Source organism: Blautia sp. AM28-27, from assembly GCF_003480905.1.
GTDB lineage: Bacteria > Bacillota > Clostridia > Lachnospirales > Lachnospiraceae > Fusicatenibacter > Fusicatenibacter saccharivorans.
Genome location: NZ_QUJK01000019.1, coordinates 1 through 55,289 on the forward strand (window position 1 = coordinate 1; position 55,289 = coordinate 55,289).

At 45.2% G+C, this 55,289-nt stretch carries 51 protein-coding genes and 1 pseudogene; 16 read left to right on the plus strand and 36 right to left on the minus strand.

Features of this window, described 5'->3' with window-relative positions:
• Positions 1 to 28: 28 nt before the first annotated feature.
• On the minus strand, positions 29 to 151 hold the full coding sequence (locus tag DW743_RS19100) for an IS3 family transposase (protein ID WP_416388110.1): 123 nt from the start codon (positions 149 to 151) through the stop codon (positions 29 to 31).
• Positions 152 to 163: 12 nt separating this feature from the next.
• Positions 164 to 1,240: an IS3 family transposase gene (locus DW743_RS15535; RefSeq protein WP_330418109.1), complete on the minus strand. Its 1,077-nt coding sequence runs from the start codon at positions 1,238 to 1,240 to the stop codon at positions 164 to 166.
• A gap of 69 nt (positions 1,241 to 1,309) precedes the next feature.
• Here DW743_RS15535 and tnpA point away from each other — a divergent pair, with 69 nt between their 5' ends.
• From tnpA to tnpC, 3 genes are all read left to right on the plus strand, one after another.
• Positions 1,310 to 1,693, plus strand: a complete 384-nt coding sequence (tnpA, locus tag DW743_RS15540; protein ID WP_117762081.1) for an IS66 family insertion sequence element accessory protein TnpA — start codon at positions 1,310 to 1,312, stop codon at positions 1,691 to 1,693.
• Between the two features lie 73 nt (positions 1,694 to 1,766).
• Positions 1,767 to 2,045 carry an IS66 family insertion sequence element accessory protein TnpB gene (gene tnpB / locus DW743_RS15545; protein ID WP_117762082.1) on the plus strand — a complete coding sequence of 93 codons (279 nt, stop codon included), beginning with the start codon at positions 1,767 to 1,769 and terminating at the stop codon, positions 2,043 to 2,045.
• Between the two features lie 314 nt (positions 2,046 to 2,359).
• Positions 2,360 to 4,024, plus strand: coding sequence for an IS66 family transposase (gene tnpC, locus DW743_RS15550; protein ID WP_117762083.1), 1,665 nt, complete (start codon positions 2,360 to 2,362; stop codon positions 4,022 to 4,024).
• Positions 4,025 to 4,051: 27 nt separating this feature from the next.
• Here tnpC and DW743_RS15555 read toward each other — a convergent pair whose 3' ends face one another.
• The gene (locus DW743_RS15555; RefSeq protein WP_117762084.1) at positions 4,052 to 4,363 is read right to left on the minus strand and encodes a helix-turn-helix domain-containing protein; all 312 of its coding nucleotides are present in this window, start codon (positions 4,361 to 4,363) and stop codon (positions 4,052 to 4,054) included.
• 105 nt (positions 4,364 to 4,468) lie between these two features.
• Here DW743_RS15555 and DW743_RS15560 point away from each other — a divergent pair.
• The 5 genes and pseudogenes from DW743_RS15560 to DW743_RS15575 form a co-directional block, all read left to right on the plus strand.
• Positions 4,469 to 4,636: pseudogene (locus DW743_RS15560) on the plus strand (IS256 family transposase); the annotation flags it as partial.
• Between the two features lie 96 nt (positions 4,637 to 4,732).
• Positions 4,733 to 5,176, plus strand: coding sequence for a transposase family protein (locus DW743_RS18530; protein ID WP_173829196.1), 444 nt, complete (start codon positions 4,733 to 4,735; stop codon positions 5,174 to 5,176).
• Positions 5,169 to 6,491 carry an ISL3 family transposase gene (locus DW743_RS15565; protein ID WP_243004596.1) on the plus strand — a complete coding sequence of 441 codons (1,323 nt, stop codon included), beginning with the start codon at positions 5,169 to 5,171 and terminating at the stop codon, positions 6,489 to 6,491. The genes DW743_RS18530 and DW743_RS15565 overlap by 8 nt, the downstream gene beginning before the upstream one ends.
• Positions 6,492 to 6,804: 313 nt before the next feature.
• Positions 6,805 to 7,164 (plus strand): transposase, encoded by a 360-nt coding sequence (locus DW743_RS15570; protein ID WP_243004597.1) that lies wholly within the window; start codon positions 6,805 to 6,807, stop codon positions 7,162 to 7,164.
• Positions 7,165 to 7,777: 613 nt separating this feature from the next.
• Positions 7,778 to 8,233 carry a hypothetical protein gene (locus tag DW743_RS15575; protein ID WP_055221777.1) on the plus strand — a complete coding sequence of 152 codons (456 nt, stop codon included), beginning with the start codon at positions 7,778 to 7,780 and terminating at the stop codon, positions 8,231 to 8,233.
• 148 nt (positions 8,234 to 8,381) lie between these two features.
• Here the strand turns inward: DW743_RS15575 and DW743_RS15580 are convergent, their stop codons facing one another.
• From DW743_RS15580 to ispE, 7 genes are all read right to left on the minus strand, one after another.
• The gene (locus DW743_RS15580; protein WP_022462143.1) at positions 8,382 to 8,834 is read right to left on the minus strand and encodes a DUF1934 domain-containing protein; all 453 of its coding nucleotides are present in this window, start codon (positions 8,832 to 8,834) and stop codon (positions 8,382 to 8,384) included.
• A gap of 39 nt (positions 8,835 to 8,873) precedes the next feature.
• Entirely contained in the window at positions 8,874 to 9,698 is an 825-nt protein-coding gene (gene murI, locus DW743_RS15585) for a glutamate racemase (protein WP_022462144.1), read from the minus strand.
• A 197-nt stretch (positions 9,699 to 9,895) separates the two neighbouring features.
• Complete coding sequence (gene spoIIR, locus DW743_RS15590) at positions 9,896 to 10,642, minus strand: stage II sporulation protein R (RefSeq protein ID WP_117762086.1); 747 nt, start codon at positions 10,640 to 10,642, stop codon at positions 9,896 to 9,898.
• A gap of 96 nt (positions 10,643 to 10,738) precedes the next feature.
• Entirely contained in the window at positions 10,739 to 12,475 is a 1,737-nt protein-coding gene (locus DW743_RS15595; RefSeq protein ID WP_117762087.1) for a GerAB/ArcD/ProY family transporter, read from the minus strand.
• 3 nt (positions 12,476 to 12,478) lie between these two features.
• Positions 12,479 to 14,011 (minus strand): spore germination protein, encoded by a 1,533-nt coding sequence (locus DW743_RS15600; RefSeq protein ID WP_117762088.1) that lies wholly within the window; start codon positions 14,009 to 14,011, stop codon positions 12,479 to 12,481.
• 144 nt (positions 14,012 to 14,155) lie between these two features.
• Positions 14,156 to 14,869 carry a GntR family transcriptional regulator gene (locus tag DW743_RS15605; RefSeq protein ID WP_055221789.1) on the minus strand — a complete coding sequence of 238 codons (714 nt, stop codon included), beginning with the start codon at positions 14,867 to 14,869 and terminating at the stop codon, positions 14,156 to 14,158.
• Positions 14,856 to 15,737 (minus strand): 4-(cytidine 5'-diphospho)-2-C-methyl-D-erythritol kinase, encoded by an 882-nt coding sequence (ispE, locus tag DW743_RS15610; RefSeq protein ID WP_117762089.1) that lies wholly within the window; start codon positions 15,735 to 15,737, stop codon positions 14,856 to 14,858. The genes DW743_RS15605 and ispE overlap by 14 nt, the downstream gene beginning before the upstream one ends.
• 406 nt (positions 15,738 to 16,143) lie before the next feature.
• Here ispE and DW743_RS15615 point away from each other — a divergent pair, with 406 nt between their 5' ends.
• Both DW743_RS15615 and DW743_RS15620 read left to right on the plus strand, forming a co-directional pair.
• Positions 16,144 to 16,887, plus strand: coding sequence for an AzlC family ABC transporter permease (locus DW743_RS15615; RefSeq protein ID WP_117762090.1), 744 nt, complete (start codon positions 16,144 to 16,146; stop codon positions 16,885 to 16,887).
• Entirely contained in the window at positions 16,877 to 17,179 is a 303-nt protein-coding gene (locus DW743_RS15620) for an AzlD domain-containing protein (protein WP_330410127.1), read from the plus strand. The genes DW743_RS15615 and DW743_RS15620 overlap by 11 nt, the downstream gene beginning before the upstream one ends.
• Positions 17,180 to 17,239: 60 nt before the next feature.
• Here the strand turns inward: DW743_RS15620 and DW743_RS15625 are convergent, their stop codons facing one another.
• Entirely contained in the window at positions 17,240 to 18,769 is a 1,530-nt protein-coding gene (locus DW743_RS15625) for an alpha-N-arabinofuranosidase (protein WP_117762091.1), read from the minus strand.
• A 245-nt stretch (positions 18,770 to 19,014) separates the two neighbouring features.
• On the opposite strand from DW743_RS15625, the gene DW743_RS15630 reads away from it, so the two are divergent.
• Both DW743_RS15630 and DW743_RS15635 read left to right on the plus strand, forming a co-directional pair.
• The gene (locus tag DW743_RS15630) at positions 19,015 to 20,304 is read left to right on the plus strand and encodes an L-cysteine desulfidase family protein (protein WP_117762092.1); all 1,290 of its coding nucleotides are present in this window, start codon (positions 19,015 to 19,017) and stop codon (positions 20,302 to 20,304) included.
• Positions 20,305 to 20,439: 135 nt separating this feature from the next.
• The gene (locus DW743_RS15635) at positions 20,440 to 22,110 is read left to right on the plus strand and encodes an AAA family ATPase (RefSeq protein WP_117762093.1); all 1,671 of its coding nucleotides are present in this window, start codon (positions 20,440 to 20,442) and stop codon (positions 22,108 to 22,110) included.
• Between the two features lie 421 nt (positions 22,111 to 22,531).
• Here DW743_RS15635 and DW743_RS15640 read toward each other — a convergent pair whose 3' ends face one another.
• From DW743_RS15640 to DW743_RS15665, 6 genes are all read right to left on the minus strand, one after another.
• The gene (locus DW743_RS15640; RefSeq protein WP_117762094.1) at positions 22,532 to 23,158 is read right to left on the minus strand and encodes a GntR family transcriptional regulator; all 627 of its coding nucleotides are present in this window, start codon (positions 23,156 to 23,158) and stop codon (positions 22,532 to 22,534) included.
• A 215-nt stretch (positions 23,159 to 23,373) separates the two neighbouring features.
• On the minus strand, positions 23,374 to 23,805 hold the full coding sequence (locus tag DW743_RS15645) for an RrF2 family transcriptional regulator (RefSeq protein WP_055226207.1): 432 nt from the start codon (positions 23,803 to 23,805) through the stop codon (positions 23,374 to 23,376).
• Between the two features lie 147 nt (positions 23,806 to 23,952).
• Positions 23,953 to 24,321, minus strand: a complete 369-nt coding sequence (locus tag DW743_RS15650) for a prenylated flavin chaperone LpdD (protein WP_117762095.1) — start codon at positions 24,319 to 24,321, stop codon at positions 23,953 to 23,955.
• Positions 24,315 to 24,890, minus strand: coding sequence for a UbiX family flavin prenyltransferase (locus tag DW743_RS15655; protein WP_117762096.1), 576 nt, complete (start codon positions 24,888 to 24,890; stop codon positions 24,315 to 24,317). Before DW743_RS15655 ends, DW743_RS15650 begins: the two co-directional genes overlap by 7 nt.
• A 17-nt stretch (positions 24,891 to 24,907) precedes the next feature.
• On the minus strand, positions 24,908 to 26,308 hold the full coding sequence (locus tag DW743_RS15660) for a subtype B tannase (RefSeq protein WP_055267175.1): 1,401 nt from the start codon (positions 26,306 to 26,308) through the stop codon (positions 24,908 to 24,910).
• A 35-nt stretch (positions 26,309 to 26,343) separates the two neighbouring features.
• A complete protein-coding gene (locus tag DW743_RS15665; protein WP_117762097.1) occupies positions 26,344 to 27,813 on the minus strand; it encodes a UbiD family decarboxylase in 1,470 nt (489 codons plus the stop codon).
• A 159-nt stretch (positions 27,814 to 27,972) separates the two neighbouring features.
• On the opposite strand from DW743_RS15665, the gene DW743_RS15670 reads away from it, so the two are divergent.
• The gene (locus DW743_RS15670) at positions 27,973 to 28,854 is read left to right on the plus strand and encodes a LysR family transcriptional regulator (RefSeq protein WP_117762098.1); all 882 of its coding nucleotides are present in this window, start codon (positions 27,973 to 27,975) and stop codon (positions 28,852 to 28,854) included.
• 146 nt (positions 28,855 to 29,000) lie between these two features.
• On the opposite strand, the gene DW743_RS15675 is transcribed toward DW743_RS15670, so the two are convergent.
• Positions 29,001 to 30,308 (minus strand): O-acetylhomoserine aminocarboxypropyltransferase/cysteine synthase family protein, encoded by a 1,308-nt coding sequence (locus tag DW743_RS15675; RefSeq protein ID WP_055221806.1) that lies wholly within the window; start codon positions 30,306 to 30,308, stop codon positions 29,001 to 29,003.
• Positions 30,309 to 30,681: 373 nt separating this feature from the next.
• On the opposite strand from DW743_RS15675, the gene DW743_RS19105 reads away from it, so the two are divergent.
• A complete protein-coding gene (locus tag DW743_RS19105; RefSeq protein ID WP_369123068.1) occupies positions 30,682 to 30,810 on the plus strand; it encodes a DUF6783 domain-containing protein in 129 nt (42 codons plus the stop codon).
• Positions 30,811 to 30,951: 141 nt separating this feature from the next.
• Here the strand turns inward: DW743_RS19105 and DW743_RS15680 are convergent, their stop codons facing one another.
• The 5 genes from DW743_RS15680 to DW743_RS15700 form a co-directional block, all read right to left on the minus strand.
• Positions 30,952 to 31,860, minus strand: coding sequence for a LysR family transcriptional regulator (locus DW743_RS15680; RefSeq protein WP_117762099.1), 909 nt, complete (start codon positions 31,858 to 31,860; stop codon positions 30,952 to 30,954).
• 122 nt (positions 31,861 to 31,982) lie between these two features.
• A complete protein-coding gene (gene cysK, locus DW743_RS15685; protein ID WP_055267184.1) occupies positions 31,983 to 32,915 on the minus strand; it encodes a cysteine synthase A in 933 nt (310 codons plus the stop codon).
• Between the two features lie 135 nt (positions 32,916 to 33,050).
• Complete coding sequence (locus tag DW743_RS15690) at positions 33,051 to 33,575, minus strand: spore maturation protein (RefSeq protein WP_055267185.1); 525 nt, start codon at positions 33,573 to 33,575, stop codon at positions 33,051 to 33,053.
• Positions 33,576 to 33,700: 125 nt separating this feature from the next.
• A complete protein-coding gene (locus tag DW743_RS15695) occupies positions 33,701 to 35,911 on the minus strand; it encodes a glycoside hydrolase family 36 protein (RefSeq protein WP_226906402.1) in 2,211 nt (736 codons plus the stop codon).
• Between the two features lie 135 nt (positions 35,912 to 36,046).
• Positions 36,047 to 38,794 (minus strand): alpha-mannosidase, encoded by a 2,748-nt coding sequence (locus DW743_RS15700; protein ID WP_226906403.1) that lies wholly within the window; start codon positions 38,792 to 38,794, stop codon positions 36,047 to 36,049.
• 362 nt (positions 38,795 to 39,156) lie between these two features.
• On the opposite strand from DW743_RS15700, the gene DW743_RS15705 reads away from it, so the two are divergent.
• A complete protein-coding gene (locus tag DW743_RS15705) occupies positions 39,157 to 40,299 on the plus strand; it encodes a LacI family DNA-binding transcriptional regulator (protein WP_117762100.1) in 1,143 nt (380 codons plus the stop codon).
• Positions 40,300 to 40,531: 232 nt separating this feature from the next.
• On the opposite strand, the gene DW743_RS15710 is transcribed toward DW743_RS15705, so the two are convergent.
• Positions 40,532 to 41,563, minus strand: a complete 1,032-nt coding sequence (locus DW743_RS15710) for a MerR family transcriptional regulator (RefSeq protein WP_117762101.1) — start codon at positions 41,561 to 41,563, stop codon at positions 40,532 to 40,534.
• 435 nt (positions 41,564 to 41,998) lie between these two features.
• Between DW743_RS15710 and DW743_RS15715 the strand changes: the two genes are divergently transcribed.
• A complete protein-coding gene (locus DW743_RS15715) occupies positions 41,999 to 42,742 on the plus strand; it encodes an SDR family NAD(P)-dependent oxidoreductase (RefSeq protein ID WP_117762102.1) in 744 nt (247 codons plus the stop codon).
• 60 nt (positions 42,743 to 42,802) lie between these two features.
• Here the strand turns inward: DW743_RS15715 and DW743_RS15720 are convergent, their stop codons facing one another.
• From DW743_RS15720 to DW743_RS15770, 12 genes are all read right to left on the minus strand, one after another.
• Positions 42,803 to 43,564 carry a sulfite exporter TauE/SafE family protein gene (locus DW743_RS15720; protein WP_117762103.1) on the minus strand — a complete coding sequence of 254 codons (762 nt, stop codon included), beginning with the start codon at positions 43,562 to 43,564 and terminating at the stop codon, positions 42,803 to 42,805.
• A 32-nt stretch (positions 43,565 to 43,596) separates the two neighbouring features.
• A complete protein-coding gene (locus DW743_RS15725; RefSeq protein ID WP_158568589.1) occupies positions 43,597 to 44,019 on the minus strand; it encodes a MarR family winged helix-turn-helix transcriptional regulator in 423 nt (140 codons plus the stop codon).
• A gap of 459 nt (positions 44,020 to 44,478) precedes the next feature.
• On the minus strand, positions 44,479 to 46,215 hold the full coding sequence (locus DW743_RS15730) for an AIPR family protein (protein WP_117762105.1): 1,737 nt from the start codon (positions 46,213 to 46,215) through the stop codon (positions 44,479 to 44,481).
• Between the two features lie 45 nt (positions 46,216 to 46,260).
• The gene (locus tag DW743_RS15735; protein WP_117762106.1) at positions 46,261 to 48,270 is read right to left on the minus strand and encodes an AlwI family type II restriction endonuclease; all 2,010 of its coding nucleotides are present in this window, start codon (positions 48,268 to 48,270) and stop codon (positions 46,261 to 46,263) included.
• Entirely contained in the window at positions 48,255 to 50,174 is a 1,920-nt protein-coding gene (locus DW743_RS15740; protein WP_117762107.1) for a Dam family site-specific DNA-(adenine-N6)-methyltransferase, read from the minus strand. The genes DW743_RS15735 and DW743_RS15740 overlap by 16 nt, the downstream gene beginning before the upstream one ends.
• The gene (locus tag DW743_RS15745; RefSeq protein WP_008705144.1) at positions 50,174 to 50,392 is read right to left on the minus strand and encodes a helix-turn-helix domain-containing protein; all 219 of its coding nucleotides are present in this window, start codon (positions 50,390 to 50,392) and stop codon (positions 50,174 to 50,176) included. Before DW743_RS15745 ends, DW743_RS15740 begins: the two co-directional genes overlap by 1 nt.
• Before the next feature lie 141 nt (positions 50,393 to 50,533).
• Entirely contained in the window at positions 50,534 to 51,283 is a 750-nt protein-coding gene (locus DW743_RS15750; protein WP_173829329.1) for a TRM11 family SAM-dependent methyltransferase, read from the minus strand.
• Between the two features lie 110 nt (positions 51,284 to 51,393).
• On the minus strand, positions 51,394 to 51,768 hold the full coding sequence (locus DW743_RS15755) for a TnpV protein (protein WP_117762109.1): 375 nt from the start codon (positions 51,766 to 51,768) through the stop codon (positions 51,394 to 51,396).
• Between the two features lie 4 nt (positions 51,769 to 51,772).
• Positions 51,773 to 52,720 (minus strand): hypothetical protein, encoded by a 948-nt coding sequence (locus DW743_RS18540; protein WP_226906404.1) that lies wholly within the window; start codon positions 52,718 to 52,720, stop codon positions 51,773 to 51,775.
• Positions 52,721 to 52,732: 12 nt separating this feature from the next.
• On the minus strand, positions 52,733 to 53,188 hold the full coding sequence (locus DW743_RS18545) for a plasmid recombination protein (RefSeq protein ID WP_226906405.1): 456 nt from the start codon (positions 53,186 to 53,188) through the stop codon (positions 52,733 to 52,735).
• Between the two features lie 242 nt (positions 53,189 to 53,430).
• Positions 53,431 to 53,658: a DUF5348 domain-containing protein gene (locus DW743_RS15765; protein ID WP_072446982.1), complete on the minus strand. Its 228-nt coding sequence runs from the start codon at positions 53,656 to 53,658 to the stop codon at positions 53,431 to 53,433.
• 117 nt (positions 53,659 to 53,775) lie between these two features.
• The gene (locus tag DW743_RS15770) at positions 53,776 to 55,113 is read right to left on the minus strand and encodes a virulence-associated E family protein (RefSeq protein WP_117762110.1); all 1,338 of its coding nucleotides are present in this window, start codon (positions 55,111 to 55,113) and stop codon (positions 53,776 to 53,778) included.
• Positions 55,114 to 55,289: the final 176 nt, after the last annotated feature.

Below are 55,289 nucleotides of genomic sequence, written 5' to 3' on the forward strand. Positions count from 1 at the left end.
GGAGGGTGCGGACATTTTCTTGGACTATCTAAGTGACCAATCCAAGTCTATGTCTGTACTCTATAGGACTCAAATATCCTAATGATTTTTTTATTCTTTTTTCATTATACCAATAAAGATAATCATTTAAAATACCAATAAATTCTGAGATGTTTACCCCAGATCAATCTGCATTATAGAACATCTCATTTTTAATTCTTCCAAATACGCCCTCACAGGCAGAATTATCAGGTGAACAGCCTTTCTTTGACATTGATCGTATGAAACCATTTTTCTCCATCCTGTCAATCCAGCCTGGCCAGCGGTAGTGTACGCCTCTGTCTGAATGTATGATTGGTTTTTCTCCTACAGATAGTAATTTAGCTGCATCGTCAAGCATAGAATTGACAAGTAATGCATCTGGAGAAGTGCTTATATTCCAATTGACAAGTAAGCCATCAAAACAATCTACTATAGGCGATAAATAAACCTTTCCTGCCGGAATTGCAAACTCGGTTATATCTGTTAACCACTTTTCGTTAGGTTTAGATGCAGAAAAATTTCTGTTAATTAGATTATCTACTGCTGGAGATATTTCACCTTGATAGGAATTATATTTACGAGTTCGTTTGATTTTTACTACAAGTTGTTCTTCTTTCATAATCCTACGAATAACTTTTTCTGAGACAATTATATTTTCACGCTTAAGTAGGGCGTGAATTCGTCTGTAACCATATCGACCTTTATTCTCTGTAAATAATTCAATGACTCTAACACGTAAAAGTGTATATTTATCTTCTTTTTGTAGGGATTGTTCCTGATAATAATAACTGCTTTTTGATAATTGTAATTTCTGTAATAATAATGGCAGTGAGTAGCTATTTTTCAAGACATCGATTATCACCGCCTTCTCTCTGTTGCTGAGAGCACTCTGATCGATGTCTGGGTCTTTTTTTAATACATTTATCGTTTCTTTAAGAATGTCTATTTCTAATTGCATATCTTGCATTTGAGCCTTCAACTGATTTATTTCATCAGAAGAAATATCTGTACTTGAAACAGAACCTTCTACTAATGTTCCCGGAGTAATGTTTTTGTGATTCATAAGACCTAATGTACCTTCTTTTAAATAACGTTTTCGCCATTGATAAATACGTAAGCGATGAATAATCACCCGGTTTTTCATCTCCTCAAATTTGTGAGATAATCTCCTCAAAGGAGTGGTCTCTCTTACTCTTCCAGTTTTGGCACTTAGGAGCATTTTACTTCAATCTGTTCCGAGAATCTATGCTAATTCCACTCCAAATACAAGAACAGGAGTTGAATACTTATGACACAAAGAAATCCAAGACGTACCGATGAAGAGTGGCTCAGCCTAATCCAGGAATGCCGTTCCAGCGGTCTCTCTGACAAATGCTGGTGTGAGGAACATCATATTCATACAAGTAACTTTTACTACCAGATACGAAGGCTCAGAAAGAAAGCCTGTACGATCCCGGAACCTATTCATTCTACTTTTTTAGGAAAGCAGGAAGTTGTCCAGCTGGCTTTTGGGGAAGCGGTTCCCTGTCCATCCGTCAGCCCGGCTGTTCCAGAGATCTCTTCTGATACTGCTGTAAAAATAGCATACCATGGCATTCAGATCGAGATCACAAATGCAGCACACCGTGAGACCATATCCAATATCCTGTCTGTGCTGCAGTGCCTTTGTTAGGTGACTTGTCCGGTGTATCAAAGATCTTCGTGATAACCGGCCGGACAGATATGCGCAAGAGTTTTGATGCCTCATGGCGATCATACGTGATGTTTACGAACTTGATCCCTACGCAAATGCGGTTTACCTTTTCTGTGGAAGGGACAGCCGCAAACTCAAAGCATTGCATTTTGACAAGGATGGGTTTGTACTTTTGCAAAAAAGGCTTGATGGAAGCGGCAGGTTCCAGTGGCCCCGGAATGCTTCGGAAGCCCGGCTCCTGACCCGTCAGGAATTCCGCTGGCTTATGGAAGGCCTTTCTATCGATCAGCCCAAAGCGATCAAAAGCGGTGGGAAAAAGAAGGATTTTTAATATTTTGTGCAAAACGGAGAATTTAAAGATCCTGTATTTCCAGTTCCGGAAAGGTGCTCTTACCGTTATCCACAGTCAGACCTTCTTTGTCCAGGTGTCATGTGGATGATGTCTGGATGGACAGGTCTCCTGCCAGAAAGGATGTGGATATCTTTCTAAAGAGGATGGAAAATCCGTATGCAGTCTTATTCTTTTGGGAGAGATATCCACATATGGGATACCGTCAGATTGACGGTACCAGCATTTCCGGCAGTTTGCCATCTGGCTGATATTTTCTTATAATAGTAGTAAGAAAACAAAGGACGGAGACCGCTATGCCGCTTGATGCCGAGGAAATGATCCAGCTTCTATTAAAAACGAATAAAGAACAGGAACAGACGATCACTGACCTGAGAGCAACCATAAAGGATCTGCGCAGTACCATTGCAAACCTGAATGAAACACTGGATGAGCTGAAGCGGAAGCTCTTTGGATCATCCAGTGAAAAGACAAAGGCTTCCCAACCAGTAGAAGAAACCGTCCCAGAGGCGGAGCCAACGACAATTGTAAAAGAGCATAAACGGGTCAGAAAGAAGAAATCCGTCCGTGCCGATCTGTACGAGGCCCTTCCCGTAGTAGAAGTTCCATGTGATATCCCGGAAGAAGAACGTATCTGTCCGGACTGTGATTCCAAAATGGAACATCTGGGCTATAAGTTTGTCCGGGAAGAGCTGCGCATCACCCCAGCAAAGGTCGTCCGGGTACGGTATATGCAGGAAACCCTTGTTTGCCCGGTATGCCGTGAAGAAGATGAGACGACCATCCTGGAAGGGAAAACACCAACGCCGCTTCTTGCACACAGCCCCGCTTCACCAGATATGGTTGCAACTGTCATGTACCAGAAAAGCTTCCTGCACCTTCCCTTTTACCGGCAGTCAAAGGACTGGCTTGAAAAAGGAGTGCCTGTCCCAAGGGAAACGGCGGCACACTGGTATAACTACTGTGCGCTGAACTATCTCCTTCCGGTCTATGAGGTCCTGCATCAGGAACTTCTGAAGAGGGAGGTACTCCATGCCGACGAAGTCCCATGCCAGGTCCTTCATGAAGAAGGGAAAAGTGCCACCTCAAAATCCTATATGTGGATCTATCTGAGCGGGACGGATGGGCTACCGCCCATTATCCTGTATGATTATCGGCCAGGACGTAGCGGGGATCATCCGATTGAATTCCTGTCCGGTTTTACCGGGCTGCTCCACTGCGATGGATATGCTGCATACGGAAGGATCGAGGACGTTATCCTAGTATGCTGTCTCGCCCACTGTAGACGTAAGTTTTTTGAGGCAGTCCCAAAAGCCCGTCAGAAAAACCTGAAGCTGCTGGATATCAATTCCGAACAGGAGATCACGGAACCGCCGGAAGGGACTGCTGCAGATGAGAAGCTGCTTCCTGCCGAAAAGGGTGTCGCATTCTGTAACCGCCTCTTTTACCTGGAACGTCTTTACAAAGGATTTCCAGCAGAAGAGCGAAGTCAGAGACGCCAGGAAAAAGAACCGGCTGTCTGGAATGAATTCTGGAGCTGGCTGGACACACTGGATCCTGCAGGAGGGAGCAAACTAGAAAAGGCAGTGAACTATGCTCTTAACCATAAGGAAACCCTTATGAATTATCTGCTGGATGGAAGATGTGAGATCTCCAATAACGCAGCAGAACGCCGGGCAAAAACTTATGTGACCGGGCGTAAGAACTTTCTGTTTCATGATACTACCAACGGGGCAATAGCAAGTGCAATCGTATTAAGTATCATAGAAACAGCAAAGGCGAATGGCCTGAACATCTTTCAATATCTGTACACTCTGCTGCTGTATATGCCGGACTACAAGGATGAGCCCGCAGGCATAGAAAAGCTGATGCCATGGAGTGATTTCATAAAGGAAAGATGCACAGGCATAACAGATATCGAAAACGTAAGACCGGAAAATCGTGGGAACCTGAACATTTGAGGTTCCCTGGAGGTCGTGAACGGGTGATTATTCATCGCTTACATAAATACTAGCTCTACTATACCCAATGTCTTCTGAAACATATTTTATATTTTCTCCGAGCTCATAGCAACGGTGAATTGCATTTAATTTTACTTCTAATGGAGGATTGCGAGGATGATCAGGAGGATTATCAATTACAGGGTATTCTTTCCTTGTTTTGGGTGGGGTATTTTCCTCAGCAATCCATGTGTACAGATTTCTACGTGTTGGATACCCTAGAATCCTAATAGTTTCAGTTACAGACTCTGTTTGATGATATATCCGTAGTGCAATATCCTTTTGTTCTTTTGAATACATAAAAAGGCTCCTTTCGAAGCCCTATAGTAGTCCAGAATTTTGTCCGCACCCTCCTTTGTTCATTTCACAGAGTGTGTTAAGATAACAGGAAAGGATTAGAAAAGGATGAACACACTCACTATGGCAAGAAGAAAAAAAGATGTAACCCCGAACCGACAGCTTGCACAGGCTATCCTTGAGCAGTACCAGCCAAAAAGCGTAGAGGATATACAGAATGCACTAAAAGATATTTTTGGTCCCATGTTTGAAGCAATGCTGCAGGGCGAAATGAACGTAAATCCTCAAACGGTTCTTTCCACACTTGGTTGAAATTGATGTGTTAAAGTTATATAATACATTCAAAATATATTTACCAAGAGGGATATTTATATGGACGAATTTATTAAGTTACTTGACCCAGCCTATGAACTAATACAATATCGCATAAAAGAAGATAAAGTGATTTTTCATATTGCATCAACAATAGCTGAATTAGAATGTCCGTTTTGTGGAAGAAAAACATCTAAAGTTCATTCTATTTATGAAAGAGAAATTCAAGATCTTCCTATGCAAGGAAAAAAGGTCATTCTGTTGGTAGATACCAGGAAAATGCGATGTATGAATCTGGACTGTTCTCATAAAACTTTTTCCGAGAAACATCCATTTGTGGCTGCTAAATCGAAAAAAACGAACAGGTTAATCCAAAATATTTTATATACATCATCCCAACTAAGCTCGTTGAATGCTTCTAAACTTTTAAAAAGCGAAAATATTTCAGTTTGCAAAAGCAGCATCTGCGATCTGCTTAAAAAAAATGCCATCCATTGTGGATAAATCTTCTGTAAAAATGGTATGTGTGGATGACTTTGCTCTCCGTAAAAGATTTTCTTATGGAACAGTTATGATAAATTTGGAAAATCATCGGATTGTTGATATGATTCCGTCAAGAGATACAAATGTTGTCTGCAACTGGCTGAAAACGTTTCACAATATCGAAGTTATTTCAAGGGATGGAGCCATTACATACGCATCCGCTGCTACAAATTCTCATCCTGATGTCATACAGATTAGTGACCGTTTTCACTTGATAAAGGGACTTTCGGAAGTTATCTGTAAATATATATTTCGTGAGTTTTCTGCAAGGGTTGAAATACCATTAACAGAAGGCGTTACGGATGAAATGAAAGCATTATATAACACTGCAAACCGGTCATTGCGTATAAAATTCGCCCATGAAAAACGCAGGGAAGGACTGACCATATCGGATATAGCATTATTGTTACATTCATCACCTAAAACAATCCAAAAATATCTTGCGATTCCAGAAGACCAGATTCCAGAAAGTAAGGAAATTGCCAGGGAACGGCAACACCAGCTGGCTATAAAACAAAAAGAACAGGAAATAAAAGAAGCAAGAAAAATGGCTTTGGCAGGATATCCGATTGAGCAGATTGCATCTCAGATGCACCGTGCCCATAAGACTATACAAAATTATTTAAATCCTGATTTTTCAGTTACAAATGGTCATTATAATGTTCGAATTCCAGGAAAATTAGCTCCATATGAGAACGAGGTAATAAAACTCAGGAGTCAGGGATTAACGTATCCCCAAATACATGATATTATTTGTAAAAAGGGATATACTGGCAGTGTAGCTTCGTTACGAATGTTTATGCAAAAAGAAAGAACACGAATACATGAACAGAATGAAACAGAAAAGCCGCATTCTGAATATGTGCAAAGGAAATCCTTATGCCAGCTGGTTTATAAAAAACTCGAGGATATTGGCACAATCACTGTCAAACAGTATCAGGAAGTATTAAAAAAATATCCTTTATTGAGTGAGTTATATACATTAACCAAAGACTTTTGTAATGTCATATTCTCTAAAAATCCTACAAAAATAGATGAATGGATCAATGCAGCACAAAAATATGATATCCCTGAACTTCAAACATTCATAAACGGCATAAAAAAGGATATAACTGCTGTAAAAAATGGAATTATATATTCGTATAATAATGGCTTAGCAGAAGGCAGTGTAAATAAAATCAAAGTCATAAAACGGGTAATGTATGGTCGAAACAGTTTTGAACTATTGAAAGCGAAAGTGCTATTCGGAGAACTCTTTCACGTTAAATTCAACTAAGAATGGAAAGAACCCCTCAAACATGAGTACTGGATATTAAAAATCCCCGCCTTTTAGCGGGGATTGAGAGGATTTTATAGAAATGGAAGGCACATTGAAAAATCAAGCCTTTTGGTATCGGCTTGGGCATTCTTTCTAAACTCTGGGTGACCATGGAAGCAGATCATCAATAAATCGCAGATCTTTATCATCCATATGCTGTGGAAGTTCAGTAAGCAGCAGGTTGAAATACTCTGATGGTGTATAAATAAAGTTGACAGCCTATTCTCAAGGATTTCATAGTATAATCAAGAGAATAAGGAGGTGCCCAACTATGGCACGAAGTCAACGTAAGTACGATCATGAATACAAAGTGCAGGCAGTTAAGCTTGCAAAAGAAATCGGTGGTGCTAAGGCCGCTAAAGAATTAGGAATTCCTGAAGGTACTATCCATACCTGGCTTAAAGCCGTAAGAACCGGACAACTGGATATTGGAGAAGGTGCCTATACTCCAGAATCTGCCATGAGTCTTGCGGAGGAACTAACCATGCTTCGAAAACGCGTGAAAGATCAGGATAAAGAAATTCGTCGTCTGAAAGAAGAAAACGAGTTTCTGGAAGAAGCCAGCGCTTTTTTCGCAGCGAGCCCCGTCGGAAGTCTCCAAGACCGAAAGAATGAAATTCATTGCGATTAAGACTGACGATGGCACCATCAAGGGAAAACTGGCTTTTTACTGTGTAGCAGCTGTCCTTATAAAAAGGAGTTCTACAGGACATTGGAGAATATCCAGCAGCTGTTCGTGCAGTTGGAATAGCAACTATTAACGTACCTTGACAGTTCCAAAGTAACTTAATCAAACTTCACAGGGGGTAGTCTGTACATTTTCTGGGGGTGATTCGATTGAATTCAAGGAAACTGTTTCAAGGCTTTGCAGTATTGAGCATTTTTATATGCTCATGAATAATTGAGACTAATATATAGAGCTGTATAAACAGTAACACCAGTAAGAGTATAGCACTTTTTGAAGCAGATGAAAATCTGCTTATTTGTCGTTGAAAATACATAGTTTATTTACTGACAATCAAGCTTTCAACTATATTTGAAGCCTACAGCATCGTTTGACATGGAATATCATCAAGTATTGTTTACGTTATCTAAATACCATTGGTGAGTGAACAGTAACTGAAAATCACCTGGATTAGTCTAAAATGTGTTTGCGTTTTGCTGAAATCAATGTTAGAATGTTTATAGACTGGCATTGTATGTTCCGATGCCCACATTATTTTTTGCAGAGGAGGAATAGAGGGATGAAACCCTGGATTATCGTATTAATCGTATTAGCTGTCATCGCTGTCATCCTTGGTCTGCTGTATTACTTCGGTAAAAAAGCACAGACAAAACAGGCCGCACAGCAGGAACAAATGGAGGCCATGAAACAGACTGTCTCCATGTTGATCATAGATAAGAAAAAGCTTCGCATGAAAGATTCCGGACTTCCACAGATGGTCATCGACCAGACACCGAAAATGATGCGTCGTGCAAAACTGCCGATCGTCAAAGCAAAAGTCGGTCCGAGAATCATGACCCTGATCTGCGACGCTGCTATCTTCGATCAGATCCCGGTGAAAAAAGAAGTCAAAGCTACCGTAAGCGGTATCTACATCACCGGCGTTCGCGGCATCCGCGGTTCTTTAGAGCAGCCGGAAAAGAAAAACGGCTTCTGGCAGAAAATGCTCCGCAAGGCACGCGGCGAGGAGAAATAAAATTTCATCTGAAACAAAAAGAAACACGCTTTGCGTGTTTCTTTTTGCTTTCGCGGCAGTCGCCAAGGTCTCGTGCAAGCCCGGACTTTGGCTCGTTGCTCGCGAAAATACCCGAGTTGAATGATTTTCATTCTTCCCGGGTATTTTTTTATAAATTCAGTTTTCCGCCTTCCCGCGGTCTTACCTCGATATCGATTACGCAGTCCCCCACGTAGCTGTCGTTGATGTCGAGCGCGTATTCTGCCTTCAGTAAAATCTGATCCGGCGTCTCTTTCATTCTGACCTTCGTCGCCGCAACTCCCATGTTGATCATGCCATATGGCGTATGATAAAACGAAATGTTCTTTTTATCCTCCTCAAAAATCATATGGACATCAATGAGGCCGCGCTTGCGCACCTCGAGGGCGTTTTCCGTAAATTTGATCATGTTGTGCGTCATCATGTCAAAGCCTTCGGTTGCCTCGTCGTAGATCAGAAAGTGATGGCCGTTTTTCTTGTAGTACGAACCCGTCGTCATAACCTCCACCGGTTCTTGTTCGCCGGATTCCTCATCCATCAGATACTGCAGTCCGCGGATGCTGATGAGTACGTCTTTTTCCATCCTTTTCTGATGTTCCTCTCTCTTTTCTGTATGTCGTTTTTAATAGTTTTCAATCTGTACCTGTTTCGTATCGCTGATCTGCTCCGGCAGAACGGAATGTGCGAAGGCATTGAACCGCTCCACGCCGTCGCTTGCGAAGAACTGGTATTTCTGACGGCCCAGCTCATCGTTTCCCGGATTCTCCAGATCCAGCTCCCGCAGCAGTCTGCACAGTGCCTGTGAGGTTTCGTATGCCGGGTTGACGAGTGTTACTTTTTCTCCGACTACTTTCCGCAGCAGAGAACGCAGCAGCGGATAGTGGGTGCATCCCATAATCAGCGTGTCGATGTCTTTATCCAGAATCTCTGCCAGATAGCGGCGCGCCACTTCCTCGGTGATCGGATCTTTTGTCCAGCCCTCTTCCACGAGCGGCACAAACAGCGGACACGGTTTTCCGTAAACGGTGATCGCCGGATCTGCCTCGGTAATGAGCTGCTGGTAGAGGCCGCTCTGAATAGTGCTCTCGGTTGCGATGACGCCGACGCGCTTGTTCTGCGTCGTCTCGACGGCCATCTGTGCGCCCGGTTTTACCACGCCGATGATCGGGAGATCAATCTCTTTTTCGATCGTATCGAGTGCCAGCGCACTTGCGGTGTTGCAGGCGATGACGATTGCCTTGACCTGCTGGGTTTCCAGAAAGTGTACGATCTGGCGGGAATAACGGATGACGGTGTTCTTCGATTTGGAACCGTACGGCACACGCGCTGTATCTCCAAAATATACGATTCGTTCGTCGGGCAGGTTTCGCATAATCTCACGCACTACGGTCAGTCCGCCGACACCGGAATCAAAGACGCCGATCGGCGCCTGTCTGTCTGCTTTCATACTTTCCTCCATTTTTCATCCGGCATTACTTTTTTGTCATGCCGAATGGGGTTCATTTCTATATTTAATATATCTGAATTTTTACATTTCTTTTTTCATTTCACGACCCTGGTTAAAATAGGTCGCTGATACATTATTTTAACCCGAATGGAGGAATATTGCAATCATTTCTCTTGAAAGTCTTTCGAAAAATCCGCCTAACGCCAGAAAAACCGGAACGAAATCCAGTCACTTTTCAGGATTTCGCGGTAGGCGGCGTCACTCAACAGATTCTGCAGCGGAATCCGGCTTTTTTCGACTTTTTCTGCACTTTCGCCATCCTCGTTTACGGGGCGCAGGGCATCCGAAAAGCAGATGGACGGGTACAGCATGCACCACCAGTTGTGCCCTTTGGCTCTGCCGATGTTGATCTGAAGAGCGTCGTACGTTCCGGCGGGGAGAATATAATTGCCCGTTTCTTTTTCCTCAAAACTGGCTTTTCCGTACGTTACGGTGATATCGTCAGTACTGCCTCCTGCGCGCAGCGTCTGAAGGGCGGCGGCACGGATGGAGGGCTCGTTTTCACGCAGGATTTCTTCGGTTTCTGCTTTTGTTTCGGCTCCGTGCAGGATCGTCTGCAGTTCTTCGGCAACGGCATCGCGTACCTGAAGCTTGATCTGCTGGTCGGAGGCGCAGTCGCTGTTGGCTCTTACGTGAAAGCGCACGATCTTTGCAGCGACTTCCTGCTGCAGACGGGACTCGCGGAGAAGATTGGCGGTTCCGGAAAGGATCAGCGCCGCAATGCAGACGGGGAGCCAGCGGCGGCAGAAAATTTGAAATGCCGCCTGGAATTGACTTCTATACTGGTTCCCAAATGTATTTCGGGGCTGCGCCTGCCTGTCCCTGGATTTCTTCTGTGTCTGATTTTGATTCCGTTTCCGGCTCTGTACTTTTTTCTCATTCATATGCTGCCTCCTGTTTTTTCCAGTTTTGCCGGATTTCAAAACTTTTATACACAGACACTCACTGCCCGCTCCGATATTCCATACACTTTAAACCTTTTACGGCGCTTTCGGAATCCACGGAATGCTCCTTTCGTTTTCCAACGCATAGCACAAGTCCGCCAGTGTCACCGCCTCTTTTCTTTTCACCCGGTTGTCATAAATTCCGCACAGGTACTCACCGACAGACTCCACCTGTTTTCCGTTCTGCTCCATGATATCTTCTGGTTTTTCTGCGTGAAACAGATAGGCACTGTGCCCAAGCGCACGGTCCTGTTCCAGGTACTTCAACAGTTCTTCCATCCGTCCCCGGTCACTGAGCAGTGCATCGGAAAATACAATCGCCTGGACGTGTCCGGTGTCGAGATCATATTCCTCTGTGCTGTCATATTGCTGCGCAATCTCCTCAAACGTCTCCGCTTCAAAGAACAGCGATGCAGGGTCCTCGTCGGTTCCCTCCTCCTGCTCATCCTTTCCCTGGCCGGTCACCACCGCAAGATTCGCAGGCGCATACCAGACGCGCCATTTACCGCCAGCCGTCTCCTTTTCTCCGCCGCTCTCACTGACCGCCGTCCCGGTTTCTTCCCCAGTTTCACTGTTTTCCGGCGCAGTCGCCTCTTCCGACACATAATCAAAGGCAACCGCCAGTGGATACAGCCGCTTTTCCGGCTCTACTGCCCCGCAGGATGACAGGAAAATCATACTGCCCAGCGCCAGACACACAAGCCGCAGTTTTTTCATATGCTTCTGGCAGAAGCCGAGCAGCACCGTGATGGCAAGGAAAAACGGAAAGTAACCGTATCGGACCGACCAGCCGCTTTCCGCGCATGACAGCAGCCATATAAAAAGCACTGTACCGATCCGTACATAGAGATTCTGCGGTTTCCACAGTCCCGTCTTCTCTCCGATCAGCGATACGTAAAACAGCAGACTTCCCAGTGTGAACAGCAGTCCCATCAAAAGAAATGCCATCCACAGAATATCAAACCGCTCCAGAAATCCACCCGGCAGGCTCGTTCCTGCCATTAACAGTAAGAGCGGGTCCTGCGCCGCAGCCGTGCCGCGCCGGCCGAAAACGCCGAGCAGCGCCATGCTTCCTGCAATTACAAGAAGCCCCGTTTTCCAGATACTCTGCGTCACCGGAAGAATGACACTCCTGTGCTCTTTCTGCACATGCCCCAGTAAAAACGGCAGCAGCGCAATCGGTGTTCCATTTTCCAGTGTTCTCCACACATTCCACCCAAAAAGTATTCCGTTATCCACAATTTCAACAGACTTTGCTGTCTCCCAGGCATCCTCAAACGAGGAAAAATGCATCTGCGGAACCGTCAGCAGAAGCAGAATCAAAATCCCGCCCACAATCCACGGATAGAGTGCTTCCGCCAGCCGTCCTCTTTTCTGTACTTCACTGCCGACACCAAACCCGGCCGCCGCGAGCAGAAACAGTCCGCAGAGCTCCTGCGGTACACCCGCTGTCAGATACGCGGCGGCAAGCTCCGCCATTCTGCGAAGCAGTGTTCCGCCGAGGAAAAGCAGATAACACAGATACATCACTGCCAGAAGGAGTTTCCCAGCCTTTCCCATCACGCTTTCCAGGCGGCAGTAAAGCCCGCCAAGGCGCACGAGATAAATGCACCACACCGCCAGCAGCCCATATCCAACGAAAATCCCTGCCATACCGGGCAGGCCGTCCGATGCGCCGTACGCCGCGAGCTGCCAGAACGCCGGGCAGAGCAGAACGAGCACGATCTGGCGTTCCATCTGGCGCTGTGAAATTCTGTCATTTTCCGAAAACATGCGTCACTCTCCCCTTTCCTGTTTTTCTTCCGGCTCCGCAGCTTTTCTGTTTTTCCGCAGCCGCACTCTCTGATCGCGCTTTGTAAAGACCGGCCGCTCCCGCATCTGATGCAGCGGCGGCCGCCATACGGAATCCTTCGGCGCATGGTAGCCCGCAAGTCCTTTCCCGACGAACGGCATCAGATAGGGAATGCCAAAACTCGTAAGCCCGGCGAGATGACCCGCGAGAAGAAACGTGCCGAGCACCATGCCGAAAATGCCGAGCCATCCGCCGAGCAAAATGAAGCCGAATTTCAGCAGCCGGAACGGCGCACCGAACTCTTCGTTCGGAATCGCCAGCGAACAGAGCGCCGAAACCGCAACCACAACGACGGTCATCGGGCTTACCAGATTGGCGGAAACCGCTGCATCTCCGATGATCAGTCCGCCCACAATTCCGATCGTCCCGCCAAGCGGCCCCGGCATGCGCACACCGGCCTCGCGGATCAGTTCAAAAGCAAATTCCATCAGAAGAATTTCCAGAATGCCGGGGAACGGAACGCCTTTCCGCGCTTCGGCGAACGCCAGCAGGAGTTTGGTCGGAAGCACCTGTGTGTGAAAGCCCGTGACAGCCAGGTATCCGCCCGAAATCCACAGGGCGAAAAAGACCGCCGCATACCGCAGCAGCCGCTCAAATGAGACGATCAGAAAATGATGATACCGGTCCTCACTGACCTTTAAAAAGCTGTCAAATGATGCCGGGAAGAGAATCCCGACCGGGGAATTATCACATAAAAGCAGGATTCTTCCGTCCAGAATCTCCATCGCCGCGCGGTCCGGTCGTTCGGTCGTCTCGAAGCGCGGGAACGGCGATTTCCACTGCGGTTCGCAGAGCTGCTCGACCATGCCGCTGTCAAAAACGCCGTCCACCTCCCAGCCGGCAATCTGCTGTTTTACCTCTTCCAGAAATTTCGGATAAATCAGCTCTTTCTCATACACCAGAGCCAGAACCGTATCAGAACGCGCACCAAAATGTATCTCCTCCACTTTCAGATCGGTGGTCCGCAGACGCTTGCGGACGAGTGCCGTGTTGGTTTTGACAGAGTCGGAAAAACCTTCGTTAGAGCCGCGCAGCACTTTTTCGGACTCCGCTTTTTGCACTCCTAAATTTGGATAACCCTTCGATCCGATCTTGACTGCACGGTCATAATGATCCACAAAAAGAATTGCATTTCCCGCAAGCATGGAAGCGAACGCAGCTTCCATAGTGTCAAATTCCAGTGCGTCCGAAATTCCGAGCTGATTTTCCGAGAGAACCCCCGGGATATCTGCCTCGGGAACCTCCATCAGACGGTTCAACAGCTTCCCGATCACGGAATCCTTCAACATAACGCAGCTCACCGCCACTTCTACGTAGATCAGCAGCGCACCGGTTCCGCCCGTTTTGCCGAGTTTCATCGGGCGGATCTGAATATCATTGCAATTTTCACACCATGTACGGATCACGCTTTCATTTTCCGCCAGTGTGAGTGAAATCTGCGTCTTCTCTTTTTCCATGCCTGCGTCCCTCCTTCTCCTCCTTTTGAAAGCTTCCGAAAAACCATCTGGAGAAATATACTCTGCAAAATTCCATAAAAAAACATTCTGTCACGATTTTTTACTCTGTAACAGAATGTTCCTTTTTCGAAATTTTATACGCTTTTATTTTTCTTCTACACCCGTCATGCTCTGGTGATGTACGGTCTGCATAATACTCTCCTGCTGTCGCTCGATATGCTCGCGGATCATCTTCTGTGCGCCTGCAAGATCCCGATTTTTCATACGTTCATAGAGGGCATCGTGCTCCTCGACCAGGGAACGTCGGGATTTTACATCCTTTAAATATTCAATCCGGTAACGGTACATTTGCTCCCGCAGATTGTTCAGCAGCTGAATCAGGCGCTCGTTGTTCGTCGCCTGATAAATCACATCATGGAATGCCACATCTGCCTGTGCAAGCTTCTGCAGATCATCCGTCTCTGTTGTCTCCAGCATTTGTTCAAAGCTGCGCGATGCCTGATAAAGCTTCTGCAGTTCGCTCTCTGTAATCCGCTGACACGCCAGTTTTACCGCCAGCTCCTCGAGTCCGAGCCGCACCTCCAGCACGTCGTTCAGGTCTTTTTCCGTGATCTGTGCTACCTGCGCACCCTTCCGCGGCACCATGATCACAAGGCCGTCCAGCTCCAGCATACGGATCGCCTCGCGGATCGGGGTACGCGAAACGCCGAGCTGATTTGCCAGCCGGATCTCCATCAGCCGTTCACCCGGCTTTAACTCCCCGCGCAGAATCGCCTGGCGCAGTGTGCGGAACACGACATCGCGGAGCGGAAGGTACTGATAATCCTCCATCTGCAGGTCTAACTCATTTTTTGCCATACTTTGTACCTCCCGGTTTTGATACTGTAGTCAAAAATGTCTGTTTCGACAGTCCGCTTACTTTTAACTGATCACGGGCAAATTCTGCCTTGTCCGGATCGTCGAAAATGCCGAATACGGTCGGGCCGCTGCCGCTCATCATCGCATTGACCGCACCGTTTTTCATCATCTGTGCCTTGATCTCATCGATCACCGGATACGCCGGACACGTCACGGATTCCAGCACATTTCCCATGCGGTCCGTGATGCCGTACAGGTCATGATTTCGGATCGCCTCTACCATGCCGTCGATATCCGGATGCTCCGTCACCTCGTCAAGATGCAGGTTTCCATAGACAAATTTCGTCGAAACATTGATGCCCGGTTTTCCGATCAGCACGTAGCACATCGGTACGCCGGGAAGGGATGTCAGCTTTTCGCCGATTCCTTCTGCCAGCGCCGTACCGCGCATCACACAGTACGGAACATCCGCTCCGATCTGCACACCCCGCTCCATCAGCTGGCGTTTGGTCAGACCAAGCTGAAACATGCGGTTAATTCCTACCAGTGCTGCTGCCGCATCCGAGCTTCCGCCCGCCATGCCGGCCGCTACCGGGATAAATTTTGTCAGGTTCATATCGACACCCTGACGGATATCGAATTCATCCATCAGAATCTTTGCCGCTTTGTATACGAGATTTCCGTCATTACACGGAAGGAACGGCAGATTGGTTGTCAGCCTTATGCCAGGTTCTTTTCTCTCCTTTATTTCCAGCTGATCGTACATCTGGATCGTCTGCATTACCATGCGGACTTCATGGTAACCATCCTCTCTTTTTCCGGTCACATCAAGACCAAGATTTATTTTTGCAAGCGCACGCAGTTTCATCGTAGGCACCACCTTCGGTAATGTTTTTTGTATACATAGATATTAATGGATTTTTCTTCTATTTTCAAGCGTTATCTTCTGTTTTTGTACATAATTTTATACAATTCAGTTCAACAGACTTAGAAACGCAGGCGTAAGCAGTGGCTGCGTGAAACGAACAAGAACAAAATAAGAGTTTACGAACCTGTCGAAACTTGCTATAATTTTCATCAGATATCAGGGCAAAAGATCAAAAAGCCGGTGCAAGCTCGCTTGCAAGAGGATTTTTGATCTCTTGACCCCAACATTTTTGCCAGATGCCAGAGCATGTCTGAAAAAAACTTTTCGTAAGCTGCGAATCTCAGATTACGGAAATGATTTTTCAGACATGCTCTAGCTTCTGCGAAGGAAAAGGAAGTAGCTTTTTATGAGTTCACAAAGATCTTATTCATTTTCCCGCCAGGTTCTGGTCAACGGAATCCGCGATGGCATTCCGATCGGGCTTGGCTATTTTGCGGTCTCGTTTTCGCTCGGCATTGCAGCGCGTAAGGCAGGTCTTAGTCCTTTTCAGGGCTTTCTCGCCAGTCTTTTCAACAATGCTTCCGCCGGAGAATACGCTGCCTTTACACTGATTGCCGCCAACGCAGGCTATCTGCAGGTCGCTATCATTACGCTCATCGCCAATGCGCGGTATCTTCTGATGAGCTGTGCGCTTGCCCAGCGTTTTTCACCGGACACGCCGTTTTTCCACCGTTTTCTCATTGGTTACGATGTAACGGATGAACTGTTTGGCATCACAATCGCGCGCCCGGGCTGGCTGAATCCATATTATACATACGGTGCCATTCTCGTCGCTGCTCCCGCGTGGTCGATCGGCACGGCTCTTGGCATTATTGCCGGAAATCTGCTGCCGCTGCGCGCTGTCAGTGCCTTAAGTGTGGCGCTGTATGGCATGTTCCTTGCGATCATCATTCCCCCGGCGAGAAAGAGCCGTGTGGTAGCGGGTCTTGTTGCCGTCAGCTTTTTCTTAAGCTTTATCTGCAGCTATCTCCCGGGCATCTCCACTCTCTCCGACGGAACCAGAACGATTCTGCTCACCGTTCTGATTTCCTGCGCCGGAGCTATCATGTTCCCGGTAAAGACAGAGGAGGAAAATGCTGATGTACAATAATTATATCTATATCGCCGTCATGGCTCTGGTTTCCTACACAATCCGGATTCTGCCGCTGACGCTGATTCGGAAGCCGATTAAAAATCAGTTTATTCAGTCGTTTCTGTACTACGTTCCATACGTGACGCTGTCAGTCATGACCTTCCCGGCGATTGTCCATGCAACACAGAGCCCTGTTTCCGGCGCACTCGCGCTTGTCGTCGGCATCGCAGCCGCATGGTTCGGTGCAAGCCTGTTTCAGGTTTCGGTGGCATGCTGTGCCGTGGTGTTTGTGATTGAATTATTTTTGTAATAGAAATGAGCCGCCCTGTGGGAACAATCCTTTTCCCCGGGGCGGCCCGTTTTGTATGTATTACTTTTCTGTTTCTGTTTTTCTGAAATGATAAACGCTGACCGAAGCCGCCGGCAGTGCAATCTGGAAGGAGTCTTTTTCCCGTGCAGGTGCTTTTCCTTCTTTGCAGCGGACTCGGTTCGGATGTTTCGCATCGTTGTAGTTCTGCGGATCTTTGGAGTACAGTGTTTTGGCCTCAACAAATTCCGGATACTGTTTGAATTTCAATTCGATTTTCTTTGATTCGCTGTAGCTTGTATTTACGAGGTTGACGTAGATATCATCATTTTTGATCGAAGCAAAGATGCAGACCTCAGGATCTTTGTTCTTTTCCTCAAAGCCAAGCGTATACGCACCCTGATGCACCTGATACATATCGAACACATCGTAGTTTGGTGTCAGAATACAATGCTCACCATCCGTCAGGAACAGGGAATTCAGGACATTGACAGACTGTGCCACACATGCCATGCGCACATCCCCGGTATTGCGGTGGAAGATGTCGAGCGTCAGTGCAGTTGTAACGGCATCGCGCATCGTACACTGCTGATACAGCGCCGGGCGCGCATTAAATGCACTGCTGTGCCAGTTGCCCCACTCACCGACAATCAGTTCACATTTTCTCGGTGCCGCCTGGAACGGACCCTCCGGTTTCGGAAGTGCCTCAAGACCAGCGTCTATCAGGCGGCGCTGCTCGTGAATGACATTTTCCAGCTCTTTGCATCCATTGATCACATCATACCACTGTTTTTCATCAAACTTTTTCTCTGTCTGAAGCTGTTTCAGATTCCAGTTGTAAAAATGGAGATCATAGCCGTAAAGCGATGGCATACGGTATTTTCCCATCTCCTTAAAAAAGTCTTTCGTCCACGCAGCACGTTCTTTCGGCTTATTTCCATCCGGGCCGCTGGCGATGCATTTCATGGAAAATGCCTGATCGCCGCCTCCAAACGACGGACAGGAGGAACTGAATTTCCGGTATTCGTTCGCATACATCTGCGGCGTCATTTTTCCACCGCCGTCCCATACTTCATTTCCGATACCCCAGTATTCAATCTCGAACGGTTTTTCATGGCCGTTTGTTTTTCGTTCCTGCGAAAGTGCCGTCGGCTCTTTGCGGTTACAGTACTCCATCCACTCTCGCATCTCGGATGGAGAGCCGGTCATCATATTGATATTAAACCATGGCTTCGCGCCGATCATCTCGCAAAATTCCATCATCTCGTGTGTACCGAACTGATTGGGATCCGTCTCGAAAGTACCGAAGTTTTCATTGTATGTAACCGGCCGCTGCTCCCGCGGGCCAATACCATTCCGCCAGTGATACACATCCGCAAAGCATCCGCCCGGCCAGCGGATCACCGGCGGGTGCAGCTTCTGAAATGCATCCACAAGGTCTTTTCGGATTCCATGATAATTCGGAATTTCCGAATCCTCTCCAACCCAGATTCCATCATAAATACAGGAGCCAAGAAACTCGATAAAGTGTCCCTGCAGTTCCGGGTAAATATATTTTTCTCCAGCTAATTTTCGAAACGTAATCTTCTGCATAAAAATCCTCCAAATGAAAGCGTGATGTGTATTTTTGCTACTTTTCAGTATAGGACACTTTGAAAGGAAATACAATTTAATCTGAAAAAAGTCTTATGGATTCCTGTTTTTCACGGTATTTCTCTACATATTGCAATTCTCTGCTTGACATCTAATATTATCAGTGATATATCAATAGTATAATCAGAGCAGATACAAGATTTACCACTTACGAACAATAGAAAAAACTACACAGGAGAATTTTCATGGATCAGAAATTATATGACAGTTATGTAAAGATTTTAAAGAACGAGCTTGTTCCGGCGCTTGGCTGTACAGAGCCGATTGCCATCGCCTATGCGGCAGCCAAAGCACGCGAAGTGCTCGGAGAGATGCCAGAATCGATTGAGCTTTGCTGCAGTGGAAACATCATCAAAAACGTAAAGGGTGTTAAAGTTCCAAATTCCAACGGTCTGAAGGGCATTGATGTTGCGGCAACGCTTGGCGTCGTCGGAGGCTGTGCCGAACGCGAGCTTGAAGTACTTGAAGATGTGACCGAGGCAGATATTGAAAAGACAAAAGAACTGGTACAGCAGGGATTCTGTACCTGTACTTTAAAAGAAGGCGTAGAGAATCTTTACATTGTTGCAAAAGTCATTGCCGGAGAGCACAGCGCGGAGGTAACGATTGTAAACCGTCATACCCTGATTTCACGCATCGTAAAAGATGGTGAGATACTTTATCAAATTGCGGCTCATGAAGATTCCCCTGAATACGTTGATAAAAGTGTGCTGAACGTCAAGGATATTCTCGAATTCGCCGATACTGTGAAGATCGAAGATGTCAAAGAAATCCTCGACCGCCAGATCACCATGAACTCTGCGATTTCTGACGAAGGTCTCCGCCACGCTTACGGTGCACAGGTCGGCCGCACTCTGCTGAATGAGTACGGCGATGACGTAAAAATCCGCGCCCGCGCCCATGCAGCTGCCGGTTCCGATGCCCGTATGAGCGGCTGCTCTCTTCCGGTCGTCATCAATTCCGGCAGCGGAAACCAGGGCATGACCGTTTCCCTTCCTGTCATCGAGTTTGCAAAAGAATGGAACGTTTCCCAGGAAAAACTGTACCGCGCACTCGTTGTCAGCAACCTGATCGCGGTTCATCAGAAAAAATATATTGGAAGTCTTTCCGCTTACTGTGGCGCCGTCAGCGCAGGCTGTGGAGCCGGCGCCGCCATTACCTATCTTTCCGGCGGATCCTATGAGGATGTTAGCCTGACGATCGTCAATACCATTGGAAACGTCGGCGGTATTGTCTGCGACGGGGCAAAATCCTCCTGTGCGGCGAAAATTGCATCCGCTGTTGACGCTGCTATTCTCGCCCACTACATGGGCCAGCATCACAGAAGTTTTCAGCCGGGCGAAGGTATTGTTCGGGAAGATGTGGAAGATACGATTAAAAGTATGGGATATATCGGAAGAGTCGGCATGAAAGATACCGATACGGAAATTCTGAATATTATGATTGACCGGGTGGATGTGAACGAGGTCTGCTAATAAAAGAATAACTGATTTTGCTCAATTGATACATGCCTTGTTTTATGGTAACATATACATAAGTTTTGATACTATGTCTAAAAAGCCAGCATGCATAGTCTCTGGCGCGTGTTTGACAAGAAAGGAATGACCGAAATGAGCAAATTAAGTATTCCCGTTGGCATCTCAAATTTCGAAAAAATCCGTAATGGTGGATTTTACTACATTGACAAAACAGGTCTGATTGCAGAACTTGTGAGATCATCAGCAGAAGTGACATTAATTACACGACCCCGACGTTTCGGAAAAACGCTTGGCATGAGCATGCTGGAGAGTTTTTTTGACATCCGCAAAGACTCAAAAAAACTATTCGATGGCCTCGAAATTTCACACCAAAAGAATTTATGTGAGAAATGGATGAATCAATGGCCTGTTGTGTTTTTATCGCTCAAAAATGTTGACGGTATTCATTTTTCAGATGCTTACCAACAGCTGGTCTATGAAATTTCCCTTCTTTATCAGCAGCATGATAACCTTTTGAAAAGTACAGCTTTAAGTGATCGGGATAAGTTTCTTTTTAAACAGCTGCAGGAACGACAAGCCGGAAAAACGGATATTATGCGTTCCCTCCAGTTTCTTACGCGGCTGTTGGAACAGCATTATGGAAAAAAAGTGATCCTGCTGATTGATGAGTATGATGTGCCAATCGCCAAGGCGAACAGTCACGGATACTATAATGAAATGATGGATGTTATAAAGGGATTGATGCAGGCATTAAAAGATAATCCATCTCTTCACTTTGCTGTTATCACAGGATGTCTGAAAATTGCAAAAGAAAGTATCTTTACAGGAACAAATAACTTTGTCTCGGATACAATTACCAATTCCCGACTGAATGAATATTTTGGCTTTGTTCAGCATGAAGTCGACCAGCTTCTCCTTTCTGCAGATTTTACAGATAAAGCATCTGCCATGAAGGAGTGGTATGACGGCTATCATTTTGGTACTTTCGATGTTTACTGCCCCTGGGATGTGATGAATTATCTTCTGGAATTGCAGCGAAATCCCCAGGCAAGTCCTGTCAGCTACTGGAAAAACACGAGTGACAATGCCATCATCCGGTCTTTCATTGACTACGCCGGAAGCAGTATTACAAAAAAACTCGAAACTTTAATGGCTGCCGGATCCATTGTGCAGCGTGTAGATGAAAATCTAACGTATGATTATCTACATTCCTCGGAAGATAACCTCTGGAGTCTGCTGTATCTGACAGGATATCTTACAAAAGCCCAAACTACGATTGATACAGATGAACTGCCTCCAGGAATGATGGAGCTGAAAATTCCGAATGCTGAAATCAAAGAGATCTTTGAGACAACAGTGGTCCGCTGGTTTGATGAAAGTGCAAAAACCTGGAACCGGAAAACACTGTTTGATGCCATCTGGAGTGGTGACTGCGATCGTATTACGCAAGAACTGACGGCTCTTCTTCGAAGAACGATCAGTTATCACGACTATCGGGAAGACTTTTACCATGCATTTCTTGCCGGAATCTTTACCGGGGCCGGTTACATGGTAGATTCTAACAAAGAACACGGCGAAGGCCGCAGCGATGTCGTTTTGTATGATTCCATTAACGGCCGGGTGGCAGTTTTTGAAGCAAAATATACGAAGGCTCTGGAAAATCTGAGTTCCGCATGCGACAGCGCCTTACAGCAGATGAACGAGAAGCTGTACGCAAAGGAATACGAGGATGACTACGATCAGATTTTCTGTTATGGAATTTCATTTTTTAAGAAACGCTGTCTGGTAAAAAAGGTACTGTGAAAGATCTCTTCTCCCGCAGAAAAGTTTTCTTTACAGCATGCACAGGTCTCTATCAAAAACGTCAAAAGTACAATTCTATTTTTCCAGATATCATTGGTATATAATAGAATCTTGACTTCTGACGTTTTTTCGTTCTTTTTTAGATCTTTTGTCTTTATCCTGTTTTATTTTACTCTTCCGCTATTCCATTCGGAATTATACCTCATAATTTCAAAATGACATGACCTCTTTAAAAAGCAAGGATGATGTGCTGACGCTGTTCGTTCACCTTGGGTATCTCGCTTATGATAAAAAGACACGGGAAGTATTTATTCCAAACAAAGAAACACTGGAAATTTGCAAAAGAAATAGTCTATATACAAAAACAGTCGTCCAAGCTATATCATAGCCGACGACTGTTTTTCTATGTAATTACGTTTTCTCACCCGCAAAAATCCGCCAGATCCTCTTTCAGATAATTCAGCGTTTTCTCCAGATCTTTTTCCCGAATACTCTGCATGATATCGGTATGATGTGCAATATCCAATGCCGGATTCACGTTGGACCATGTCTGCCAGTAAAACTGAGCATAAGCACGTTTTAAGACGTTCATGGTTCGCTCGAGTTCCTGATATGCATAAGCATTTCCGGAGAAGGAGATTAATTTCAGATGAAATGCCGTATTCGCCTCCCAGTGATCCCATACGCTGTCGGTGCTCTGTTTGCATCTCTCATCAATCTCGGCAAGCTCCGCCAGATTTTCTTCGGTGATATGTCCGATCGACTGACGAAGATATCCGCCCTCGAGAACAAGGCGGAAATCCAGAATATTCTGTGCCTCTTCGCGGGACACGCTGACAACCTGGTAGCCGAAGCGCGGGAAGCTGCGGAGGATTCCCTCATTGCAGAGCGTCACAAGGGCTTCACGGATCGGTGTCTTGCTGCAGCCGAATTTCTGTACCAGCTCCTGCTCGTTGATAATTTGATTGGGTTTATATTCATCGGTAAAAATGCCGTTCAAAATGGCCTGATATACCATATTTTTAAGGCTTTCCTGTTGTTTTTTCATAAGGGGAAACTCCTTATCTTTTATTTTCTTCACTTTTGCGCATCCTGATTTTTTTCTTCTCCAAATGCGCCCTGTTTTTTATCTTAACAAATTTTTTTTTGCTTGTAAATGCCGTGCTCCCAGATTTTTACCGGTAAAAAAAAAGGAAAATGATGTTTTCACCATTTTCCCTCTTCTGTTCCCTCATTGGACGTTATCGCTTATTCTGTCTGCCGTCAGATTACATACTCATTCGACTTCTGCATCTGCCATTCCACCAGATCTGCCAGCGTAATATTGTCCACCACACTGTTGATGGCATCGTTCAGTTTTTTCCAGAGCATCACCGTAACGCACTGATCTTCCCTGCCGCAGTCGGCGCCGTCTTCTACACAGTCCACCGGCGCAAGGCTGCCCTCGGTCAGACGCAGGATCATGCCCACGGTATATTCTTCCGGCTTTCGTTTCAGGGAATAACCGCCCGCCGGGCCGCGCACACTTTTTACGAAACCAGCTTTATTCAAAATCGAGATGATCTGTTCCAGATATTTTTCCGAAATCTCCTGCCGCTTTGCCACATCTTTCAAACGCACCGGTTCGCCGGTATTGTTGAGTGCCAGATCCAGCATCAGACGAAGCGCATACCGTCCTCTTGTCGAAACTTTCATTTTATTTCCTCCGAATATATGTCATGATAAAAATACCTTCTTTTATTTTATTCCATATTCTCTACATATTCAATAGGAAATATAACACAAACCCAAAGCATGTCCGAAAAATGCAATAACTTTTTATCCGCTTTCCATGCTTACTTATCATCTCAAATCCTGCGCAATCTCTTCTCCCATCTTCTCTACCGCATCCACAATCTCCCGGATCTGCTCTCCGGTAATTCCATCGATATGCACGCCACCGGTGCAGACGGTCACGGTACGGCAGGCACAACAGATTTTTTCCGCCAGCATCCGGCACAGTACCTCATCTTTATGTCCGGTGCGGTTCCATACCGAGGAAGTCGCACTCCAGCTCCCGTCTCCGGTCAGCGATTCCCGTGGTACGGCCTGCACCACACAGCCGATATGCGGCTTTTCTCCTCCGGCGAGACAGATCTGAAAATCTTCACCGATCTTCATTACCGTCACTTCCATCGTGCATCCTACAGCCGTTGTCTTTTTTGTCAGCATCCTTTCCATCTCCGGTACTCCTTTACTTCCACGCCGAACGGCAAAAGCAGTTTGGCCGCAAGATGTGTCACCATATCGTCGATGGACTCCGGTTTCTGATAAAAGGTCATCATCGGCGGAACAATCCATACATTTGACAATCTCGACAGTTCGTACAGATTCCGCAGATGAATTTCACTCATCGGTGTCTCCCGCGCTGCCAGTACAAGCGGGCGTTTCTCCTTGATCGTCACATCCGCCGCACGCAGCAGCAGATTGTCGGTGTATCCGCTTACAATTCCTGCCGCTGTTTTCATGCTGCACGGCACAATCACCATGCCTTCTGTCCGGTACGACCCGCTCGCCGGGCCTGCACCGATATTGTCCTGCTCGAGCACTTCATCTGCCAGCGCTTCCACCTGCGAAACACTCCAGTCTGTCTCCTGTTCCAGCGTCAGCTTTGCACTGCGGCTCATCACCAGAAGGGAACGGTATTCTTCGTTATCCTGCAGAATTTCGAGACATTTGATCAGCAGCGGCATTCCGCTCGCCCCCGATGCGCCGACTACAATTCGTTTTTCCACAGCCATCCGTCACACGCCTCCCTTTATCCACAGATTCCGTCAATCCATGCGAATAACTCGTCGAGATCGTAGTCGCCCGCATGCGGTGTATTCCATGGGGAATGATAATCCACCTCACAGCCTGCCTCACGAAGTTTTAATACCAGCATCGCCGAGATCACCAGCGAGGTATCGCGGTCGCACTCGCCGTGGCGGATGCGGAAATGGTGTGCCTTTTGCGCCATTTCATCCATGACATATTCCATTGGATTCAGCATTTTCACGATCTTTTTTTCTGCGCGCTCACCCTGCACTTTGGTGTTGGCCGCACTGTATTCCGTGAAATGACGGCAGTTCGTCATCTCATTTCCAAACAGATCATTCTCCGGGCTTTCCAGATCCAGCGCATCGAAGGCCGGTGCGGTTTTCATGCGGGTGATGTCTTTGACATACGCCGCAAAATCCATGCTCTGCACTTTGCCGTTTTCGATGGTCAGCCACGTTTTATCCGCTAAATCCACGCCGCCGTCAAGCGCTCTCTGTGCGGATTCCATCACAATGTGTTTGACATACTCTTTCAAAGAACCTTCGCCGTCCGCATCGAGCGTCAGCGGAGCTCCGTTTTCGTCTTTTAATCCAAGGCTGCTCACATACGCCGGAAACAGGGCTTTTTCCTCAACGGACACGCGGATCTGTTCTTCCGTCATCTCGCCGTCCACCGGTGTGAAAACCGGGCGGCCGCCCTCGTCCATTTTCATGTTTGCGCGGTGGAAATCATTCACACTGCAGAACTCCCACTCATACGCCATGTCCGCGTGCTCCAGATTGATGATCGGGCAGTAACAGGAGGCCGCAAACACATCATCCCCAGCATCCGCTGCGCCGAGCGCCTGCAGATACGGCTCGTAGTCAGGGTGGTTTCCCGTGCTTCCCATCAGGGATGACAGTGCGCCGCCGGCACTCGTTCCGTTGGTGATGATTTTATTTTCATCGCCAGGCAGCTCATCCGCCAAAAAGTGAAGATACCGCACAGCCGCTTTATAATCCACTACGCACGCAGGTGCTTTCCCATTATAATGACCGTCCTCACCCTTCTGCACTCTGCCGCGGATCGCTGGAGATGCTACGACATAGCCGTGCTGTAAGGCGCGGAAAATCGTATTCGGTTTTCCCTGTAAAAACGGATTCGCTCCCGGCTCGTCCGCCGGACCCGGCATATAGCCGCCAACAGTATTCGGCATGAAAACCGGCGCGCTCAGTAAATCGTAACCGTTGATGGACGTTCCCTCATAATAACTCTCCGGCACAAAGAGATTCATTTTCTGAAACTCCACATTGACCGGTTTTTCCACATAAACCAGGTCACGGAACGCCCGAAACCGGACCGTCTCCCCACACAGTGTTACTTCTTCTATGGTATAATGATTTTTCTTAAATTTCAGCATATCACAATGCTCTCCCTTTCCCAAAAACGTATTCTTTATTCCTCATCCAGCCAATGCTTCGGATCGACTTCCATAAATCTCGCCCGCACAAACCGTTCTTTTTGATCGTACGGCACCGTACAGTCGAAAATCGTCTTGCATGCAATCCCGTGATCGCGGATCGACGGTGAACACGTCGGATCGTTCGACGGATCGAGCGGATGGCACCGCACGCCTGGAATTGTGATGATGTCCGCGTCACCCTGGAATCTCGTATTCATTGCCCAAATCACATCGTTCATATCAAAGCAGTCCACATCCTCGTCCACCAGAAAAACGTGTTTCAGCTCACTGAACGCCGAAAATGCCAGCAATGCTGCCTGACGCTGTCTTCCCTCGTCGCTGGGACTCAGTTTTTTGAACTGGAGAACCGCCATATACTTTCCGCCGCCTGCGGAACCGCAGTACACATTCTGGAGCCGTCCCGGCATCGCTTTTTCTACCATGCCGTAGATGCTCGCCTCGGTCGGAATACCAGCCATCGAAACGTGCTCTTCACTTGGTCCGATGCAGGTCTGCATAATCGGACTGCGGCGGTGTGTCACGGCTTTTACTTTAATCAGACGGCACTGATCACTTGCCGGGCCGGTGTAGCCCGGGAACTCCGGCATCGCATAGCCAGTGTGGCTGTTCTGGTCCTCCTGCACACGCACACCCGGGATGACCTCGCCCTCGATGACGTACTCTGCATTTGCAATCGCCATCTCCTTCACGGAAACGCAGCGGCACAGTTCTACCGGCTCTTTCCGCAGTGCACCCGCAACGGAAAGCTCATCGTAACCGAGCGGTGTTGTCGGCGGCTCGAAACAGGAACCGATCTCAATCGCAGGATCAACACCGATACTGATGGAAATCGGAAGTGTCTGTCCCAGTTCCTCCGCGCGGTCTGCCATTGCGCCGATGTGGCGTGCGCCCGGGGTGAAGAAAATCGAAAGCTCGTCTTTTCCCTGAATGCAGAGACGGTGAATCGTCACATCATGCAGTCCGGTGTCCGGATGGGAGGCGTAGCACATGCCGAGCGTGATGTACGGGCCGGCATCATCCGGCGTATTCGTCGGCGCCGGGACGAGACGGTTCAGATCAAAATCGGGATCGGTCGCCAGATGTACCACTTCCTGGCATGGCGGCGCGCCCTGAAATTCAACCGGTGCAATCGGCTCTTCTACGCTGTGATACAGCATTTTTCCAAGACTCTCCGGCTCGCAGTCCAGCAGGGCAGCCACGCGTTTCCGGCTTGCCAGAACACCAATCGCAACGCTGGCGTCCGGGTGCCCTTTTACGTTGCGAAAAATCATCGCCGGGCCTTCTTTCGTCGGACGCTTTACGGTCCCGCCCGCACCGACGTAACGGTAAACACCGGCAAGCTCCGCCATCGGATCAACCTCAACGTCTGTCTCGGCAAGCTGTCCCGGCATATTTCTCAATCGTTCCAGCGCACTACGCAGATCTCTTACTTTTTCAGCCATAGTTCTTCTCCTTTTATTCTATCGACGGCGCCCCGAAGGATGCCTTTTCATCCTCATTTTCTACCCTTATTGTAAAAAGAAACCTTTGTGGAATCAATTCGATTTGTGGTACAATTGTTTCCAGAATGGAATGAATCAAACAAAAAGGAGGCTCCCCTTATGACTCTGGAACAGATCGACTTTTTTCTGATGGCCGTTCGATGCGACACCTTTTTAGAGGCCGCGGAAAATCTTCATATCGCACAGTCCACGCTCTCGAAACAGATCCAGAAGCTCGAGACTGAATTGAATCTTCCCCTCTTCGACCGCACCCGCCGCCAGGCCGTACTGACTCCGGCAGGCGAACTATTTCTGCAGGAAGCCGCGGAGCTCTCCCTCCAGTATCACCAGATGCTGCAAAAAATGCATCACTTCCAGGAAACCACGCGCCAGCCGCTCCGCGTTGGCTCTCTTCCGTTTCTGACGCAGTATCATCTCACTTCCCGCATCCGTGCCTTCACGCACGCGCATCTGGAAATTGGGCTGACTCTGGAAGAATGCGAAGAGACTGAGCTGATGGACGGCCTGCAATCAGGCCATTTTGACCTTGTGATCGCGCGGGATTCCATGATTTCACTGCAGAAATACCACTTCGAACCCATCACAGAAGACCGCCTCTGCGTGATGCTGCCCATCGATCATCCACTTGCCGAAAAGCCTGCTCTTACCATCGCTGATCTTGCCGCCGAACCGCTGATTCTCATGCACCCCTATACCTCGATTTATCAGCTCTGCATGCAGCTATTTGAAAAGGCAGGTGTAAAACCGCAGATCCTGCGCACGGCCCGCCTGGAATCCACGATCAGCTCTGTGGAAATCGGCGAGGCTTTCAGTCTCTTTGCCGAGAGCAACTTTGAACTTTTCCGCCATCCAAATGTCACCGCCGTTCCTCTTCTCGACGCACCACCGCTTGTAATCGGTGCAGCGTATCCGCTCCGAACGGAAACAATGAAAAAACCAGCATTAAAATCTTTTTCCTCTTTCATTCAAGATCCCACATAACCAAAACTCGCTTCACTCGTTATCGCGGCATTCGTCAAGGTCTCATGCAAGCACGGACTTTTCCTCATTGCACGCGAAAAATACGCCCCTGACACTTTGAACTGTGCCAGAGGCGTACGTTTTATTTACTATAACCTGTTTTCCAATTACTGAACTGCCTTAAATGCCTCATCCAGATCCTCGATAATATCATCGACATTTTCGGTACCGATGGAAAGACGGATGGTGTTTGGTTTGATTCCCTGATCCAGCAGTTCTTCCTCGGTGCACTGGCTGTGAGTGGTGGTTGCCGGATGGATTACCAGAGATTTTACATCGGCAACGTTAGCCAGCAGGGAGAACAGTTCCAGATTGTCGATGAAATCTTTTGCTTTCTGTGCATCGCCTTTGATTTCGAAGGTGAAGATGGAACCGCCGCCGTTCGGGAAGTATTTTGCGTACAGTGCCTGCTGCTTGGGATCGTCGGATACAGACGGATGATGTACTTTCTCAACCTGCGGCTGGCTCTCCAGATATTTTACAACTTTCAGTGCGTTCTCAACGTGACGCTCTACGCGGAGAGACAGAGTCTCAAGTCCCTGCAGAAGCAGGAATGAGTTGAACGGAGAAAGCGTAGCTCCGGTATCACGAAGAAGGATGGCACGTACTTTTGTAACGAATGCAGCCGGTCCAACTGCTTTTGTGAAGCTGATGCCGTGATAGCTCGGGTTTGGCTCGGTCAGGGATGCGAATTTTCCGGATCCCTCCCAGTCGAATTTACCGCTGTCTACAATCACACCGCCAAGAGTAGTTCCATGGCCGCCGATGAATTTGGTTGCGGAATGAACAACGATGTCTGCGCCGTACTCGATCGGACGAACGAGGTATGGAGTTGCGAAGGTATTATCGACAACCAGCGGAATTTTGTTCTCATGTGCAATTTTTGCAAGTGCTTCGATATCGACAACATCAGAGTTCGGGTTTCCGAGGGTCTCGATGTAGATGGCTTTTGTGTTCTCCTGAACGGCTGCGCGAACCTCATCCAGATCGAATACATCAACAAATGTGGTGCTGATGCCGTACTGTGGAAGGGTGTGTGCCAGCAGGTTGTAGGAACCGCCGTAGATGTTCTTTGCGGATACGATGTGGTCGCCCTTCTGAGCCAGGTTGATGATGGTGTAGTTGATGGCTGCTGCTCCGGAAGCTACTGCAAGTGCCGCAACGCCGCCCTCCAGTGCTGCCATTCTCTGCTCGAAGACGTCCTCTGTCGGATTAGTCAGACGACCGTAGATGTTTCCTGCATCCTGAAGTCCGAATCTTGCTGCCGCGTGATCGGAGTTATTGAATACGAAAGAAGAGGTCTGATAGATCGGAACTGCTCTTGCTCCGGTTGCCGGATCCGGATTTTCCTGTCCTACGTGAAGCTGTAAGGTTTCAAATTTAAGATTTCTTTCTGCTCTTGTTTTTTTGCTCATGATTGTATTCTCCTGTTCTGTTTTTCGTTTTTCTATTTCTTTTCATGTTCGATTTTCTATTATCTATCGGAACCGGTTGTCATCCTGTTCTGTCTATGCTGCAATGCGGCTCCGTTTTCTTTCGGTTTTATCTGCTTACGCTGCAACACATGACATCATAGATCACGATTCGATTCTCTGCGAAAACTGCTCTCATTCTCTTCGCTTCCTCTCGTTTTTGTGATATTTCCTATCTGTTTACAAGGATTATTATAGCGACAGTCTTCTGCTTTGTCCAATATAGAAAATTGATGGCTGGTTATAGGGTTTCCCTATAGCTATTCTTTATCGCCAATATTTTTTCTTCTGAAATTTCTATATCCAATCATGCTACATAAAACAAGATAACAAATGCAATTCATCTCCCACAAGATGGGACTCGCAGCTTGCGAAAAGCCTTTTTCAAACACACTCCAGAGAGTCAAAGCGGATATTCGCAATCCGCTTCGCTACTTGCTCATAACCGAATAGCTGCTTCGCAGCTTATCAGGAGTGGCTTGTACCACTCCTGATACAAGCAAGTCCCCACCCACTGCTTATTGCTTTTCGCAATGGAAGCAGGGGACTTACTTGATTCGGTTAAAGTCTTCTTGTTTCTCCTTTTTTACAGCACAAGCTCCTTATATTTCCGAATTTCTTCCAAATACTGCTGTCCCAGTGCGCTGATCGACATACCCTTCCTGGAAATATAACCGATCATCATGTTTTCCTCCGCGTGAAGCGGCACAGCGCGGTAGTCACTGCCGTTTAATTCCTCACAGATAATGCCGGAGCAAAGCGTATAACCATTCAGTCCGACCATCAGATTCAGCATGGTCGCACGGTCATTTGCTTTAATGATTCTCTTATATTCATACGTCGAAAGCACTTCCTCTGCCAGGAAGAACGAATTGTTGCTTCCCTGATCAAATGACAGGCATGGATATTCCTTCAGCTCCTCCATTGTGATCTCCGCCTGATCCGCAAGCGGATGATCTTTCCATAGATAGACGTACGTTCCGCAGGAAAACAGGTCGTGAAACTCGAGGTTATTATCCTTCAGCAGCTTGTTCAGCACCTTCGCATTAAAGTCATTCCGATATAAGATCCCAAGCTCGCTCTTGAAGTTCTTTACATCCATCAGCACATCATACGTTCTCGTCTCATAAACCGCAAACTCGTACTCATCCATACCAAACTGCTTCACCAGCTCCACAAACGCCTTTACGGCAAAACTGTAATGCTGCATCGACACGCTGAATTTTTTCTTTCCCTTGGTGCGATAAATATAGCGGTTTTCGAGAAGCTGATACTGGTCTGTGACCTGACGTGCGTAACCCAGAAACTCCTCGCCCTCCGGGGTCAGTACTGTTCCGTGGCTGCTGCGCTTGAACAGCTCAATTCCGATCTCTTTTTCCAGCTCCTTGATTGCTCCAGAGAGACTCGGCTGTGAAATATAGAGTGCCTTTGCCGCCTCATTCATGGATCTGGAGTCTGCGGCCTGAATTACATAGCGAAGCTGTTGTAGTGTCATAAGTAAAGTTCCCTTTCTGGTATAAATTAATATGCGAAACTGCCATTCGCGGTGGAGAGAAAGTGCCGCGGATGGCAGTGTTCACTGATATCTATTATTTTAAAATCTGAGGCTGTTCCCTTTTATTTGGCAAACAGAGCTGTGGAATAGTATCTGTCTCCGTTATCCGGCAGGAGCACAACGATGGTTTTTCCTTTATTTTCCTCACGTTTTGCCAGCTGGATCGCCGCATACAGAGCTGCTCCGGAGGAAATTCCCGCAAGAATAGCTTCCTCGGCTGCCAGATCTCTGCCGGTCTTGAAAGCGTCTTCATTTTCTACCTTGATAATCTCATCGTAAATGCCGGTATTCAGCGTCTCCGGCACAAAGCCTGCACCGATTCCCTGAATCTTATGTGGTCCGGAAACACCCTCCGACAGCACCGGTGAGGATGCCGGTTCTACCGCTACCACTTTTACTTCCGGTTTTTTCTCTTTTAAGTACTCACCCGTTCCGGTAATGGTTCCACCGGTACCAACGCCCGCAACAAAGATATCAACTGCTCCATCGGTGTCTTCCCAGATCTCCGGTCCGGTTGTCTTTTTGTGTGTCTCCGGGTTTGCCGGGTTCACAAACTGTCCTGCGATAAAGCTGTTCGGAATCTCTTTTGCAAGCTCATCGGCTTTCTCGATAGCGCCCTTCATTCCTTTTGTTCCATCCGTCAGAACAACCTCTGCGCCGTATGCCTTTACGATATTCCGGCGCTCTACACTCATCGTTTCCGGCATAGTAAGGATCATGCGATAGCCTTTTACCGTTGCTGCCGCTGCCAGTCCGATTCCGGTATTTCCGGAGGTCGGCTCAATGATAACGGAGCCTTCCTTTAAGAGACCTTTTGCTTCCGCATCCTCGATCATCGCTTTTGCAATACGGTCTTTGACACTTCCTGCCGGATTAAAGGATTCTACTTTTGCGATCAGTTTCGCCTGCAGTCCTTCTTTTTCTTCGATCCGTTTCAGCTCTACCAGCGGAGTTTTTCCTACAAGATCTAAAATGCTGTCATATACCTTTGCCATCGTTCATTTCCTCCTTATTCTGCACTTTTTTATTTCCTTATTTCCTATTGATTTTGTATGTTTTAAGTTGTTTCCATCTTATTCCAATCGTTTTGAAATGTCAACACATTTCACTGGTATGATCAGAAAAAATGGTCAGATCAACCGTGCAAGCAAAACACCGACTGTCATTCCAACAAGAGAAGAAAACAAGGCGCCAGCCAGAGTATACCGCGTTTTTTTGATCCGAACCGCACCAAAGTAAACCGTCATCGTATAAAAAACGGTCTCGGTACACGACATGATAATGGAAGCTGCCCGTCCGGCAAAGGAGTCGCAGCCCGCCTCCTTGTAAAGATCCAGCAAAAGGCTCACCGCCGCGCTGTTGGAAAACAGACGCACAACACTGAGCGGAACCAGCGCAGATGGGATTCCCGTCGGTTCCAGCACAGTTCCGAGCAGGTTTCCAAAATCCTCCAGAAATCCCGATGACCGCAAAACCCCGACCGCCGCCATCAGCCCGATCAGCGTCGGCACAATCCCGATCACAGTCCGCATGCCATCCTTTGCCCCGTTCAAAAAATCTCCAAACACATCCTGCTTCATCAAAAGCCCCAATCCGACCACATAAAAGATCAGCAGGGGAACCATAAGATCTGAAAGTACCGTAAGAATACGCAAAAAATCCCCTCCCCGGAAAACATTGCTGAAGATACACTCCATACAATTTATTCCGTGGGTGGGGATTTATGTTTTTATTTCGTAACGATTCAGCGCCATGCGAAATGGGGCTCTCAATCGTTACTTTATTTCACTTTAATCTGAAACAGCCGCGCCATATACGTCTCCGGAAAATGGACCTTCAGTTTTTTGCTGTAATCATCGTAATGGAATACATCTCCGCACGCTTTCGGATAAATACAGCTTACTTCCAGCTCTTTTCCCGGAAAGGCACGGTCAAGCGGAACTTCAAAATCCGTCTCTCCGCCGCGTCTCCATACACCAAGGTAAATCACATCTCCGGGTACCCGGATTCCGGCTGCAAGATGCTTGTCCTCATTATCCGCCCATCCCATTGACCAGAACGGAACACCATCCTTGATTCCGCTGCGGATCTCTTTGTAGCAGTCGATTCCCTCTTTTACCAGTGCAAACCGCTCCGGCGAAATTTCTGCCAGATGACCGCTCTGGTGAATACGAAGCAGAAGCGCGTTGACCATGTTGAAAATAACTTCCTCTTCGGTACCGTCCCGCAATGGGTACGACCAGATCGCAGCCTGCTCCGGCGTTACACCAATCGCCGCATTCGCCGAAATCGTCGCGTAGTTACGGTAATCCTCCTGATCACTGGTGGACTGAATACTGTTTCTTGCCAGCATCGCATAATCCATCCGAAGACCGCCGCTTGAGCAGTTCTCGATCACGAGATCCGGGTATTTTCTGTAAATACCATCCAGCCATGCCAGATATGCTCTCTCATGCTCTAAGAGACCATCTCCAAAACTGTCTGCATCCACTTCCGTACCGATACCAGGTTCGATATTGTAATCCATCTTAATATAGCCGACACCATAATCTCTGACCACGCGGTCGATCACTTCCGTTACATGCTCAACGACCAGCGGATGACGGAAGTCAAGCTGATAACGGCTTCTGTCATACACACGTTTTCCATGGCGCAGGAAGAAACACTCATCCGGCAGAATAGAAGCCTTTTTACAGTTAATACCCATAACCTCAAGCTCCAGCCATACGCCGGGAATCATACCCTTGGAACGGATATAATCTGTCACTTCACGAACGCCGTTCGGGAAACGTTTTCTGCTCTCCTGCCACTCGCCGACACTGTCCCACCAGTTGCCGTCCGCATACCAGCCGGCATCGATGACAAAGTATTCACATCCTGCTTTTTCGGCAGCATCCACCAGCGGAAATTCTTTTTCTGTCGTCGGATCTCCAAACAGACAGTTCATGTAATCGTTGAAAATAACCGGCAGGTTCTCATTGTCCTTATTCGGACGGCGAATTCTTCTGCGGTACTTCGTTAAGGTACCGATTGCCTCCTCAAAATCATCATGACCGACACCGACAGCCACCGGCACGGTTGTAAAGCTGTCTCCCGGCTTCAGGTTTTTCGACCAGTGCGACTGGATTTCCGTCGGGCCGCTCACAGCCAGGTAAAAGTGGCAGTTCTGATCTCCAATTTCATAATGCCAGGAACCGCTGTGATCGATCTCGAAAAACAGGCTCGCATCTGCTGCGCTGTTCCCAATATATCCCATCGGAATATATTCCTTCGCCGACCAGTTACCCGTATTTGTAATCTCAATCGTCTTCGATGTTCTCTGATAGTTGTGCGACTGCGTCTGCGCCATGCCAAGATCTGCAAAGCGGTATTTTTTCACCGTCAGCTCCTTCTGCCAGCCATTGTGAACCACTATCATCGACATCTTATCATCTGAGCTGATAAACTCCGGAATGCCCTCTTTCTGCTCTTTTTCGATGCCCCAGTAGCTGAAGCTTGAGATATATTCCAGTGTCTGGTTCTCACTGCCCTCATTCGTCACGGTATTGTACATTCTTGCAACCGGAAGGCCGTCATAAAACTGCATAACCGACTCTACCCTTGCTCCCGTCACATCATCCTTCTGTACAATGCGAAGCAGATCGCCATCTTCGTTTCTTTCTTCCGAAATCGAGTCAAATTTCAGCATAAAGCCAGGCGCTGTCACAATGTACTTATTTCCGTGCTTTTCATACGGCCGGTTATAACCGGAAAAATTCACCTGTACCAGCTGGAAGCTCTCTTCGATCTGAGCCTCCCGCATTCCCTCCATCGGCCACCAGTTATCCGGCTTCCGGCAGAGATTCTCTGCATCAAACGGCGCACTCGAAAAATGAAACAGCTTTAACGCCTTCTCTTTTGTCACCCCAAACACAATGTGAATTCCATTCACATCATAACAGATCAGCTCCGCCTGAATCGGAGTTTCCATTCGGTCTGTCCATTTTTTCATGTAAAAACCCTCCTGTAAAAAATCATTTTTTACTTATACCAAAAGCATATAACTTGTCTGCCCTAAAGTCCACCTTATTCTTGCTTTTTCCCCGTTTTTTGCAACGACCGCACGCCCTCCTGCCGAAGCGTCCGCTTATCTCACAACCCCAAACGTAGCAATCTCAAATTCCCTCAGCGACACATGATAAATACCGTCCGCATCCGGGGTCAGCACATTGTCCTTCTCTTCGATGACATTGCTGCGATAAACCTCTTTCATCCAATCTTCTTTCTTAAAAGAAAGGATCTCTCCCTGCTCCATATGATTCACGAACCGCACAAACAGATCGTCCTTCTTCTGACCTTTCTTAAATGCAGTCATATGAATACCATTGCCTTCAAATGTAAGAAAACTCATCTCTAACGGAAGTTTACCTTCAATCAGCTCCGGCTTTACCTGACCCGGTTTCCGAAGGAACGCTCTCTCCAGCCCGGCCTGTGCCACCGTCAGATCCTGCTGGAACGCATAGCCTTCCTCAAATGCAGTGCCGGTCTCCCCGGCCGCATATGGCACAACCTCAAACTCCAGACAGAATGTTCCAAGCTGCTGTGCCTTCGGTGTCGGGAAATATCCCCAATCGCCCATCTCCGCAACACAGCGAAGCAGCGTCACCGCAATTGCATTCTCCTGCTCTTCCAGAATCTCATACTCATACAAACCGCGGTTGGCAACCAGAAGGCCGCCCTTTTCGTCCTCCATCGCCGCAAAACACTGCTGTCTCTCACATCCGCATGGATTTGTCCAGGTATCGTTATGACGGTTATTTCTCCGAACCACCTCAAACGCAGAATCCGCCATATGCATCGATGTATGCAGTCCCGTCGGAAAAATCACACGAACCCGGTGATCCTTCGCCTGATTGCAGATGGTGGTAGCCACACGCAGCCCTTTCGCCGATTTTTCCAGCGTAAGCACCGTCTTCACATCCATTTCAACCAGCTCAAAAGAGCGGTTTGCCACCCGCGTATATGGATCAATACACATCTCGCGCTGCCGCTGCAGCTCTTCACCCATTCCGGACGGAACCATCATTTTGTGGCGGATTTCAACCACTGTACGGAACGCATTTCGCTCCACGCAGGAAACCTCCGCCTTTCTGCCCTTCGTGGAAATCACCTGTTTTCCGGTATCCTGAATATAAATATACTCATTGCCCATATCCCCGGTGTCTTCATAGCAACCCAGGTTCTCATACGTTCTGCCCGTCTTCTTGTCCAGAAGGCTGTAAGAACCATCCTCGTTCACAACAACCTTCATTGCATCATTTTCAAGCACATTCGCGTCACCGGAAACTACGTCCACGTTTTGCAGCTGTTCTGCGGTTTCCAAATAATACGTACGGTATCCAAGAGCCGGAACCTCTGCCTCAAACGTCACCCGTACCTTCTTCGCCATATATGGCTGACGGAACCGGTCATCCGGCAGATCGTATCCGAACGCAATCCCCGCATCCGCAATCTTCGCCGGAACTTCATTTCCGTCCGCATCGCGCAGCACCATTGCCGGAAGCTCCACCTGTTCTGCCGCCTCATAGCCATCCCACACAAACAGATTGTAATCCCGGAACAGGTGAATTTCTTTCTCCACCACCTGTGTTTTCGCTGTTCCCGATGTATTCCATACCACAAACGGGATTTTCTCGCCGTCCCCCGGAAGTGCCGCCGTGTTTACCTTATTCGTCAGATACTCCACGCTCTCCTCGTAAATTGCATCCGCAACCTGTCTGCTCTTTGCAAAACGAGTCTTCATTTCTTCGTTGACCTCGTCCACACTGCAGCCGCAGATGCTGTCATGCGGATGATTCTGCATCAGCTTCTTCCAGCTGTAGGTCATCTGGTCCTCCGGATATGTTTTTCCAAACACCTGTGCCATTGCAGCCGCAGGCTCTGCTTTTCGCTCCAGCGCCGTCTCTCCCGCGCGGTTGTCCTGTTTTAATCCGATCCAGGAAGACGCTGTATTTGCCAGCGTCCATCTTCCATCGGTTTCCTGGCTTGTCAGCTCACCCTTAACCGTAGAGAAGTTCTCAGAGATTTCCTTCTCCATTGCTTCTACATATTTTTTGAAATCAGAATGAATAAACTCGATGTCCGGGTACAGCTTTCTTGCCACGCGGATTGCTTCCGTAATGTTCTTCTGCAGCGGCTGATGATCGCATCCGTTCATCAGCAGAAGCTGATGCGTTGCAGCAAATTTTCTCGCATCTGCCAGCTTTTTATCCCAGTAAACCTTCGCTTCCGCCTCGTCTACCGGAATTTCAACGCCGTTGTTATACCAGTTTGCAAACAGGATGCCCGGCAGCTTCGTTCCATCCGGGGATTCCCACATCATCTCAGAATATGTAGACTCATACTGTCCGCCGGTAACTTCGTTGTTCGGTCCGATTGGTTTGACGCCCCGCCCGAAGACAACTGCCTCCATGCCTGCCTGCTTCAATACCTGCGGCATCTGACCTGCGTTTCCAAACGCATCCGGGAAATAGCCAACGTTTCCGACTGCACCGTACTGTTCTGCTTCCTGCATGCCGACCTGAAGATTGCGGACACATGCCTCTCCGCTCGTCAGGAACTCATCCTGCAGAATATACCACGGACCGGTCTGGATTTTGCCCTCGCGGATACATTTTTCCACCTGCGCACGCTTCTCCGGACGGATTTCCAGATAATCATCGATTGCGATGACCTGTCCGTCGAGGAAAAAGCCTCCAAACTCCGGGTCGTTTTCCGCCTTATCCAAAATATTGTCCACCAGCTCAATCAGTTTCATGCGGTGTGTTTCAAAAGACTGATACCACTCTCTGTCCCAGTGGGAATGGGAAATAATATGTACGGTTGTTTTCATCATGATCTGTTTCCTTTCGTTTCTTTGCAGTCTGGTATCAAATGGTTCAAAATACCTTTCTACCTATTTGATATATCATATTATAAAAATCAGACGATATTCTGTCAAGTATTTTACACTTCTTTTCTATATGATATATCAAGTTGCCATTTTCTCATGTCACACCTGATCTGGCAATAAATCGTGTTTGAAAAGGCCTGTTACAATTCACGCAGCACCGGAGCACTTGCTGTTCCGGTGTACAGGAAAATAATTCCGGCGCGAGCAGCTCTTATTTGACTTGCTTTTTTGCATTCGTTATAATAACAAAAGAAACACGCAGACAAAGTCAACGTTTTTATATCTTTTTATCCCAGAGGAATTTTATGGATTCACAGACCAGAAAAACAAAACCAAAATATGAAATCATCAAAGAAGCCCTGCTTGCACGCATTCACGCCGGAGACTTTTCGTTTGACGAATCCTTCTGCACCGAAAAAATGCTGTCGGAGCAACACCACGTCAGCCGGATTACCGCAAAGCGTGCTATCGAGGATCTGGAACAGCAGGGGATTCTGTACCGGAAGCGAGGTGTCGGAAGCTTTGTTTCTCGAAGCCTTTCACCGGTCAGCAAAACAACCGATGCGCCGAAAATGATTTCTCTTCTTCTTCCGTTCGCCACCACACAGGGAAATATTTCAGAGGCAATCGGAAGCTTAAGCGCTGTACTGGCTGAATGTGGCTATTTTCTAAGCATTCACGTCACCGGCTCTTCCTCACTGAAGGAACGCACAACACTGGAACTGCTCCGGTCTCAAAATATTGCCGCGCTTGTCTATTATCCGAAGCGCGACAACATTCACCTGGAAAAGCTGAACGATTTCATGTTCTCCGGCTGTCCGATCGTCATCGTTGACAAGCAGACGGACTGTCCGTATCTGAACAATGTTGTCTGCGACAACTATGACGGCGGACGACAGGCAGCGCGCCATCTGCTCGGGCAGGGACACCGAAACATCGCGTTTTTCACCGCGGCGCCACTCTCTGAGACTTCATCGGTACGCGACCGCTTTGCCGGATTTCTGCATGAAATGAAAGCCGCCGGGATCGCGCCGGACCCGCATCAGCTTGTCACCTGCTGCGAGGAGCTTTCCGATGATGCCACACTTTCCACAAAACGCACACCGTTTCAGCAGAAGCTTCTTGCCATGCACAGCGACGGCATCACCGCCATCATTGCCGAAAATGACCGCATCGCCGAGCTGATTTTCCTCGCCTGCCGCACAATCGGTCTTCGCATCCCGGAGGATCTCTGCCTCTGCGGCTTCGACGATACAAATGTCAGCCGAAGCCTCGGCATAACCTCCATCCATCAGGATTTTGCCGGAATCGGACGCGAAGTCGGACGGATTCTGCTTTCCGCCCTCAAAAATCCCGCCGCCGAGACGGAAAAAATCATTCTTCCGGTAACGATCGTTCCGCGCGCATCGTCGAAAAAAAATCTGTCTTCCATTTCCGAGCATGATTGAAGAATCTTTTTTTATCATGCTCGAAAACCGCAATCGCCTCATGGGCTTCCGACCCGTGAGGCGATTGTCTATTTTGTTTTGTATTCCCATTTGACACAAACTCTGTTTCCGAAGCAAGGTCAGATGCTCAGTCAAAGCGGATACTCGCAATCCGCTTCGCTACTTGCTTGATTCCGTTAAATTTTGTTTTCATATTCTCGCAAAAAAGAAACACTAAAATGGATTCAGAAAATTACCCTTCCACCCCTGCCAGAAATTCACGGATCTGTTCCGGTGACAGAAGTGCATAAATGCTTTTGTGAAATGTTGCCGCCACTTCGAGTTCGCCGTAGTAACCGGTGCGCACATCGCAGTTTCCGTTGAATGCTTTGTTCAGCGCAGCATTCAGTAAAGCTCCCTCCGGACTGTCCATGAAATCTTTCAGCATGCGGCAGCAGGTGTGCGTGTTTTCATAATAGCGGCGGTATGCCGGGTGGAACTCGCGCATCCAGCCGCTGACAGAGACGCAGAAAGCGGCGATCGGATGGATGAGCGGCTGGTAGAGGAGACTCCATTTTTCCTGCTGTACCGGGTCAGAGGCAAACGCAAGGAGAGAAGTTTTCAATTCTTCCACAAACGTCGGATAATCCGCCCCCGTGAGAGCAATGATTTTCTGGTTCCGCAGATACTGGTTAATATTCGTCGCATCAATCCGCTCCGGGGAAATAGACTGCAGATAACGGGACATCATTTTCAGATCTGTCCGCGCATGTTCCATGGTCTGCTGCATGATTTTCTGCCACAGAAACTGCTGATACTCCGTGACCGGCGTGTCCAGATAAGCCATCCAGAGATACTGCGCCAGCAGCCTGGCATCTCTCGATTCCATCTGAAACTGCGGCGGCTCATCGGGGCTGAAATTCGTGTCTTCCAGCATTCCCGCAAGCTGGTCGAGCGACTGGCAGACCGGGAGCTGGCCGCTTAAGCGGTCCATCTCGCTGATCGTTTTCTGTATCGTAAGCATCTGCGTCTGCAGCTCATTCATCTGCTTATGAAGATAAAACGGCGTTGTTCGCGGCTTACGCAGAATTGCACGGATATCCGCAAGAGAAAGCCCCGCCTCCCGCAGCTTTCGGATAATAAAAAGCTTCTGTACATCCTCCCCTGTAAAATCATGATACCCATTGCCCTCATTCACCGGGGGGATAATTAATTTCTGATCGATGTAATAATGGATCGTCCGTCTGGACAGTCCCGTTTTTCCCATTACTTCCTGTATTCTCATGAATTCACACCTTGTACATCATTTTCCCTTTTTGTCAGTTTCCCTCATCTTTTCCGGAGCATCGAACGTCTTCCAAAGCGAACCCTATCATCTGCCGCGCCGTCTTGTTTGCTCCCGGCACATTCAGAAAATATTTTCCAAACAAGAAAGTCGCAGCCCGCAAAACACCTTTTTCTGATACGTTCTGCTCAAAGTGTACACTTACTGGACACTTTTTTAGCTTTATTATAACTATTTATGGCAAAGAAATCCACACCGCAATTTCATCTACCCGCAAAAATCGTCGTTACAGTTTGCTGATCTCCGGCGCACTGTAACAACTCGTCTGATTTTAAGAAAAATTCACTGTTTTTTCCGGCAAAAAATATGTATTGACTGTTCACCAACGGAATCCATTATGATAGAAATAAGAAAATAGATTGTGAGGTGGTTTTTATGTTACAGAATAAAATAGCAGTTGTTACCGGTGGAACCAGGGGAATCGGCTATGCCATTGTTCAAAAATTCTTACAGAACGGCGCGAAAGTTGTACTTTTTGGCTCCCGCGAGGAGACCGTTGTAAAAGCGGTTGCTTCCCTGAAAGAAGAAAACCCGGACTGGGACGTTTCCGGCGCATGGCCAAAGCTGACCGATGCGGCCGCCATGGCAGATGAGATTGCTAAAATCAAGGAAAAATACGGAAGAATTGATATTCTCGTAAACAATGCCGGCGTTTCCGACAGCACACCGCTCGACAAATACACCGCAGAACATTTCGCCAACGTAATGGATCTGAATGTGAACGCCATGATGAACGGAATCCTGCCGGCCGCTGCTATCATGAAAGAGCAGGGCGGCGGATGTATTCTGAACACCAGCTCTATGGTCAGCATCTGTGGCCAGCCAGGCGGCGTTGCCTATCCGTCCAGCAAATATGCTGTCAATGGTCTCACCTGGTCACTTGCAAGAGAACTCGGACCGTTTCACATCCGCGTGAACGCCGTTGCCCCCGGTATCACCAGAACTGATATGGTTGCAGCACTTCCGAAGGAAATGATCGATCCTCTGATCAGCCACATCCCGCTTCGAAGAATCGGCGAGGCAGAAGATATCGCAAATGCATTTCTCTTCCTGGCAAGCGACATGGCTTCCTATATAACGGGTGAAATTCTTTCCGTGGACGGAGCGATGAGAACCTGATTTGCATGCTTTCATAGTAAGAAAAAATCCTGTCCGGTTTTGTATTGGACAGGATTTTTTTCAGAAGAACAGCATCACCATTCCCAGCACGCACAGCAGGATTCCGGTTACGCGATTCAGCATTTTTACGTTTGCGCTGTTCGCCCATTTTGCTCCAAGCTGCGCGAACACCAGTGTGCTGATCACACAGGCAATCATAATCGGAAGGTTCGGTTTTCCGCCGATATAGAAATGTGAAACAGCTCCGGTCAGCGCAGTAAAGGTCATGATAAAGACGCTCGTTCCAACCGCCGTTTTTAACTCATAGCCAAGCACACTTGTAAGCACCAGAAGCAGCATCATACCGCCGCCGGCACCGACAAAACCGCAGATAAAGCCAATTAACACACCGCAAAGAATGGACTGCCGGATTTTCTGTTCCTCGGATTTGTTTGCCTGTACTTCCTTCGTTGTCATGATCGGGCGAATCATAAATTTGAGGCCGACAAGCAGTGTCATACCTTTTGAAAATCCGCCCATTGTTCCGTTTGGCACAAGGGAGGAAACGAAGCTTCCGACCAGTGTAAAAATCAATACGGAGATCAACATAATCACGCCATGGCGAATGTCGATATTTTTGTTTTTCTTGTATGTCCACGCACTGACCCCCGACGCGAGGACATCCGATGCAAGTGCTATCCCGATCGCCTGGTACGCCGGCATATGCAGAAATGTGATCAGCATAGGCGAAACGACCGCCGCCGCAGAAAGTCCCGCAAGACCCGTTCCAAGGCCGGCACCGAGGCCGGCCACAATACATACGATTAATTCTGTAATAGTCATGAAATTCCTTCTTTCTCCATTCTTTCTCCATTCTATTTCCCGATTACATTTTTCCGGATCAGCTCACAGAGCCGCAAAAATTCTTTTTTATCTTCCTCTGAAATTCCGCAAAACAGAGATTCTCCAAATTCCTTCTGACATTTCTGTCCGTAACAAACGCACTCTGCCGCAGCCGGTTCCAGCTTCAAATGCACTTTCTTCCGGTCTGCCATATCGCCCTCTTTTCGCAGGTAGCCTTTTTCACACAACCCGTTTACGGCCAGCGAAACGTGTGATTTCTGCATTTTCCGCACACGTACAATATCTGTTGCAAGATCAAACTGACTGTTATTTGCAAGAAACAGCAAAATATCTACTTCTGCGGCAGACAAATGATAACGCATCATCACCTTTTTGCGGTACTGTGCATATTCCCGTTCTACTTCCACGGCAAACTGCCACTGCTCATCAAACATGCTTCCACCTTCCTCTTGTTCTAATTTGAACTTCTTGTATTTTAGTTCTAATTTGAACATTTGTCAACCCACAAAAATGGATATCCAGCGATAGAGTTTCCCCTGTAAAGTAAAATATGCTCCCTTCCTGGGAGACAAGTTTTTATTTGTCTACCCGGAAGGGAGCATATCAGCAAAAAATATTTGCTCATGTGACAGACCCGTCTTGCGTTTGAAAACAATATACCTTGCGGTACTCTACATTTTTCGCACAAATCAGTCATTGCTCAATGAAGGATTGTAGCAACACGTCCTGAACCTACAGTACGTCCACCTTCACGGTATCAGAATGGCGTGTTGCAGAGGCTAAATGGTTATTTTCCGTGCATTTTGTGTGGAAAAATACGGATTTTCCGCTGTGTCCGTGTGGTTTTTGGAGATTTTGTTATCATGGTGTTATCACAATATCTCTGTATTTATCTACATATCTGTATTTATACTATCTGAAAATGGTTTCAATTGTTGAGCATACATTGAACTAAACGATGTCAACGTTGCTCTCAATTGTTTAGCTGCATTTTGTGTGGCTTCCTTACTTTTTAAACCACTTACAATTGCCGGTTCAAGCGTAGAATGCCATGGCATCAAAACATCTAATATTGCTTTCCATTCTTCAACTAACTTATCAAAATTTTTATTATCTTTAAACACTAACCTCCAAGAATCTAAAATCTTTTTTCCAAGTAAGCTTTCCATACAAGTGCTTACTGCTGATATCAATAACATTTTAGAGCCACGCTTACTCAAAAAATTAAGTTCATCATCTTCTATATCCGTTCTTTGTTCTTTCTTATTTTTTAAGTTAATTTTAAATTCATCAATAGCTCTCCCCAATGAATATACGAAAATAATATGTTCTGCAGTTAATTGATCCGAAAAAATATTTGTGTATTCTTTATCCTCGTCCCATATCAATTTCTTTGAGTTATAAGCAGTTACACAATCTCCATGAAAAGCCAATAAAGTTTGTGCAACCAAATATGGATCAAAGACTTCTTTGTTTCTAACCCTTGTACTATCTCTTCTACCACCGCTATAATACAGTTGTGGATATTTTTCAAACTCTTTTCTAAGTCTTACTTGTTGTTTATCATTACTTCTTAAATCAGATGGCAAAATTTCATTTTGTTTATTGTTATTATTGATAATTTCTTCTATGATCTTAGGATCACTACATACAATAAAACGTATCGGCACAAGAAAATCTTCTTTTAAGCTTTCAACAGCTCCAATAGCTCCCGTTGATTGTGCTCCATTAATAATAGTTATTCCATGTACCTTTGTTATATTGTCATCATCTATTTCATAATCATTCACTAATGCTGTTAATCCATTGTTATATGCCCAAAAATTTTCTGGTTGCTCTTGCACTGTGTCCATAATGCCTAAATTAATTTTATTTTTTCTTTTTCCCGCCCCTAAATAGTTTCTTGGATTTCCAGAAAAAAGATCATCTTTATACATTAAGTAAAGTTTTCGTATCCAGCTACCTTTTACAGCTGTTACACAAGATTTCCACTTTCCTCCCTTGACTTCAAAGGCTTTTCCATTTCCTTCTACATCAATCTCTTCTTCAATTGTAATTCGTTTACTAGAGCTATTATACCAACGTTCAATCGTATCATTTCCAACTTCTAATGAAACTATTTTAACAGAATTATCTCCAGCCAAATTATTTACCAATTTTTGTGCTGCAATCTGAACAGTATTCAATTCCTCCTGAACTTCTGGATTATTTTTTTCATTCATATTATGAACATACCAAAAATAAACTGTGTTAATATCGCCATCTTTAATAGCTTCTTGTAACTCATTAACTGAATCTTTTATTCTATCTGGTATATCATTTATATCTCTCGTAAAAATCCATGATGCTGCCGTATTTAAATCACTTGCTTTATTTACCTTCGCCAAGTCTGTTTCCGTCGGATTTTTCTTCATATAAGCTTGCGCCACAACTGCAAATCCCGAATCTCTATCTATATAAATCAAATCACACTTTTTATCATCACTTCCATCTGTCAACGCTTCCGAAGCAACTGATATTATATCTTCAATGTCATATCTCAATTGTAACGCATACAATAACAATGAATTATCTCCATATAAATCGACCAAATCAGTTCGTCCTTTATAATTACTTATATAATTATACATTATCTACTCCTTATCTTATGCAAAATTATACTTTTTATCCTTCATTTACAATATCTTTACACATCCCTCACTAAACACTTTAGGAAAACATAATGGTATTATTTCATTTTGAAAAGCAACCACATATGCACGTATTATACCTTCGCCATATCTTTCATGCAATATAGTTTTTCCATCTGCATACAAACTAATTTCATCTGGAATCCCCACTAAATATGGAATTTTTTTATCTTTCACCTTTGCTTCGGGAAAATACACATCCATTGCAACCACTCGTCCTTCGCCATATATCAGATGACATATGTTTGCTCCTGGTGGCACTATCGGTAATTCTTTACTTTTACTTACTAATGGTCCTTTTTCCATTCTTTTTATTTTTTCATCAACTGTATTCCCTATATATGCCTTCCATCCCGGTGCATTCAAAATATCTCTTCTGGTTTCACATAGCAAAATCAATTCTCGTAGTTTTTCTGGATTAGCGTGACCTGTTCTAAACATCGCCATAAAATATTCCCGATACTGGGCTAATGTTAGTGGAACAATGTCCAATCTCTGCTTTAAATCTCCTCGTGCGTACCAAATTCCATGTCTAAATGTTTCCGCCGTATTGGTATCTATTTTCACAGCAATAAACATTCCATATACTGGCTTATCATATTTTAAGACAGCATCCGACACATGCCTTCTTACAGGTTCGCCCTCCATTGCTTCTTGGCGTGATGACGTAGACATCGTGACTTCCGTTAAGATTGTAAAGTCATTAAATTCGCAATATAGATCGCCTTTTCCTCCACCAGCGGCAGATACTGGAAGAAAATCAGAATCTAATTTAAATCCTCTTACCTCATAAGGTTTATTGACCATGTGATCAATAGCTAAAGAAGCTCTCCATAAAATCCACTCCAAATATGCCGGAGTCTCATCTTTTGGTACTTCAATAACATTATCATCATCGTATGTACGCTTTCCTCCACCTTTAATCAATAACTCCATATAATCTGCTATTTCCTGCCATTGATTACATTGTTCTTTCGCATACTGGATTTCATCTGTTTGAGATAAGATATTTTCTAAACGTCTTCTTGCAATATTGATTTCTGCTGCAGTATTCAATGGTAGATCATTAATGTTAAACAGAATTTGTCTACCCTTCATCTGCTTTATTAAATCATTTAATAAAGCCTTGGCGGTATCCATATTATCCGTTGGTAATTCTGCACCTTCGCATAATCTCTTGTACTGAACCATTATTGGTTCTTCATTTGATGTCGACTTTGCCAATTTTTCAGCCAAAATATGTTTAGCCGGGACAATAATCATTCCTCTTCCTTTTCGTTGTAAAATTCCTGAAATGCGTAAATATCGCATGTTCATGTCACTATATTCTTTAAAATTGTTAGCTTTTTTATTATAGTGCTTTCCACGTTCTTCAATTTCTTTTTTATCAAATTTACGTTTCGATGGTGCTTGTTTCCTACGTGCACGCAAATCTAAAATATTATTCACAACCTCTTCAACCGAATAACTCGGATTTGTTGTATGTCCCCATAATGCAAACTCTATTCTAGTAATCTCTGAACTTCCTGTTCTCCTCTCTAGCTCCAGCATGATTGCTAATATCCATCGCAATGGCGAAAAATAAGACTTTCCGTCTGGCATAGCAAATTGTTCAACACTTTGTGCTCTCAAATAACACTCCTGCACTGCTGGATATGTATCCGCCTTTAAAAAATTTCGTCCAAATGGTGTTATATCGTCCACTTTACCTAGTTTTTCTTGACTACCATCTTTCTTTTTCACTTGCGGATAAATAAATCCATTCTTTGAAAACATTAATCGCCATTTTCGAGCATGACTACCGGATGTATCTTTTCCATCTTCGTTTTGAATAATTCCCTGAGTATTTAAAAAATTCATAAAATCAATTTCATTTTCTTTTCGAAGATTCCCCACATATGGCGAATTAGCAAATGCTTTAAATCCTTCTTGTATTCTATTAGGATTTCTTAATCCAGTGTTCCCTACTTGCCAAATTTCTATTTTTTCTTCCATACATCTTCTCCGTTAAATCCAACAAATAAATATTCCTGTACCTTATTTCGATTTGTCTTAGCATGTTTCTGATTTCCAAAAGAATATGTATAATCTATTGGAACTACCTCTACATGTTCTTTATATTTAGACATAAGTGCAACCATTTCATCTTGTGTTGGTTGACTATTAGAAGAATAAGATACAATCAAAATACTGTCGGAAAACTTTTTAAACAACTTATCGAATGCATCTGCAGCACCTTTTCTAGTTGAAAACGGTGTCGGATATGACTTAAATTTCTTTGTTACTGTATTTTCCTGTATTTCGACACCTTTCCAATCTCGTGCCAAACCTTCGACAAAATGATATCTACGTACATATTCATTATCTGACAATGGAGAATAATACGGTGGATCAATATATACTAAATCAGGATGCTTAATTTTTACTTCCATTGCGTCGCCATGTTTAGATTTATTTTCACAACCGTTATCGAAAATTGCATTATTGATACTTTCCACCGCTTCCAAAAATTGCTGTTCTAAAGATTTCTGTAAATCTTTTCTTCCGTCATTATACCGATCTCCGGTGTATGTAAAAATTCCTCTTGGTCTTTTCTTTGTACAAGCTCTAATCAATGCTGTCATTGCAATTGCTTTCTTATATTGATCTCTAATAGCAGCAATATTAGTCCGCAAAATATCTATTAACCTATTTTCCTCATCTTTATAATATAAGCCTCGAAATGTCTCTTCTACAAAATGATCAGACTCTTTTTTTTCAATCAACAATTTTTTCGCCTCGTCCAATGGCAATACAACATTATTGTTTTCTACCATTGCCTTGGTAAAGGTTGCTGACATTGCCATATAGTCATTGCTAATTACAGTCTTTCCCTGCGCTTTAAACATGTAACCGACAATGCCAGATCCAGAAAACAGATCCACTACTGAGTCAAAATTGAACTGTGAAGCAACCGCCCAAATTTGAGGCAATAATTTACTTTTAGAGCCCATATATCTAGTTGCTGGATATTTCATTACCTGTTCAGGTAAAGGTTTCGGAACTATTTTTAACATAGTTTTTTGTTTTGGCAAAATATCTACTATAATATCCTCGCCTTTTCTTTTACTTCCGTTACAAGAAATATACCTTTTGGTTTGGATAACCTCAATCTTATAATCCGCGTATAGCTCATGAACCAATGGATGATTAGAATTGGTCAATATTACATGGCAACCTAATTCCTGTAATCTTTTGACCTCTTTCGCTAATTCTACATGATCTTCTTCGTAAAATTGCTCTTTTGTATATCTCTTAAAATCCGAATATTCTGAAATCGGCAAGTACGGGGGATCTAAAAAGATAAAATCTCCCGGTTCTGCATATTCTTTCAATACTGACAAATAATCTCCACATGTTATAGTTGCTTTTTTCAGCACATCTGATGCAGCGAATAAAGCTTCTTCATCGCAAAAGTTTGGAGCTTTATATTTACCAAACGGAACATTAAACTGTCCCTTCTTATTGACGCGATATAAACCATTAAAACATGTTTTATTCAAATAAATCGTTCTCGCTGCTGCTTCTTCTTTTTTCAATTTGAACCAATCTAACGAACGTACTTCATAAAAATCTTCTTTAGTATTTTTGTATTTCTTTAGATATGAAATAACAGCCTCTACATTATCAGCGACTTGTCGATACATGTTAATCAATTCCGGATTACTATCTGCGATTATTGCTTTATCCGGACTTAATGCAAAAAACAGTGCACCACCACCAATAAATGGCTCTATATATTTTCCATATTTCTGAGGAATTTTAGGCATGATATCCCCTAACATCTGGGTCTTCCCACCGGCCCATTTCATAATAGGCTTTGCCTGTATCTGTTTTTCTTTCTTTAAAACTTGTTCCATCACGCCTTTTCCCTTTCAATCTCTATTATTTCCATGATATCACTAATATCACATTTTAAGGCAGTGCAAATTTTCACCAGCACATCTGTTGTAACATTTTCATTTTTTCCGAGTTTCGCCACTGAAGCATGACTGATACCTGCAGCCTCACATAAGTCTTTCTTTTTCATATCTCTATCGATAAGTAATTTCCATAATTTTTTATAACTGACCGCCATATTTTAACCTCTAAACCATTTTTTCTAAAATATTGCTATGCCGTTATTCTACCATGTGATTTCAGTCATATCAACATTTATTTCAGCGATCGCAGACTTTTTTACAAACATATGTTTTTATTCAATAAAGACTATTTCTTTTCAAATAGGATTATGATCGTCTGCTTTCTCCAATATAAAAATATATTCATGTGCCAGCATTAAGAATTTTCTTTCTTTTCCCTCCCAATAATCAGTAGAACGACAATTATGTTGCTCTTTTATAACAATTTCTTTGAGTTTAAATCCAGCATCAACGAATTTTTGCATAGAATTCATGCCCAGTGGTAGAACATAGCCTTTCTTCCGTATATCTCCAATCATAAATGCACATATTCCTTGCTTTTTTAGTACCCTATATGATTCTTTTGCAACCTGTTCCAGTTCCTGCAAAAAATTCTTATATTTTAAATGAGAAATATCTCCTGGGATTTCTTTACTATACCGTATAATATCAGCATATGGTGGGTGGGTACAGATAAGATCTATACTTTCGTCTTTTATAAATGATAAATTGTTTGCATTTCCTTGTTTGGTGAATATTTTTGATTTTTCTTGACAAGTAAAATGTAGATTTTTGTTAGATAATTTGACAGCCTCAGAATTTATATCAACGCCAATTGCATTTCGTCCTAATAACTTTGCTTCGATTAACGTTGTGCCACTGCCTAAGAATTGATCTAGTATCCAGTCTTTTTTCTTTGAATACCTCAAAATAATATTTCTAGGAATATACGGAGACCAGTTCCCTCTGTATTTTCCTGAATGTGTAGCCCAATTCCCTCTTTCAGGAAAAGACCATATTGTTGTATCTTCTAATTTGAATCTTTCTGGTGTTTCTCTTATAACAATCGCTCCCTTCTTTTTTGCTCATTATACTTCCACATTGTTTATTTGTCCATGAAAAATCTCCATTCAAATATTAATTATCAATAAATATTTGAACAGAGATTCCTTTTGCATTATAAATATATTATTTCTTTCAATGCTATTTCTTCAGCAGTTGCTTGAATATTATTCAGCCTCCGCACCCATTCCATCTGATCCTGCATCTTCAATTCTTCCGTCACACCCCACTGTTCAGCCATCTGTTCCATCAATATCTCAACTTTTTCTCTTACTTCCTTATCAACCTGATTTAAATGCTCCGTCAGTTTCCCGGTCAGTACCAGATATTGATACCTGGCACTCCTGTGTTCCTTCAAAAACTGTTTTCGCATTATTCCATACTTCCTATATGTAGGTTCTTCCTCATTGATTTCCAAGTCTGGCAGATAATAATCTCCATGCAGTGTGTAGTTCAGTTCGTTCTTTTCATCATAAATCTGTTTCTTCATATTCTTACAACTCCATTCCTCTGTACTTTGCTTTATTCTTCTTAATTTTTGCATTGTGTTCTTCACTTCGTTCTCTTGCCCATTGTATACGGTCACCTATTTTTTTCGGCATCTGCTCTTTCTGTTTTTTCGCTTCAAGTTCCGTCTGCATCCGGATATCGTCCTGCACCAGTCGTTCTACCATATCTTTCCCCAACATGCGTAAAAGTCGGTTATACCTGTCTGCAATTCCCTGCAGTATTTCTTTCTCACCAGACAATTTCTGATAATCTTTCTGAACTTCTGCCAGTTCCTCTTTTGTTTTTTCATGCTCTTGCTTTTTCTTCTGAAATTTACTTTTCCAACTATCTCTTTCTCTTGTGAGTTCTTTCACCTGTGCAGCCATCGCACCGATTTTGTTTTTCATTTCGATGAATAATGGTTTTATTTTCTTATCCCGGTAAGTTATCGCACGTTCCAATGCTGTAGCTTCCGGCAGAAATGTTTTAATCATTCCATATTCTTTTATTTCCTTACTGACATTATCCATCACTGGTTGCAAGAATTCTCTTCTGTCCTCCAGTTTTTTCAATTCCGCTTCTGCTTTCTCAGCACGTCTTTCCGCTGTTTCTTTATCTTTCTGGAACTGAATTTTTTCTTCTTCCAAAAGCTTAATATCTGTCCTTGCGTCCGCAATCTGAGAAGTCAATCCTTCATTCTCCACTGTCAGATTTTCTTTTTCCTGTTCCAATTCCTGCACTTCCTTTTTGCGTTCTTTTTTCTTGAAATTGTAAATATCCAGATGTTCTTCATGTGTGCCTTTCTGTTCCCATTCAATTCCATGCTGTTTTGCGATTTCAGCCAGCACTTCTTTTTCATGATTTATCCACTGATTCAGTTCTGTATCATGCTTATTTCCACCTTGAAATCCAAGACTTTTCAATGCCTGTTTCAGTGAAACTCTGGTATCCATTCCTTTTCCCTTTCAGTTGGTCACATAAGGAACAAAGTCAATATGCAGATGCGGAGTAGCTTCGTCCTGATGCAGATAGCAGCTAAATACCCGAAGTGTCGGATTCCGCTTCTGGAAGTCTTTCACATATTCGTCCAGTATCTTTACAGCCAGATTTCCTTCTGATGTTCCCACTGCCATATCCTCACGATTTCCTATCTGAAAGATCACTTCATGGAACAACTTCTCCTGTTTGCCCTGTCGGATTTTTTCATAATAATTTGCAATTTGCCGATCCTTTCTTTTCCCGACATTGTATCTCTCAACCGCATCGTTAAACAGCTCTTTATAAACTTCCTTCAGATTCTCATTCTTATAACAAATGTTCAGTTGTACTCTGTCCGGATCTACATTTTCTGCTACAAAATCCCGTCTGTTATGAGCCAGTGAACCGGCTCCGATCATGCCACTGATTGTTCTTTTCATCATAAATTTTCTCACCTCTTTTCTGTTTGAGTGCCAGATATGGCACATAATTTTTATTTACGCCAGACATGGCGATATTTAAGAAACTTTCGCCGGATACGGCGGTTTTGTTACTTTTGTCAAAAGTAACGTAAAAGCACTTTCGACAGCCGTATCGTCCATCAAAAGTCCCCTTGCGCCCTGCCGGGGGCATAACGTCCGGTGGACGTCTGCTTTACACCAGCCGAAGCGGATCATAGACCTATTTATCCAGGTATCCTTGCCTGCACATATTCCAGATCTCCACAATAAGATGTCCCCACCAGATACCATTCTCTTGCCAGATTCATCTCCATTCTGGTCTGTACCCATTCATCACCTACCAGCACTTCCAGCCCTTCTCCACAGTGAAATCCTGTATCAATCCATAAGTCTGATGATAATAATCCATATCTTCCATTACTACTGTTGTATCCTAATCTTCCCTGTTTCATCATTTTCTTCTCCTTTCCAATTTGTAAACGGAATTTGTAAACGGTGCTCAAAAGATTTTAAAAGTTAACTTTTTAAGTTTTTTCTTCAAGTTCCGTTTACATCGTTTACAATAATCTTTACTCAAACGGTATTTCCAACTGTTCCGGTACTTCTATAAATCCGTCTTTATCTTTCTTCACCGAATCTTTCATCCGTTTCCATGACCGCTGTATTCCATATTCCTTTCCGAATCGATGTGTACCATGTGGTTTCCAGCCTTCAATTGCATTTTTCATAATATTGGCAATTTCTTTACCTTCCCACTGTTTCATTTCTCCGGTTCGATGTAGCGCTTCATCGAATAGAATTCTTGTACATACATAATCGTCATCGTAGTCATCAAGAAATTCCTGTATGATTCCGGCATTGGTATCTTCCGGCATAAATTCTTTCTGCAGACGCTTTGCCTCTTCCTCAATTTCCTTTGTAAATCCTAAGAACACATTTCCCTGTCGATACAGTACCATTGCCTCTGCCCAGGCCTGTTCGATATAGGCTTTGCTCTCTGCCTCATTGTCCAGAATATGAACTTCTGCTTTCGACATATCTGTCATCACCGGAGCAAATCTTCTGTTTCCGGTTCTGTCCAGCGGAAGGAAATTCAAATCATTTGAAGTACCGCAAAATACACACTGTCTCGGTCTGTCTTCCGGGTGAACTTCATAAGGTACTTTATAAGTTTCTTTCTGTCTGCTCAGAAACGATTTTATCTGTTCAATATTCTTTGCTGTGATAGTTGCCTTCATTTCTCCCATTTCGATAATCCAGTGATTTTGTAGTTTTCTGTAAATATTTTCATCATCCAAATGATCCAGATTGTCGCTGAACCATTCTTCTTTTATCGCTAGATATTTGAAAAATGTGGACTTTCCGGCTCCCTGACTCCCAACCAAACACAACATAATATCATATTTTATTCCCGGTTCATAAATTCTTGAAATCGCTGCCAGCATGTGCATTTTCATTACTCCGATTGTATATTTGCTCTTTTCTGCTCCCAGAAAATGTGGAAGCATATTTTCTATTCTTGGAATTCTGTCCCAGACCAGACTCTCCAGATAATCCCTAATTGGGTGATATTTATTTTCATTGGAAACAATATCTATTCCTGCTTTGATCACACGCTCACTTGTCAGTTCATAATTTTCTTCCAGATACATCTTCAGATTATTTTCATCAGTATCTGTAACCGTAGGACTGTTATTCCTCCGCTCCCAGGGAACCTCTTTTACAATGTCCATCCTTCCAGAAAGTTCATTTCGTTTAATCGCTTTTTCCAATACCGGATCATTTTGAAGTACGGTTACACAATTTCTAATTGTCTGCTTTGTTCTTCCTTTATCCGTATGCTCCAACATATTATTGACATCTTCTGTTGTAAGCATTTCCTCGTTCACAACATCTTCTAATTCCATCAAGGACTTCTCGCTGATATTCGTTAATTCTTTCTTCAATTTTTTCAACCTCCCTTCTCTTCATGGTAGTGTCAAAAACTACCTGTTTTTTATTGTTCTAAATCCTTTAAAACCTTGATTTTTCACAATGTCATTAACTTTAGCAAAGAGCAGAAATCGTAAGCATTTATAAAACT

Excerpts from the sequence above, each read along its gene's own strand:
- DW743_RS15660 (WP_055267175.1), bottom strand. The coding sequence starts at position 26,308 with ATGCTGAAATTTAAGAAAAATCATTATACCATAGAAGAAGTAACACTG.
- DW743_RS18540 (WP_226906404.1), bottom strand. The coding sequence starts at position 52,720 with ATGGATACCAGAGTTTCACTGAAACAGGCATTGAAAAGTCTTGGATTT.
- DW743_RS15650 (WP_117762095.1), bottom strand. The coding sequence starts at position 24,321 with ATGCTGACAAAAAAGACAACGGCTGTAGGATGCACGATGGAAGTGACG.
- tnpA (WP_117762081.1), top strand. The coding sequence starts at position 1,310 with ATGACACAAAGAAATCCAAGACGTACCGATGAAGAGTGGCTCAGCCTA.
- DW743_RS15575 (WP_055221777.1), top strand. The coding sequence starts at position 7,778 with ATGAAACCCTGGATTATCGTATTAATCGTATTAGCTGTCATCGCTGTC.
- DW743_RS15755 (WP_117762109.1), bottom strand. The coding sequence starts at position 51,768 with ATGAAGAAACAGATTTATGATGAAAAGAACGAACTGAACTACACACTG.
- DW743_RS15635 (WP_117762093.1), top strand. The coding sequence starts at position 20,440 with ATGAGCAAATTAAGTATTCCCGTTGGCATCTCAAATTTCGAAAAAATC.
- DW743_RS15745 (WP_008705144.1), bottom strand. The coding sequence starts at position 50,392 with ATGGCGGTCAGTTATAAAAAATTATGGAAATTACTTATCGATAGAGAT.
- DW743_RS15720 (WP_117762103.1), bottom strand. The coding sequence starts at position 43,564 with ATGACTATTACAGAATTAATCGTATGTATTGTGGCCGGCCTCGGTGCC.
- DW743_RS18530 (WP_173829196.1), top strand. The coding sequence starts at position 4,733 with ATGGACGAATTTATTAAGTTACTTGACCCAGCCTATGAACTAATACAA.
- DW743_RS15710 (WP_117762101.1), bottom strand. The coding sequence starts at position 41,563 with ATGAGAATACAGGAAGTAATGGGAAAAACGGGACTGTCCAGACGGACG.
- tnpC (WP_117762083.1), top strand. The coding sequence starts at position 2,360 with ATGCCGCTTGATGCCGAGGAAATGATCCAGCTTCTATTAAAAACGAAT.
- DW743_RS15605 (WP_055221789.1), bottom strand. The coding sequence starts at position 14,869 with ATGGCAAAAAATGAGTTAGACCTGCAGATGGAGGATTATCAGTACCTT.
- DW743_RS15570 (WP_243004597.1), top strand. The coding sequence starts at position 6,805 with ATGGCACGAAGTCAACGTAAGTACGATCATGAATACAAAGTGCAGGCA.
- DW743_RS15770 (WP_117762110.1), bottom strand. The coding sequence starts at position 55,113 with ATGGAATTAGAAGATGTTGTGAACGAGGAAATGCTTACAACAGAAGAT.
- DW743_RS15640 (WP_117762094.1), bottom strand. The coding sequence starts at position 23,158 with ATGAAAAAACAACAGGAAAGCCTTAAAAATATGGTATATCAGGCCATT.
- ispE (WP_117762089.1), bottom strand. The coding sequence starts at position 15,737 with ATGAAACTGCGTGCGCTTGCAAAAATAAATCTTGGTCTTGATGTGACC.
- DW743_RS15555 (WP_117762084.1), bottom strand. The coding sequence starts at position 4,363 with ATGTATTCAAAAGAACAAAAGGATATTGCACTACGGATATATCATCAA.
- tnpB (WP_117762082.1), top strand. The coding sequence starts at position 1,767 with ATGGCGATCATACGTGATGTTTACGAACTTGATCCCTACGCAAATGCG.
- murI (WP_022462144.1), bottom strand. The coding sequence starts at position 9,698 with ATGAAAGCAGACAGACAGGCGCCGATCGGCGTCTTTGATTCCGGTGTC.
- DW743_RS15670 (WP_117762098.1), top strand. The coding sequence starts at position 27,973 with ATGACTCTGGAACAGATCGACTTTTTTCTGATGGCCGTTCGATGCGAC.
- DW743_RS15645 (WP_055226207.1), bottom strand. The coding sequence starts at position 23,805 with ATGAAAGTTTCGACAAGAGGACGGTATGCGCTTCGTCTGATGCTGGAT.
- DW743_RS15680 (WP_117762099.1), bottom strand. The coding sequence starts at position 31,860 with ATGACACTACAACAGCTTCGCTATGTAATTCAGGCCGCAGACTCCAGA.
- spoIIR (WP_117762086.1), bottom strand. The coding sequence starts at position 10,642 with ATGAATGAGAAAAAAGTACAGAGCCGGAAACGGAATCAAAATCAGACA.
- DW743_RS15655 (WP_117762096.1), bottom strand. The coding sequence starts at position 24,890 with ATGGCTGTGGAAAAACGAATTGTAGTCGGCGCATCGGGGGCGAGCGGA.
- cysK (WP_055267184.1), bottom strand. The coding sequence starts at position 32,915 with ATGGCAAAGGTATATGACAGCATTTTAGATCTTGTAGGAAAAACTCCG.
- DW743_RS15705 (WP_117762100.1), top strand. The coding sequence starts at position 39,157 with ATGGATTCACAGACCAGAAAAACAAAACCAAAATATGAAATCATCAAA.
- DW743_RS15740 (WP_117762107.1), bottom strand. The coding sequence starts at position 50,174 with ATGGAACAAGTTTTAAAGAAAGAAAAACAGATACAGGCAAAGCCTATT.
- DW743_RS15580 (WP_022462143.1), bottom strand. The coding sequence starts at position 8,834 with ATGGAAAAAGACGTACTCATCAGCATCCGCGGACTGCAGTATCTGATG.
- DW743_RS15675 (WP_055221806.1), bottom strand. The coding sequence starts at position 30,308 with ATGAGCAAAAAAACAAGAGCAGAAAGAAATCTTAAATTTGAAACCTTA.
- DW743_RS15715 (WP_117762102.1), top strand. The coding sequence starts at position 41,999 with ATGTTACAGAATAAAATAGCAGTTGTTACCGGTGGAACCAGGGGAATC.
- DW743_RS15615 (WP_117762090.1), top strand. The coding sequence starts at position 16,144 with ATGAGTTCACAAAGATCTTATTCATTTTCCCGCCAGGTTCTGGTCAAC.
- DW743_RS15630 (WP_117762092.1), top strand. The coding sequence starts at position 19,015 with ATGGATCAGAAATTATATGACAGTTATGTAAAGATTTTAAAGAACGAG.
- DW743_RS15600 (WP_117762088.1), bottom strand. The coding sequence starts at position 14,011 with ATGGAAAAAGAGAAGACGCAGATTTCACTCACACTGGCGGAAAATGAA.
- DW743_RS15730 (WP_117762105.1), bottom strand. The coding sequence starts at position 46,215 with ATGTATAATTATATAAGTAATTATAAAGGACGAACTGATTTGGTCGAT.
- DW743_RS15665 (WP_117762097.1), bottom strand. The coding sequence starts at position 27,813 with ATGGCTGAAAAAGTAAGAGATCTGCGTAGTGCGCTGGAACGATTGAGA.
- DW743_RS15735 (WP_117762106.1), bottom strand. The coding sequence starts at position 48,270 with ATGGAAGAAAAAATAGAAATTTGGCAAGTAGGGAACACTGGATTAAGA.
- DW743_RS15700 (WP_226906403.1), bottom strand. The coding sequence starts at position 38,794 with ATGATGAAAACAACCGTACATATTATTTCCCATTCCCACTGGGACAGA.
- DW743_RS15725 (WP_158568589.1), bottom strand. The coding sequence starts at position 44,019 with ATGTTTGATGAGCAGTGGCAGTTTGCCGTGGAAGTAGAACGGGAATAT.
- DW743_RS15535 (WP_330418109.1), bottom strand. The coding sequence starts at position 1,240 with ATGCTCCTAAGTGCCAAAACTGGAAGAGTAAGAGAGACCACTCCTTTG.
- DW743_RS15625 (WP_117762091.1), bottom strand. The coding sequence starts at position 18,769 with ATGCAGAAGATTACGTTTCGAAAATTAGCTGGAGAAAAATATATTTAC.
- DW743_RS15695 (WP_226906402.1), bottom strand. The coding sequence starts at position 35,911 with ATGAAAAAATGGACAGACCGAATGGAAACTCCGATTCAGGCGGAGCTG.
- DW743_RS15620 (WP_330410127.1), top strand. The coding sequence starts at position 16,877 with ATGTACAATAATTATATCTATATCGCCGTCATGGCTCTGGTTTCCTAC.
- DW743_RS18545 (WP_226906405.1), bottom strand. The coding sequence starts at position 53,188 with ATGATGAAAAGAACAATCAGTGGCATGATCGGAGCCGGTTCACTGGCT.
- DW743_RS15595 (WP_117762087.1), bottom strand. The coding sequence starts at position 12,475 with ATGTTTTCGGAAAATGACAGAATTTCACAGCGCCAGATGGAACGCCAG.
- DW743_RS15765 (WP_072446982.1), bottom strand. The coding sequence starts at position 53,658 with ATGAAACAGGGAAGATTAGGATACAACAGTAGTAATGGAAGATATGGA.